Origin of the sequence: Mariniflexile maritimum, assembly GCF_009746565.1 — a bacterium.
GTDB lineage: Bacteria > Bacteroidota > Bacteroidia > Flavobacteriales > Flavobacteriaceae > Mariniflexile > Mariniflexile maritimum.
In genome coordinates, this window is the sequence record NZ_WRPN01000007.1 from 115,344 (window position 1) to 173,014 (window position 57,671).

Annotated in this window: 41 protein-coding genes and 1 tRNA gene (2 of these 42 cut by a window edge); 25 read left to right on the forward strand and 17 right to left on the reverse strand. The window is 37.9% G+C overall.

Translation table 11 applies throughout. The features are described from left to right. From GQO80_RS10610 to lepA, 3 genes are all read right to left on the reverse strand, one after another. A protein-coding gene (locus GQO80_RS10610; protein WP_157208337.1) for a glucose-1-phosphate adenylyltransferase crosses the window boundary here: on the reverse strand, positions 1-477 show its 5' end (the start). It extends 789 nt beyond the left edge of the window; only the first 477 of its 1,266 coding nucleotides appear in the window; the start codon lies at positions 475-477; its stop codon lies beyond the left edge, outside the window. A 51-nt stretch (positions 478-528) separates the two neighbouring features. Continuing rightward, a complete protein-coding gene (gene glgA / locus GQO80_RS10615; protein WP_157208338.1) occupies positions 529-1,731 on the reverse strand; it encodes a glycogen synthase in 1,203 nt (400 codons plus the stop codon). A 473-nt stretch (positions 1,732-2,204) separates the two neighbouring features. Beyond that, entirely contained in the window at positions 2,205-4,001 is a 1,797-nt protein-coding gene (gene lepA / locus GQO80_RS10620) for a translation elongation factor 4 (protein WP_157208339.1), read from the reverse strand. 125 nt (positions 4,002-4,126) lie between these two features. Here lepA and dusB point away from each other — a divergent pair, with 125 nt between their 5' ends. Further along, positions 4,127-5,122 (forward strand): tRNA dihydrouridine synthase DusB, encoded by a 996-nt coding sequence (gene dusB, locus GQO80_RS10625; RefSeq protein ID WP_157208384.1) that lies wholly within the window; start codon positions 4,127-4,129, stop codon positions 5,120-5,122. Between the two features lie 376 nt (positions 5,123-5,498). Here dusB and GQO80_RS10630 read toward each other — a convergent pair whose 3' ends face one another. Together GQO80_RS10630 and rbfA are read right to left on the reverse strand one after the other, a co-directional pair. After that, positions 5,499-6,704 carry an ABC transporter permease gene (locus GQO80_RS10630; RefSeq protein WP_157208340.1) on the reverse strand — a complete coding sequence of 402 codons (1,206 nt, stop codon included), beginning with the start codon at positions 6,702-6,704 and terminating at the stop codon, positions 5,499-5,501. 7 nt (positions 6,705-6,711) lie between these two features. Further along, complete coding sequence (gene rbfA / locus GQO80_RS10635) at positions 6,712-7,116, reverse strand: 30S ribosome-binding factor RbfA (protein ID WP_157208341.1); 405 nt, start codon at positions 7,114-7,116, stop codon at positions 6,712-6,714. A 197-nt stretch (positions 7,117-7,313) separates the two neighbouring features. Here rbfA and GQO80_RS10640 point away from each other — a divergent pair. The 10 genes from GQO80_RS10640 to GQO80_RS16005 all read left to right on the forward strand — a co-directional run bounded on the left by GQO80_RS10640 (position 7,314) and on the right by GQO80_RS16005 (position 23,000). Beyond that, a tRNA-Ile gene (locus GQO80_RS10640) sits at positions 7,314-7,387 on the forward strand. Positions 7,388-7,744: 357 nt separating this feature from the next. After that, a complete protein-coding gene (locus GQO80_RS10645; RefSeq protein WP_232333159.1) occupies positions 7,745-10,504 on the forward strand; it encodes a hybrid sensor histidine kinase/response regulator transcription factor in 2,760 nt (919 codons plus the stop codon). Between the two features lie 347 nt (positions 10,505-10,851). Further along, a complete protein-coding gene (locus GQO80_RS10650) occupies positions 10,852-12,189 on the forward strand; it encodes a sugar porter family MFS transporter (RefSeq protein WP_157208342.1) in 1,338 nt (445 codons plus the stop codon). A 12-nt stretch (positions 12,190-12,201) separates the two neighbouring features. Further along, positions 12,202-13,818: a glycoside hydrolase family 32 protein gene (locus GQO80_RS10655; RefSeq protein ID WP_317163235.1), complete on the forward strand. Its 1,617-nt coding sequence runs from the start codon at positions 12,202-12,204 to the stop codon at positions 13,816-13,818. 11 nt (positions 13,819-13,829) lie between these two features. Beyond that, positions 13,830-16,985, forward strand: a complete 3,156-nt coding sequence (locus tag GQO80_RS10660) for a SusC/RagA family TonB-linked outer membrane protein (protein ID WP_157208343.1) — start codon at positions 13,830-13,832, stop codon at positions 16,983-16,985. 12 nt (positions 16,986-16,997) lie between these two features. Further along, entirely contained in the window at positions 16,998-18,740 is a 1,743-nt protein-coding gene (locus GQO80_RS10665; RefSeq protein ID WP_157208344.1) for a RagB/SusD family nutrient uptake outer membrane protein, read from the forward strand. A 213-nt stretch (positions 18,741-18,953) separates the two neighbouring features. After that, positions 18,954-21,146 (forward strand): alpha-galactosidase, encoded by a 2,193-nt coding sequence (locus GQO80_RS10670; protein WP_157208345.1) that lies wholly within the window; start codon positions 18,954-18,956, stop codon positions 21,144-21,146. A 41-nt stretch (positions 21,147-21,187) separates the two neighbouring features. Next, positions 21,188-22,072 carry a carbohydrate kinase family protein gene (locus GQO80_RS10675; RefSeq protein WP_157208346.1) on the forward strand — a complete coding sequence of 295 codons (885 nt, stop codon included), beginning with the start codon at positions 21,188-21,190 and terminating at the stop codon, positions 22,070-22,072. Between the two features lie 270 nt (positions 22,073-22,342). Beyond that, the gene (locus tag GQO80_RS16000; RefSeq protein WP_394351004.1) at positions 22,343-22,432 is read left to right on the forward strand and encodes a T9SS type A sorting domain-containing protein; all 90 of its coding nucleotides are present in this window, start codon (positions 22,343-22,345) and stop codon (positions 22,430-22,432) included. Between the two features lie 370 nt (positions 22,433-22,802). Beyond that, a complete protein-coding gene (locus GQO80_RS16005; RefSeq protein WP_394351002.1) occupies positions 22,803-23,000 on the forward strand; it encodes a PID-CTERM protein-sorting domain-containing protein in 198 nt (65 codons plus the stop codon). Here GQO80_RS16005 and GQO80_RS10685 read toward each other — a convergent pair. Then, positions 22,997-23,593, reverse strand: coding sequence for a riboflavin synthase (locus tag GQO80_RS10685; protein ID WP_157208347.1), 597 nt, complete (start codon positions 23,591-23,593; stop codon positions 22,997-22,999). The two genes, GQO80_RS16005 and GQO80_RS10685, sit on opposite strands and share 4 nt — an antisense overlap. A 65-nt stretch (positions 23,594-23,658) precedes the next feature. Here GQO80_RS10685 and pdxA point away from each other — a divergent pair, with 65 nt between their 5' ends. The 6 genes from pdxA (at position 23,659) to accC (ending at position 28,650) form a co-directional block, all read left to right on the forward strand. Continuing rightward, the gene (pdxA, locus tag GQO80_RS10690; RefSeq protein WP_157208348.1) at positions 23,659-24,705 is read left to right on the forward strand and encodes a 4-hydroxythreonine-4-phosphate dehydrogenase PdxA; all 1,047 of its coding nucleotides are present in this window, start codon (positions 23,659-23,661) and stop codon (positions 24,703-24,705) included. A gap of 73 nt (positions 24,706-24,778) precedes the next feature. Then, complete coding sequence (locus GQO80_RS10695; RefSeq protein ID WP_157208349.1) at positions 24,779-25,318, forward strand: YceD family protein; 540 nt, start codon at positions 24,779-24,781, stop codon at positions 25,316-25,318. A 9-nt stretch (positions 25,319-25,327) separates the two neighbouring features. Beyond that, a complete protein-coding gene (rpmF, locus tag GQO80_RS10700; RefSeq protein WP_157208350.1) occupies positions 25,328-25,531 on the forward strand; it encodes a 50S ribosomal protein L32 in 204 nt (67 codons plus the stop codon). A 180-nt stretch (positions 25,532-25,711) separates the two neighbouring features. After that, positions 25,712-26,713, forward strand: a complete 1,002-nt coding sequence (locus GQO80_RS10705) for a beta-ketoacyl-ACP synthase III (RefSeq protein ID WP_157208351.1) — start codon at positions 25,712-25,714, stop codon at positions 26,711-26,713. Positions 26,714-26,735: 22 nt separating this feature from the next. Next, complete coding sequence (gene accB, locus GQO80_RS10710; protein ID WP_157208352.1) at positions 26,736-27,215, forward strand: acetyl-CoA carboxylase biotin carboxyl carrier protein; 480 nt, start codon at positions 26,736-26,738, stop codon at positions 27,213-27,215. An 82-nt stretch (positions 27,216-27,297) separates the two neighbouring features. Further along, on the forward strand, positions 27,298-28,650 hold the full coding sequence (accC, locus tag GQO80_RS10715) for an acetyl-CoA carboxylase biotin carboxylase subunit (protein WP_157208353.1): 1,353 nt from the start codon (positions 27,298-27,300) through the stop codon (positions 28,648-28,650). A 70-nt stretch (positions 28,651-28,720) separates the two neighbouring features. Here accC and GQO80_RS10720 read toward each other — a convergent pair whose 3' ends face one another. From GQO80_RS10720 to GQO80_RS10745, 6 genes are all read right to left on the reverse strand, one after another. After that, positions 28,721-29,635, reverse strand: coding sequence for an ABC transporter ATP-binding protein (locus tag GQO80_RS10720; RefSeq protein ID WP_157208354.1), 915 nt, complete (start codon positions 29,633-29,635; stop codon positions 28,721-28,723). A gap of 74 nt (positions 29,636-29,709) precedes the next feature. After that, entirely contained in the window at positions 29,710-31,854 is a 2,145-nt protein-coding gene (locus tag GQO80_RS10725; RefSeq protein WP_157208355.1) for a prolyl oligopeptidase family serine peptidase, read from the reverse strand. Positions 31,855-32,027: 173 nt separating this feature from the next. Next, positions 32,028-33,017 (reverse strand): aspartate-semialdehyde dehydrogenase, encoded by a 990-nt coding sequence (locus GQO80_RS10730; RefSeq protein WP_157208356.1) that lies wholly within the window; start codon positions 33,015-33,017, stop codon positions 32,028-32,030. A gap of 136 nt (positions 33,018-33,153) precedes the next feature. Continuing rightward, complete coding sequence (mscL, locus tag GQO80_RS10735) at positions 33,154-33,555, reverse strand: large-conductance mechanosensitive channel protein MscL (RefSeq protein WP_157208357.1); 402 nt, start codon at positions 33,553-33,555, stop codon at positions 33,154-33,156. A gap of 62 nt (positions 33,556-33,617) precedes the next feature. Beyond that, complete coding sequence (gene alr, locus GQO80_RS10740; RefSeq protein WP_157208358.1) at positions 33,618-34,727, reverse strand: alanine racemase; 1,110 nt, start codon at positions 34,725-34,727, stop codon at positions 33,618-33,620. Beyond that, positions 34,720-35,367, reverse strand: coding sequence for a thymidine kinase (locus GQO80_RS10745; RefSeq protein WP_157208359.1), 648 nt, complete (start codon positions 35,365-35,367; stop codon positions 34,720-34,722). Before GQO80_RS10745 ends, alr begins: the two co-directional genes overlap by 8 nt. A gap of 107 nt (positions 35,368-35,474) precedes the next feature. On the opposite strand from GQO80_RS10745, the gene GQO80_RS10750 reads away from it, so the two are divergent. The 4 genes from GQO80_RS10750 to GQO80_RS10765 all read left to right on the forward strand — a co-directional run bounded on the left by GQO80_RS10750 (position 35,475) and on the right by GQO80_RS10765 (position 38,612). Continuing rightward, entirely contained in the window at positions 35,475-36,215 is a 741-nt protein-coding gene (locus GQO80_RS10750) for a hypothetical protein (protein WP_157208360.1), read from the forward strand. 162 nt (positions 36,216-36,377) lie between these two features. After that, on the forward strand, positions 36,378-37,049 hold the full coding sequence (gene rsmI, locus GQO80_RS10755; protein ID WP_157208361.1) for a 16S rRNA (cytidine(1402)-2'-O)-methyltransferase: 672 nt from the start codon (positions 36,378-36,380) through the stop codon (positions 37,047-37,049). A gap of 24 nt (positions 37,050-37,073) precedes the next feature. Further along, on the forward strand, positions 37,074-37,424 hold the full coding sequence (locus GQO80_RS10760; protein WP_157208362.1) for a HopJ type III effector protein: 351 nt from the start codon (positions 37,074-37,076) through the stop codon (positions 37,422-37,424). 177 nt (positions 37,425-37,601) lie between these two features. After that, on the forward strand, positions 37,602-38,612 hold the full coding sequence (locus GQO80_RS10765; protein WP_157208363.1) for a dipeptide epimerase: 1,011 nt from the start codon (positions 37,602-37,604) through the stop codon (positions 38,610-38,612). 14 nt (positions 38,613-38,626) lie between these two features. Here the strand turns inward: GQO80_RS10765 and GQO80_RS10770 are convergent, their stop codons facing one another. From GQO80_RS10770 to GQO80_RS10780, 3 genes are all read right to left on the reverse strand, one after another. Next, the gene (locus GQO80_RS10770) at positions 38,627-39,388 is read right to left on the reverse strand and encodes a 4'-phosphopantetheinyl transferase family protein (protein WP_157208364.1); all 762 of its coding nucleotides are present in this window, start codon (positions 39,386-39,388) and stop codon (positions 38,627-38,629) included. Then, positions 39,360-43,364, reverse strand: a complete 4,005-nt coding sequence (locus GQO80_RS10775; protein WP_157208365.1) for a non-ribosomal peptide synthetase — start codon at positions 43,362-43,364, stop codon at positions 39,360-39,362. Before GQO80_RS10775 ends, GQO80_RS10770 begins: the two co-directional genes overlap by 29 nt. A 155-nt stretch (positions 43,365-43,519) precedes the next feature. Further along, positions 43,520-50,140, reverse strand: a complete 6,621-nt coding sequence (locus GQO80_RS10780) for a polyketide synthase (protein ID WP_157208366.1) — start codon at positions 50,138-50,140, stop codon at positions 43,520-43,522. A 622-nt stretch (positions 50,141-50,762) separates the two neighbouring features. On the opposite strand from GQO80_RS10780, the gene GQO80_RS10785 reads away from it, so the two are divergent. Beyond that, entirely contained in the window at positions 50,763-51,347 is a 585-nt protein-coding gene (locus tag GQO80_RS10785; protein WP_394351005.1) for a CPBP family glutamic-type intramembrane protease, read from the forward strand. Here the strand turns inward: GQO80_RS10785 and GQO80_RS10790 are convergent. After that, positions 51,321-52,175 (reverse strand): class I SAM-dependent methyltransferase, encoded by an 855-nt coding sequence (locus GQO80_RS10790; protein WP_157208368.1) that lies wholly within the window; start codon positions 52,173-52,175, stop codon positions 51,321-51,323. The genes GQO80_RS10785 and GQO80_RS10790 overlap by 27 nt on opposite strands. 379 nt (positions 52,176-52,554) lie before the next feature. On the opposite strand from GQO80_RS10790, the gene GQO80_RS10795 reads away from it, so the two are divergent. From GQO80_RS10795 to GQO80_RS10805, 3 genes are all read left to right on the forward strand, one after another. After that, the gene (locus tag GQO80_RS10795; protein WP_157208369.1) at positions 52,555-52,977 is read left to right on the forward strand and encodes an OsmC family protein; all 423 of its coding nucleotides are present in this window, start codon (positions 52,555-52,557) and stop codon (positions 52,975-52,977) included. Positions 52,978-53,031: 54 nt separating this feature from the next. After that, positions 53,032-54,723, forward strand: coding sequence for a single-stranded-DNA-specific exonuclease RecJ (recJ, locus tag GQO80_RS10800; protein ID WP_157208370.1), 1,692 nt, complete (start codon positions 53,032-53,034; stop codon positions 54,721-54,723). Between the two features lie 244 nt (positions 54,724-54,967). After that, entirely contained in the window at positions 54,968-56,233 is a 1,266-nt protein-coding gene (locus GQO80_RS10805) for an MFS transporter (RefSeq protein WP_157208371.1), read from the forward strand. Positions 56,234-56,303: 70 nt separating this feature from the next. Here the strand turns inward: GQO80_RS10805 and tamL are convergent, their stop codons facing one another. After that, positions 56,304-57,671, reverse strand: the 3' portion of a protein-coding gene (gene tamL / locus GQO80_RS10810; protein ID WP_157208372.1) for a translocation and assembly module lipoprotein TamL. The gene runs 909 nt beyond the window's last position; the window shows 1,368 of its 2,277 coding nt (coding positions 910-2,277); its start codon lies off the right edge, out of view — the gene reads right to left on this strand; the stop codon is at positions 56,304-56,306.

The window sequence follows — 57,671 nt, forward strand, 5'->3', positions numbered from 1 at the left end:
ATCTTTAGCGTTTACGGGAATGGTGGCAATGGATATTTCGGCGTTATGCTGTATATGGGCGTCAACCATCAAGTCATAATCCATTTGGTATAATTGATCACCAGAGAGGATGAGCGCATATTCAAAATCGTACCTTAAAAAGTGGTGCATGCTTTGCCTAACGGCATCGGCAGTTCCTTGAAACCAGCCTTTATTTGTAGGTGTTTGTTCGGCGGCAAGTACATCAACAAAGGCACTGCTAAAGAAACTAAAATGGTAGGTGTCCTTAATATGGCGATTTAATGATGCCGAATTGAATTGTGTTAATACAAAAATGCGTTTAATGTCTGCATTGATACAGTTGGAAATAGGAATATCCACCAACCTGTATTTTCCAGCTATGGGAACCGCGGGTTTCGACCTTGTTTCAGTTAAAGGGTAAAGTCTGGAACCTTGGCCACCTCCTAAAATTATGGCTAAAACTTTATTGTTTATCATGGTTAATTAGTTTAGAATTGTTTGTATTCAGTTAGTTTATAAATGCACGACTTAAATTAACGATTTGTAGAGGGTTTCAACCTGTTTGGCAATGGCTGTCCAATCAAAATAATCCTCAACACGTTTCCGGCCGTTTTTTGCCATGGTGTCGCGTAACGGTTTATTGTTTATTAACGTGTTGATGCCGTTTGCCAAATCTCTTGAAAATTTATCCGGATCGATGGGTTCAAAAGGAGCCTCTTTTTGTTGTTCCAATGGGATTAAAATACCCGTTTCACCAGGTATGACCACTTCTTTAATACCGCCAACCGCACTGGCAACTACGGCCGTTTCGCAAGCCATCGCTTCAATATTTATGATGCCGAAAGGTTCGTAAATGGAAGGGCAACAAAAAACATCGGCGTGCGAATATAATTGGATAACCTCTTGTTTTTCAAGCATTTTATCAATCCAAATAACGTTATGGCGTGTTTTTTTCACGTCGTTAACGGCATCTTCCATTTCTTTTCCAATTTCTTTGGTATCGGGCGCACCGGCACAGAGCACTATTTGTGTTTCTGCATCAATATATTTTATGGCATTTACTAAATGGATGATGCCTTTTTGGCGTGTAATGCGGCCCACAAACAGCACATACGGCTTTGTTTTGTCAATACCGTAAGCGTTCAAGGTTGAAGTTTCGTGCGTTACAATATATTGTTGCAGGTTGATACCATTGTAAATAACCTTGATTTTACTTTCATCTACATTGAAATATTTTAAAACATCGTCCTTAGTTTCTTTTGAAACAGCTATGATGGCATCGGCCATTTCAATAGCGGTTTTTTCAACCCAGGAAGAAGCGTCGTAACCTCTACCCAATTGTTCGCGTTTCCATGGGCGCAAGGGTTCTAAGGAATGTGTGGTAATAACCAGCGGAATACCGTAGCAAAGTTTGGCAACTATACCTGCAAATTGTGCGTACCAGGTGTGGCAGTGCACAATATCGGCATCGGTTTTTTCTGCATTCATCTGAATGGCAGTGCTTAAAGTTTGGAAAACCGATTTTAATTGCGGATCCGATTGGTTAAAAACAGGATTGTCGTAAGGGAAACCTTTGACGGTTAAGTGGTTGGTTTTTTCATTTTGGTCGCCAAAACATCTTACGTCCACCTCCATTAATTTTGCCAGTTCAGCAGCTAGATACTCCACGTGCACACCGGCGCCACCATATACATACGGAGGGAATTCTCTTGTAAAAAAAAGTGCCTTCATTAAAATAGTTTCAAAATTTACTTACTAATAGTTTAGTATCAGGATGTTAGTTCCTAATACGGGCAATTATTTTTTCATACGGTTTGCAACAGGATATTTTGGTAAAATGCCGTTTCAATTTTAAGAAATCGATTTCGTGTTGGTTAGTAATAAGAAAAAATAAAATACAATCACTATTTTTATAAACTTACGAAAATATTGTTAATAACTTTGGAGAATTGGTATTTTTAATAAAAAAAAAGTATAAATGCGAATAATTGAAATTATCGCTAAAAATCAAGGCTAAAAATCGCTTTTAACTTTTAATAATTCAAATAAAAAATGAAGGAGTAAACAGGCGTAAGATTTTGTAAGTAATTTTAATTACGATGTTAACCCGTTAGTTCCAGAATAAATTTACGGTTATCAATAATTAATACTTTCAAGCTAAAAAAGCCTAAAACTAAATGACGTACTTTTTTTCAAAGGAATTTTTAATCGTTCAGCTTTAAAACCGCCATAAACGCTTGTTGCGGAATTTCAACATTTCCTACTTGACGCATACGCTTTTTGCCTTTTTTCTGTTTTTCCAAAAGTTTGCGCTTACGCGAAATATCGCCGCCGTAACATTTGGCGGTAACGTCTTTACGAAGTGCCTTTATGGTTTCGCGCGATATAATTTTGGCGCCAATGGCCGCTTGAATGGGAATATCGAATTGCTGCCGCGGAATGAGCTCCTTTAATTTTTCGCACATTTTTTTTCCTATTTGTTGGGCATTGTCTGCGTGAATTAAGGCAGAGAGCGCATCAACAGGTTGTGCGTTCAATAAAATATCCAAACGTACCAATTTTGAGGTTTTCATTCCTATGGGATGATAATCAAAGGAGGCATACCCTTTTGAAACGGTTTTTAATCGGTCGTAAAAATCGAATACGATTTCGGCCAAAGGCATTTCAAAAGTTAATTCTACACGTTCTGGGGTTAAATAGGTTTGGTTTAGTACCATGCCCCGTTTTTCGATACAAAGCGACATGACGTTGCCCACAAAATCCGATTTTGTGATGATGGTAGCCTTTATATAGGGTTCTTCCACACGGTTTACGGTTGAGGGATCGGGCAGATCGGAAGGGTTGTTTACCACAAAGGGCGTTTCGGGGTTTTTGTTGGTATAGGCAAAATACGATACGTTGGGTACGGTGGTAATAACCGTCATATCAAACTCGCGCTCTAGCCGTTCCTGTACAATTTCCATGTGCAGCATGCCCAAAAACCCACAGCGAAACCCAAAGCCCAATGCCGCCGAACTTTCGGGAACAAATACCAACGAGGCATCGTTAAGTTGTAGTTTTTCCATAGAGTTGCGCAGCTCTTCGTAATCTTCGGTATCAACGGGGTAAATGCCGGCAAATACCATGGGTTTTACGTCTTCAAAACCTTCAACAATATTGGTGGTTGGGTTGGCAAAGTCGGTTATGGTATCGCCCACCTTTACTTCCTTGGCGGTTTTAATTCCGGTTATTAAATAGCCAACATCGCCTGTTTTAACCGATTGTTTTGCTACCTGTGTAAGCTTTAGCGTGCCCACTTCATCGGCATAATATTCTTTATCGGTAGCAACGAACTTAATTTTTTGTCCTTTTTTAATTTCACCATTAAACACCCTAAAATAGGTTTCAATGCCCCTAAAGGAATTGTAAACCGAATCGAAAATAAGGGCTTGCAATGGTGCGTCGGGGTTGCCCTTGGGCGCTGGGATACGCTCGATTACGGCCGCCAAAATAGCCTCGACACCAAAGCCGGTTTTGCCACTGGCGTGTATAATATCCTCGGGTTTACAGCCCAATAAATCAACAATATCATCGGTAACTTCTTCGGGGTTGGCACTGGGCAAATCCACTTTGTTCAGTACGGGGATGATTTCCAAGTCGTTTTCCAAGGCTAAATATAAGTTGGAAATGGTTTGGGCCTGTATGCTTTGTGCCGCATCCACAATTAACAAAGCACCTTCGCACGCGGCTATGGAACGGGATACTTCATAAGAAAAATCCACATGCCCAGGGGTGTCAATTAGGTTTAAAACATACTGTTCACCTTTATAAGTATAGTCCATTTGAATGGCGTGCGACTTGATGGTAATACCGCGTTCGCGCTCCAAATCCATGTTATCGAGTAACTGGTTTTGTTTTTCGCGTTCGGTAACCGAGCCTGTAACGTCCAACAGGCGGTCGGCAAGCGTGCTCTTACCGTGATCTATATGTGCAATGATGCAAAAGTTTCTAATGTTCTTCATAAAGGAAAAGCTATCCTAATTTAATTTGCAAATATAGATAAAATACCATCTTAAACCCTTGCTAAAGAAAAGGACTTGCTGGTTTCTTAAAAAAAGATGTAATTTTGCAGCATAAATTTTTTGGTTTGGTAAAAATACACAATATAGAACTCCCTGATTTCCCGTTACTTCTAGCCCCTATGGAAGATGTGAGCGACCCGCCATTTCGTGCCCTTTGCAAGGAACAAGGTGCCGATGTGGTCTATACCGAGTTTATTTCAAGCGAAGGCCTTATTCGCGATGCTGCCAAAAGCATTATGAAGTTGGATATTTATGAAAAAGAGCGCCCCGTGGGCATCCAAATTTTTGGCGCCAATCTGGAAAGCATGCTGCAAACCATTGATATTGTTGAAAAATCGAACCCCGACATCATCGACATCAACTTTGGCTGCCCCGTAAAAAAAGTGGTGAGCAAAGGCGCCGGTGCCGGCATTTTAAAGGATGTGTGCCTTATGGAACAACTTACCAAAGAAATGGTAAAGCGCACCAACATACCCATAACCGTTAAAACGCGCTTGGGTTGGGACCACGATTCCATTCGCATCGTTGAGGTTGCCGAACGCCTGCAAGATGTTGGCTGTAAGGCCATTGCCATACACGGGCGCACACGTGCCCAAATGTACAAGGGCAGTGCCGACTGGAAACCCATTGCCGATGTAAAAAACAACCCCCGCATGCACATACCCATTTTTGGGAATGGCGATGTGGATACCCCCGAAAAAGCCATGGAAATGCGCGATAGTTACGGGTTGGATGGCGCCATGATAGGGCGCGCCAGCATTGGCAACCCCTGGTTTTTTAAACAGGTAAAGCACTTTTTTAAAACGGGCGAGCACCTAGCGCCCATTTCCATTGAAGAACGTGTGGAAGCAGCCCGCCGTCACCTGCAAATGGCCATAGACTGGAAAGGCGAGACCTTGGGCGTTTTTGAAACCCGTCGCCATTACACCAATTACTTTAAAAACATTCCACATTTTAAGGATTTTAGAACCAAAATGGTAACCAGCGACCACCCTGAAGACGTGTTTGCAGCATTTGATGCCGTGTTGGAACAGTTTGCCGGTTATCAGTTTACCGAATAGTTTTATCCATTTTCTATTTTTTTGGAATTTTCTAGTTTTTTTGGCAAATGGCAAGCCACCGCGCTATTCGCTGTATCTTTTTAAAACGTTATTGCCATTCGAGCTTTATACGAGCAACCACTTAAGTTTTGGTTTGCAGTACGTTTGTGCCTATTTAAGTTTTAAAAAGGATGCCGCTACTATCGCTTTTGCGGGCTTTCCAATGGGTTTTTATGTTAAGTAAATGTACTTATTAAAAGAGCCAAGGTTCTGGAAATTTACCATTACCACGGCAAGTACTGCGAGAAGGATGGAAGCGGCATCCTTTTTTGCCACTAAAAGCAAAAAAGATACAGCGTACAGCCTGTTTGCCATTTTTCATGGCAACTCGCCCAAATTAATGGGCTTCCAACAACGATTTTGTAATGCGTACCGAAGCAATTTTTGAGGCGATAATGCCCAAAACGGAAATGGTTATAAACACAATAAACACGTTTTCAGGCAGAATGGTTACGGGGTATGAAAGCGTTGGAGTAATCATTACCAACGAAAATGTTTTTTGTAGCATAACAATAATGAGGCTAACCACGATGCCAATTAAACCGCCTATAATGCTCATTAAACTGCCTTGGTAAAAGAAAATGCGACGAATATCGCGCACGGTTACGCCAATGTTGAACAAGGTGTTTAGGCTTCGTTTTTTGTCGAGCATCATCATAATTAACGAGCCAATAACGTTAAAAAACGCAATGATTAGCACGAGCGTAAAAATTAAGTAAACTGCTAAATATTCGGTATTTAACATTTTATAGAGGGCATCGTTTAATTGGGCTCGGTTTTTCAAAACAACCTTAGAGCCCAAAACCGACTGGATATGTTGTTTGGCCAGGGTTTCATCCCTCCCTTCCTTCAGCTTAAACTCAATGGCCGTTATTTGGTTGGGTTGGTAGTTCAATAGGTTTTGAGCTAGGTCTATGGACGAGAAAACGTAGGTGTCGTTCAGTTTTTCATTAATAAAAAACACGCCCGTGCAAATGGTTTGAACACTATTAAAGGCATTGTTTGTAGAAGTTATGGGCCCGTTTCCAGGTTTGGGAACATAAATGTTTATAGGTTTAGTGAAATCTAAAATGCCCAGGGATAAGTTATTGGAAATGCCCCAGCCCACTACAATTTGTCGCGATTTTTGTTCCAGCCATTGGCCGCGGTCTATTACTGAATTGATGTTTACCACATTTTGGAACTGTTCGTCAACCCCTTTAACGGTTGCCAATACATTTTTGTCGCCCGAGGCGATAAAGGTACGTTCTTCAACAATTTTGGAGAAAACGGCAATGTCGTCCAGCTTGTTAAGTTTTGCGGCCTCGTTTTCGGTTAAAATGAAAGACTTTCCTTTGGCGGTTACCGCTTTTAGGTCGGGATCGACCACACTTGAAAACTGAAGCGTAAAATCTTTTAAGCCCGCAAAACCGGAAAGCACAATAAACAACGACGCAGCGCCTAAAATAACACCGATAACGGCAATAATGGTAATGAAATTTATGGCGTTGTTACTGCTTTTTGAGCGTACATAACGTTTTGCTATATATAAAGGAAAGTTCAATGTGCAATTACGATTTTTTTCTTTTATCCAAAATACTTGGGTCTTTAATAGGGTTTTCTTCGCCTTTTAAAGATTTGTCGATTTTGTCGATGTACTCTAAAGAATCGTCTATAAAAAATTCCAAATTGGGCATACGGCGCAATTGGTGCTTGGTGCGTTGCGCCAATTCGTGCCTAATTAATGGGGAATTCGATTTGATGCCAGCAAGCAATTCCTTGGCTTTATCGTTGGGAAAAATGCTGAGATATACTTTGGCAACGCCCAAATCGACGGTTACTTTCACTTTGGAAACCGAAATTAAAATACCGTGCATGCCACCTTGGGTCGCTGCACCTTGAAGCACATCGACCAAATCGCGCTGTAAAACCGACCCTATTTTTTTTTGTCTCTGACTTTCCTCTACGTTACTCATTTTAAAGCTTTAGAATGCAAAAATACGCTTATTTAAAGATTATCTACCTTTTGGGCTGCAAAATTTACAGCTAGGGCATGGCGCTTCAATTATAACGAATTTAAAAGAAAATATTTCTTGTAGAGTTTTAAAATTAGTATTAAATTCGCAGCCAATTTCAGTAGGAAGCCTTTATAATGGGTGTTCTGCATGAAATAGGTCCTATAGCTCAGTTGGTTAGAGCACCTGACTCATAATCAGGTGGTCCCTGGTTCGAGCCCAGGTGGGACCACGTCAACAAAGAAAACCTTTCAAGCGATTGAAAGGTTTTCTTTTTTACACCAGTACAACATCTGTTCAAAAATTCATGTTTCTTTCATTTATTGTTATCTTTTTAATGAATATGAAACCTAAGTGGTTGTTGAATATGCTTACATCCGAAAGGTTTACGTTCTCGGATGCTTAAATTAATCTATGCATACTTCCTTTAGTTAGTCATAATGGGTCCCCCCAAGCATTTGTACAGACTCTATTTTTTTATTTTATCGAAATAGCTTTAGAAAAACATATTTTTGTTGCTAAATTGCGTTGGAATTCTTAATGAATTGTTTTCATGATTAAGGCATGAAATTTATGAATAGAACAGAATATGACATTTTTAGTTGCATTTTTAAATAAAATGATTCAAAACACTAAGTTTTTATTCGTAGGGTTTATAGTGGTTATTTGTTCATGTTCTAACCCTAATGAGAAGCACTTTAAGATAGGCTTTTCTCAAACAGGTATTAATGACGAATGGCGTAAATCTATGAATCAAGCTATGGAAATTCAGGCAGGTTTTTATCCAGAATTCGAGCTTAAAATTCTAAATAGCGAAGATGACATAGAAAATCAAATAAAAAATATTGAGCAGCTTATATCAGAAAAGGTTGATATTTTAATAGTTTCACCCATAAAATCTAAACCCATTACGCCAATAGTTGAAAAAGCATTTAAAAGTGGTATTCCGGTTTTAATTGTTGATAGAAAAACTGATGGAGATAATTATACCGCTTATTTAGGTGGTGATAATTATGAAGTAGGAACAAATGCCGCTAACTATTTAGCATCATTAACAAATGAAAATAAAAAAATAATTGAAATTAAAGGACTTGCGGGTTCTTCACCAGCCTTAGAACGTAGCTTAGGTTTTAGTGATGTTATTAATTCAACCAAAAATTTACAAGTTGTTAAAGCTATTGAAGGAAACTGGGAAAGTTATTCTATAAAAGATAGTTTACGAAACGTATTGGAAAGTGTAAAAGATGTAGATTACATATTTGTGCATAACGACAGAATGGCCTTAGGTGCTTGGGAAGTTGTAAAAGAAAAAAAACTTCAAGACCATATAAAAATAATAGGTGTTGATGGTTTAAATGGACCAAACGGAGGCATACAATTGGTAAAAGAAGGCAAATTATTGGCTACCATATTATATCCAACAGGAGGTGATGAGGCTATTCGGTTAGCTTTAAAAATATTGAATGGTGAGCGCGTTGCAAAAAACAATATTTTAAGTACCACGGTTATAGATTCCCGTAATGCCGATATTATGAGTAAACAATTTGATAAAATATACCAACAGCAACAAGATATAGACCAACAACACGTAAAAATAAAAAAGCAAGAAAAGAGATATACCAGCCAAAAAAACACATTACAATTACTTTTGGCACTATTAATTATAAGTATTGTTTTAGGGACATACAGTATTTATTCGGCATACAACATCAAAAAGAAAAAACGCGAATTGGAGATTCGTAATAAAAAAATAACCATTCAACGAAATCAAATCAAGAAAATAGCAGAAGAAGTTAGAATTAGTAATGAGGCTCGCGTTAATTTTTTTACAGGATTATCCCATGAGTTTAAAACACCGATAACGCTTATATTATCTTCAATAGAATCTTTAACTGAAAACAAATTACTCCGAGACAATAAATTATTAAATGAATTTGGTTTAATATTTAATAACTCGAAACGATTGTTACGATTAATCAATCAACTACTCGATTTTAGAAAGGTAGAAGACCGTAAGTTTGTTTTAAGAACTTCAAAAACAAATTTATATCAATTTTCAAATGTAATTTTTAAAGATTTTGAACGAGAGGCACAAAAACGGAACATTAATCTTACGATTAGCTCGAATAATGAGGACTTATCCATCTTTTTAGACAGAAATTTAATGGATAAGGTGTACTTTAATTTATTGTCTAATGCCTTTAAATTCACACCTAACAACGGTACAATTTCAATTGATATTTTAGATGAAGTAGGAAGTAATTTTGTGAAAATCCATTTTAAAGATTCTGGAATAGGCATCCCAAAAAAGGAAATCGATAATGTTTTTCAAGCCTTTTTTCAAGGTTCTAATAACAATAAATCTAGTTCTGGAATTGGGTTGCATTTGTCTAAAGAGTTTGTAGAAATGCACAAAGGAACAATTGAAGTTATTTCAAAACATGGAACAGAATTTATAGTCACACTTTATAAGAATAATGTTCATCTAAATTCAGACGAAATAATTTATGAGCCAGATATTATAGATAGTGAAATTTTAAGTTTTAATACAGAATATGAAGACGATTCATTTATTAGTCAGCAACCATTAAATGATGGAGAGAATTATTCGATTTTAATTATAGAAGACAATCCTGATTTGGTGAAATATTTAAAAGGAAAATTATCTTCTGATTACATTGCGCACGTTTCTGATGGTACAGATGCAATAGAAAAGGCCTTGGAAATTATTCCAGATATCATATTGTGCGATGTTAGTTTACCTGGAAAAAGTGGTTTTGAAATATGTGAAATTTTAAAGAAAGATTTAAGAACATCGCACATTCCAACCATTATTCTTACAGCACTAAATAATAAAGAATCTTATATAAAGGGATTGGAGTCTGGAGCCGATTTGTTTTTAACAAAACCATTTAGTTTTGCCATTTTAGCTCAATCTATAAAAACACTTATTTATAATCGTGAAAAGCTTAGGTATTATTTTGTTAATAACGTTCATAATATAGATGCCTCCAGTAATTTTGGATCTATGGAGCAAGAATTTGTTTCAGAGTTGAATAAAATTATAAAAAATAATATGGACAATTCTAAATTTTCTGTTGAAAGTTTAGCCAGTGATTTGAATATATCTCGAATTCAGCTTTACAGGAAAATGAAAGCAATTATAGGTGTAAATGTTAGTGATTATATTCAGAATATTCGACTTGAAAAAGCCAAAGTATTACTGCAAGAAACACAACTAACAATTTCTGAAATTGCATACGCAACTGGTTTTTCTTCACCTAATTATTTTTCTACAAGTTTTAAAGCAAAATTCAAAAAATCTCCTAAAGACTTTAGAGATAGATAAAGCTAAAACGAAAATTCACTTTTTAATTAAAGTTTTTTTAGTATTTTTTAAACAATAATTGAATTCTAAACCAATTATTGTTCATTTATATAATTAAATACAGGTCTTTTTATCTATTCAATAAAGCTAGATACCTATTTTATGTAACAATTTTAAACAAATGATGTAACAATTTTATTAAATAGATTTATTATGAAAAATAAATAAGCATATATGCAATTGAAATACAGATAGTTAAATATTTTTTAACATAGGCTTAACAATTTCGAATTCATTTGATACAAATCTAAAATACAGAAACAGTCTTTCAATGTACATTGTGATCACTAAACTAATAATACCACCACATGAACAGAAAGATATTAATCTGGTCTATTACTGCAGCTTTAGCAGGTTTCTTATTTGGATTTGACACCGTTGTTATATCGGGTGCCGAAAAAAAATTACAACTACTTTGGGGTTCTTCTGATATGTTTCATGGGGTAGTTGTAATAGGCATGGCATTGTGGGGTACCGTAGTGGGCGCTTTTTTTGGAGGCATTCCTACTAATAAATTCGGAAGAAAAAACACCTTAATATGGATAGGGGTTCTTTATACCGTTTCTGCAGTTGGTTCCGCCTTGGCAAACGACCCTATTACATTTGCTGTTTTTAGGTTTATTGGCGGTTTGGGCGTAGGGGCATCAACCATTGCGGCACCGGCTTATATTTCGGAAATCGCACCTGCCAAGGACAGAGGCAAGCTTGTGGGGCTTTACCAATTTAATATTGTATTTGGTATTCTTATCGCTTTTTTATCCAATTATCTGTTAAGCAACGTTGGTGAAAACGCTTGGCGCTGGATGGTTGGCGTAGAAGCTTTTCCCGCCTTTTTATATACGTTGTTTGCGTTAACCATTCCAAAAAGTCCGCGTTGGTTACTTACCAAATTTAGAAACAGTGAAGCCCTTGGGGTACTTAAAATCATCAATCCAGATCAAAATCCGGAAACGCTCATGCTGGAGATCAAAGATGAAATGGAAAACACCGTACCCAATGAAAATATCTTTCTAAAAAAATACAGATACCCCCTGATACTAGCGTTTTTAATAGCATTTTTCAATCAATTATCGGGTATTAACGCGTTGCTTTATTACGCCCCCAGAATTTTCACGGAAGCTGGTCTTGCGGAAAGTTCGGCACTTTTAAGTAGCATTGGCGTAGGGGTTACCAATTTATTGTTTACATTTTTGGGCATCTTTTTAATTGATAGGTTAGGAAGAAGACAATTAATGTACATCTGCTCCTTTGGTTACCTTATATCGTTATCCTTAGTGTCCATGGCGTTTTTTCTTCATTGGGAAGGCGGTTTTATACCGGTGTTTTTGTTCATGTTCATTGCATCGCACGCCATTGGGCAAGGTACCGTTATTTGGGTGTTTATTTCCGAGATTTTTCCAAATCATTTACGAGGTTCTGGACAATCCTTTGGTAGTTCTGTACATTGGGTACTAGCAGCGGTTGTGCCTTCTTTAGTACCGGTATTGTTTTCAACAATAGGAGCGGGTATGGTGTTTCTCATATTTGCCATTATGATGATGCTACAACTTTTATTTGTCATTTTTATGATGCCAGAAACTAAAGGTGTCTCATTGGAAGAATTGAGTAAAAAATTAATTAAAGACAGAAATCAAGCTGCTAACTAAAACTAAATTAAAATGAAACACATGAAATTAAATAAGCTAAAATTTTTACTGCTTTTTTTGTTGATATCATCTGTCAGTTGCAAAAACAAGATTGAAACAAATCCAAATGAAGTTGAAATAACGAAATCTTTTACTGAAGAAGAGCTTTATAGACCAAACTTTCATTTCACGCCTAAAAAAGGTTGGATGAATGACCCAAATGGGATGTTCTACAAAAATGGATATTACCATTTATATTTTCAGCATTATCCAGATGGAAACACATGGGGTCCCATGCATTGGGGGCATGCTATTAGTACAGACATGGTAACTTGGAAAGAAATGCCCATAGCAATATACCCAGATGAAAAAGGATATATATTTTCTGGAAGTTCTGTTGTAGATGTTAATAATAGCTCAGGGTTTTCCAAAAATGGTATTGAGCCCATAATAGCCATGTTTACTTATCATGATATGGATGGTGAAAAAGCTGGTAAAATTAATTACCAATCTCAAGCCATTGCATATTCTTTAGATGAAGGACAAACCTTTACTAAATATTCTGAAAATCCTGTAATTAAAAACCCAGGCATTAAAGATTTTAGAGACCCAAAAATGGTTTGGGATTCTATACACGAAAAATGGCTAATGGTATTGGCCGCTGGACAAAAAATTATGTTTTATAGCTCTTCAAATTTAAAAGATTGGAAATTAGAATCTGATTTTGGCGATGGAATAGGAGCACATGGTGGCGTTTGGGAATGTCCAGATTTCTTTCCTATGGTAGTTCAAGGAACAGATGAAATTAAATGGGTGCTGTTAGTTAGTATTAATCCTGGTGGGCCAAATAGTGGAAGTGCAACCCAATACTTTATAGGTGATTTTGATGGTAAGCAATTTAAAATAGACCCATCGTTTGAGGACGACTTAAATAGTACGGAGCATAAATCTATATGGATAGATTATGGAAGAGATAATTATGCAGGCGTAACTTGGTCTAATATACCCGATTCCAATGGCAGAAAATTGTTTATGGGATGGATGTCAAATTGGGAATATGCCAATGTAGTGCCTACTGAAACATGGAGAAGTGCTATGACAGTAGCAAGACAGATTGAACTTCAAAAAGTAAATACCAGTTATAGATTATTATTCCAACCTGTAAAAGAATTATCAAATTATAGAAGCACCAAATTTAAAAAGGAATCAATAGTAATAAATGGAGATACAAAAATTATAGATTCTAAAGCAATCGATTTATCAAGTACAGAAATTAATTTTAAAATTTCCGATTTAAATAATAGTGGTTTCACGTTCAAACTCACGAATAAACAAGGGGACACCTTAGCTTTTGGATATAATAACAGTGATAAAAACTTTTTTGTAGATAGAAGAAAATCTGGTAAAACAGCATTTTCAGAAAAGTTTGCAGATCGTGTTTCCATTGCTAAAAGAACATCAACTAATAAAGATTTTATTGGTACAATTATTATCGATAAAACATCTATAGAACTGTTTTTTGACAATGGCGAAACCGTTATGACAGAAATATTTTTTCCGAACTCACCATTCAGCGAACTAAGTATTGAACCTAAAGACCAAGAATTTATGCTTGGCAACATTGAAATTCACAAACTAAATATTAACTAAATTAAATTAAAATGAAATTAAAACAACTTTTATTTCTGCCTGTATTTGCTCTTATGAGCATTTGGGCTCAAGCACAGGTTAGAGGTACTGTTACCTCGCAGGAGGACGGTATGCCTTTGCCTGGCGTATCTGTAATTGTATCTGGCACAACGCAAGGTACCGCAACAGATTTTGATGGTAATTATGTATTGGAAAATGTTGATAAAAATGCAACATTGGTTTTTAGCTATGTAGGCTTTAAAACTCAACAAATACAAATAAGTGGACGTTCTGTAATAGACGTGGTATTGGAAATAGATGCAGCTGAACTAGATGCGGTTGTAGTAACAGGTTATGGTAAAGAACGTAAAGTAGATATTACTGGCGCTATAACAGTAGTAGATTTAGCTCCTGTTGAAGGGCAAAGTTTAAGCTCGGGTAATGCCATGCAAGCACTTCAAGGTCGAGTACCTGGTTTGTTTGTTGAAAAATCTGGAGACCCAACAGGATTAAATAGCAGAATACTTATTCGTGGCGTTACTACATTAGGTAATAACGATCCATTGTATGTTATAGATGGTGTTCCTACAAAACGTCAGGAAGTTTTTGCAAGTCTAAATCCAAACGCTATTGAGTCTATTCAAATACTAAAAGATGCATCTGCTTCCTCTCTTTATGGTTCAAGAGCTGCAAATGGTGTTATAGTAGTAACAACAAAAACAGGTTCAAAAGGCGAAAGAGTAACAGTAAGTATCAACTCCAACGTATCTGTTCAATCTGAGAAAAAACAGCGTTATACTATGTTAAATGCGCAACAACGTGGTCAAGCATTATGGCAAGCATCTGTTAATGATGGTGCAGATCCTAATGGGGGATATGGAGAAATTTACAATTTCGATTGGAATGGCGATTTTAGTAATCCTGTTCTTAATAATGTTACCGTTAAGCCATTTGTTGGAGGAGACCCTAACGTGCCTGTTGGAGATACAGATTGGCAAAATGAAACTTATGAAACAGGTTATGTATTTAATAACGAAGTAACAGTTGCAGCAAGCAGTGAAAAATCATCTTTACTAATTAATATGGGGTATTTAAAAAATACTGGGATGCTTAAAAATACCAATTATGATAGGTATACATCTAAGATTAATGGTTCAACTAAGTTATTTAATGATAAACTTAAGTTTGGTGTAAACACTCAATTTTCAACATCTGATGAGACACTAGCAGCTAATGACGTTGGTAATGCTCCAACTCCAGGTTTAGCGATTACTTTGGCGCCAACAATTCCTGTTTACGATGCCAACGGAAATTTTGCAGGGCCATTAGGGGCTGGGTACTCAGACCGTAACAACCCTGTGTTAATGCAGTATTTAAATAGATGGGACAATGCTAAGAAAAATAATTTCTTTGGAAATGTTTATGCCGAATTGCAATTATTGGAGAACTTAACATTCCGATCTACTTTGGGTATTGATTTTAGTGATTTTAAAAAGAAAAATATTGAGCCAAAAGTAAATAACGGATTTATTACTAGAGGTACAAATAGACTTATTTATGATACCAATAAATTGTCATCGCTCGTTTTTTCTAATATTTTAAATTATAATTTGGAGTTTGGAGAAAGTAAATTTGGAGCTATTTTAGGTGTAGAATCGGTTAACGAGAATTTTGATACACTTTTTGCCCAGGCAGATGATTTTGCTGTAGAATCTGAATCATATTTTGTGCTAAATGCAGCTACTGGGGCTCGAACTAGTAATGGAATTTCTACTGAATATAGTTTGCTTTCACAATTTGGAAAATTGAATTATTCTTTTGCCGATAAATATTTGGCAACGTTCACTTTACGTAGAGATGGTTCTTCACGATTTGGAAAAAATAATAGATATGGTATTTTTCCAGCGGCTACAGTTGGATGGAAAATTACGAATGAGGATTTCTTCCCAAAAACAGATGTTATTTCAGATTTAAAACTTCGTGTTGGATATGGTGAAGTAGGTAACCAAGAAATTGGTAATGTAGCGCGTTTCGGATTATATGAGTCAAGGTATGGACAAAATCAAGCACAACTTTCAGGTGGGTTTTTCGAAATTTATCAAAATGTTGGTACTGCTTATGACATAAATGGTAATAACACGGGTACTTTACCATCTGGATTTGTTTCTACACAAGCTGAAAATCCAGACTTAAAATGGGAAACAACTAAAGAATATAACTATGGTGTTGATTTTAGTTTGTTCAATAATGCGGTTAGTGGCTCGTTCGATTATTTTACCCGAAAAACGAGTGATATTTTAACTACACCACCAATTCCATCTGTGTTAGGAGAAGGTCAACAACGCGTATTAAATGGTGCCTCTACCGAAACAAAAGGTTGGGAATTGGCTTTAAGTTATTCTAAATCTTATGATAATGATTTTAGTTTCTCGGTTTCTACAAATTTTGGAGCCTTTAAAGATAAAATCACCTATTTACCAGCAGATGTTCTTGCAGGATTTCCTGGTACAGCAGATAATTCTATATTAGGCCATTCCGTATTTTCAATATTTGGCTATAAAACGGATGGATTATTTCAAAGTCAGGCTGAAGTTGATGCGCATCCAAACGGTGGCGTGCAAACAAGTAATGCTAGACCAGGAGGGGTAAAGTTTGTTGACCTAAATAATGATGGAAAGATAGATGGTGATGATAGAGATTTTATTGGAACTACAGTGCCTGATCTTGAATATGGTATTAGAATCGATTTAAACTACAAAAACTTTGACTTTTCATTGTTTGGTTCAGGAGTTGCAGGTAGAATAGGAACCGATCCATATATTTTCTGGAATAATTTCACGCAAGGTCGTGATAATGCTGGTCCTGGTGTTTTAAATTCATGGACACCAACCAATACCAACACCGATGTTCCCTCATTATCGTTAGTTAATAATATTGGTGATGATAACGACTATGTTTACAGAAAAAATTCCTATTTTAAATTACGAACTATGCAATTAGGATATTCTTTTCCTGAAAGTTCTATAAGTAAATTGGCAGGAATGACAGGCTTACGTGTTTACTGTCAAGGAGAGAATTTATTTTGGTTTACACCTAAAGGCTATATAGGTTCAGATCCAGAACGTATAGATGTAAATAGAATTCCAGTACCTACAACATTATCTGTTGGTTTAAATATTAATTTTTAAAATAAAAAAGTCATGAAAAAAAATATAAAGATAATTGGCTGTTTACTTGCAACAATAATATTGTCTGCATGCAGCAACGATTTTTTAGAATACGAACCAGAGGGTGTACTCTCTAGTGAAAATGTTGCAACGGCTGATAATGCAGAGGCATTAGTTATAGCGGCTTATGCTGCAATTGGTAACGATGATATGATTGGACCATTAACCTCTCAATGGGTTTACGGTAGCGTACGTTCTGATGACGCTTATAAAGGAGGCGGGGGTCGTGGTGACGTTGATATTGTAGATAAATATGAGCAATATAACCTTACTGCAGCAGATCAGGGCGACTGGATGACACCAAGAACGTGGACACTTTATTATAGAGCCATTTCAAGAGCTAATTTTGCCTTATCTGTAATTAACATCATTCCAGATGGAGACTATCCAAACAAAGCTATCAGACAAGCTGAACTTAGGTTTTTAAGAGCGCACTGTCATTTTATGTTAAAACTGATTTTCAAAAAAATACCTTATATAACTGAAGATATGACCGCTGAGGAGAAAGCATCAACTTCCAATGATATAGATAACGATGCCTTATGGAATAAAATAGCAGACGATTTTTTGTTTGCCTATAACACGTTGCCACAATCTCAAGATCAAGTTGGTAGAGCCGATAAAAATGCTGCTGCTGCTTATTTAGCAAAATTGCGTTTATATCAAGCTTATGAGCAAAATGACTCCCATCAGGTAACTAATATCAATGCTGCAAGATTACAAGAAGTGATTGATTACGCCGATGATGTTACAGGAGCTTTAGAAGCAGATTATGGGAATAATTTCCTTGATGGTTTTGATAATGGTCCAGAATCTATTTGGGCTGTTCAGTTTTCTATAAATGATGGTACAACTGTTGGTAGGACAAGTTTTGTTACGGGGTTAAACTCACCACATGGTACTGGATTATATGGATGTTGTGGATTCCATTTGGCTAGCCAAAATATGGTAAATGCGTTCCAAACGGATACTTCAGGGTTACCTTTATTAGATACGTTTAATAATACAAGCATTTTTAATGTTGTTGATGGAAATGGTGAGACGCCATTGGCTCCTGGTATTACAGTAGATCCAAGAATTGATCACACAGTTGGTATACCTGGTCGTCCATTTAAATATCGCAATACCGTAAATAATACTGGTGACATGATTTATAACTTTAGTTGGGCAAGAGACCCAGGTGTGTATGGCTATTTTGGCAATATGAAAGAGCAACAAGCACCAGATTGTTCATGCTATGTTAAAGAAGGTCCGTTTGTTGGAACTTCAAAAAATATAGATTTTATACGTTATGCTGATGTATTGTTATTTAAGGCAGAAGCATTAATTCAATTAAATCAAGTAGATGCAGGTGTAACCATTATTAATCAAATTAGAACCCGTGCAGCGGCAAGTACGCAAAGACAAATTGATGCTGGAGCTTCAAACATTTATAATGTAGGCATGTACCCCATGGGTATGTCTAAAGATAATGCTTGGAAGGCTTTAATGTTTGAAAGACGTTTGGAGTTTGGTATGGAAGGGCCAAGGTTTTTTGATCTTGTGAGATGGGGGATTGCTGAACCTGTTCTTAATGCCTATTTAGCGGTAGAAAAAACAAGAAAAGATTTTCTTTCCAATGCAAAATTTACAGCAGGCAGAGATGAATATTACCCAATTCCACAAAGAGAAATTGATTTTACGGGTGGATTGTATGACCAAAACCCTGGATATTAATTTTAATCATAAAATTGTTTAGTTTTTTGAGTTAGTTTTTTTAATTCCAGAAGTCTTTATAACTTAAAGGCTTCTGGAATATTAAAAAAAAGGAGTTTTAAACTCCTATTCTTGTTGAGATTTTTAAGAATGTTTTTCTGCTTATAAATTTTTTGCCTGCCTCAAATGTTACTATCTGCAATATAAAATAATATTGGACATAAAGCATATATCATGAAAATTAAATTTAATAAAGCGATTATTTTATTTTTTGTCATTTCTTATTGTAGCGCACAAACTATAATTCCTGTAGAAACCAAAGATTTTGCGATGGTTTTTAAAACGGACAACCAAAATCGATTATGGAATTGTTACTTCGGTAAAAAATTAAGTGATAATTCAGATTATAAACATATTGATGAGCAATATTATTTTCCTAGTTCAAATGCGGGTATGTATAATGCCGCATATACCCCGTCAGGCACTTGGAACTTATCTGAGCCTGCCTTACAAGTAAAACATTTTGATGGAAATTTATCTACCGAATTACATTTTGTTAATGTAAAAACTGAGGTAAATAATGAAGAAACCATTACAAAAATTACATTAAAAGACCCAGTTTATAAATTAAAAGTGGTTTTAAATTATAAAGTTTGGTCAAACTTAAATGTGGTAGAACAATGGACAGAAATAACCAATAATGAGACCGATACCATTGAATTAAATAAGTACGCCTCAGCAAATTTATATTTTACTAATAAGGATTTTTATTTAACACATTTTCAAGGGGAGTATTTAAAAGAAATGCAGCCTATAGAAGAAAAGCTCACTCAAGGTTTAAAAACAATTGAGTCAAAATTAGGTACACGTGCCATGTTATTGGGAACTCCTAATTTCATTGTTTCATTTGAAAACCCTCAAAGCGAAGGTGATGGATTGGTTTTACTTGGTCAATTAGCTTGGAGTGGAAATTATAAAATAGATTTTGAAATAGATTCATATAAAAACTTAAGATTAATTGCAGGTATTAACCCTTATGAGTCCAATTATTACTTAAAAAAGGATGAAACTTTTAAAACACCTTCGCTTATTTATTCAATATCTAATAAAGGGACAGGTTTGGCATCCAGACAATTGCAATCTTGGGCAAAAAAATACAGGGTTTTAGATGGTGAAGGAGATAGATTAACCCTTTTGAATAATTGGGAAGCTACTTATTTTGATTTTAATGAAACTAAACTTTCTAAATTAGTTAAAGATACAAAAAATTTAGGGTTGGATTTGTTTTTACTTGATGATGGTTGGTTCGGAAATAAATATCCTAGAAATAATGATGATGCAGGATTGGGCGATTGGCAGGAAAACCGAAAAAAATTGCCAAATGGATTAGGTTACTTGGTAAAAGAAGCCAAAAAGAATAATGTAAAATTTGGAATTTGGATTGAACCAGAAATGGCAAATCCGGAAAGTGAATTGTTTAAAAATCATCCAGATTGGATTATTAAGCAACCAGAACGTCCTGAAAAATTATACCGTAACCAGATGGTGTTGGATGTAACTAATCCGGAAGTACAAGATTTTATATATGATGTGGTCGATAACCTATTTACGCAAAACCCAGAAATAGCTTTTATAAAGTGGGATTGTAATGCGGTGATTTACAATGCTTATTCTGCCTACCAGCTGCAAAAAGGAATCTCGCAAACACATCTTTATGTGGATTATGTTTTAGGACTTTATAAAGTACTAGAAAGAATTAGAGAAAAATATCCTAAAGTGCCTATGATGCTATGTTCTGGCGGTGGTGGAAGAGCTGATTATGAGTTTTTAAAATATTTTACTGAATTTTGGCCAAGTGACGATACCGATCCTATCGAACGTATTTTTCTTCAATGGAATTATTCCTATTTTTTTCCTGCGATAACAATGGATTGCCATGTAACTAATTGGGGAAATCAACCCATTAAATTTAAGGTTGATGTAGCTAGTATGGGGAAATTAGGGTTTGATGTTGATGTGAGCCACATGAATGAGAAAGATTTGGGTTTCACGAAAACCGCTATTAAAAATTACAATGGTTTTAAAAATATGGTGCTTCATGGCGAACAATATCGTTTGTCTAGTCCGTATAAAAACCCGTTTGCGTCTTTAATGTATGTCAATAATAATCAATCTCAGGCTATTATGTTTAATTATCTCAGCTCTAATAGGTTTATGGAAAGAATGACCAAGCGACCTATTAAATTGAAAGGGTTAGATGCCAATAAAAAATACAGTATTAAAGAAATAAATCTATATCCAGGGGTGAAATCCACATTAAATGAATTGGTTGTTTATTCTGGTGATTTTTTAATGACAGTAGGTATAAATCCTGAAATAGATACTAAAAGGACAAGTGTAATATTATTGATTGAAGGAGTAAATTGAGATATTTTTCAATTACTTGTTGAATATTAAAAGAAGATTATATGGCAAAAATAACATGTTTCGGAGAAGTGTTATGGGATGTGTTTCCTACGCATAAAAAAATAGGAGGAGCTCCTTTAAATGTTGCCAATAGATTGCAGGCGTTAGGAAATAACGTCACCATGATTAGTGCTATTGGAGAAGGTGGAAATGGCACCAAATTGCTTGATTACATTAAGGAAGTTGGTATTAATCCTAATTGTATTCAAGTACACAATGAATATAAAACTGGGAAAGTAAAAGTGATGCTGAATGAAAAAGGTTCTGCTTCATACGATATTAAATACCCAAGAGCTTGGGATAAAATAAGACTAACTGAAATAAATAAAAACGCCGTTAAAAATTCAGATGCTTTTGTTTTTGGAAGTCTTGCAGCAAGAGATGAAAGTTCAAGAAATACCTTGTTTAAATTAATAGAACTTGCAAATTATAAAATTTTTGATTTAAATCTAAGACCACCATATTATACAAAAGATTTGCTAATAAAATTAATGAATGAAGCTGATTTTATTAAGTTTAATGATGATGAATTGTATGAGGTTAGTGGGTATTTAGACTCTAAATACCGCTCTATGGAACAGAACATTAGGTTTGTTTCTGAAAAAACTAATACCAAACACATTTGCGTAACCAAAGGGCATCATGGTGCTGTATTATTGTATGATGATACGTTTTATTATAATAGTGGTTATCTAATTAAAGTAATTGATACCGTTGGTGCGGGCGATTCCTTTTTAGGCGCGTTAATAAGTCAACTGTTAAACAAAGTGAATCCACAAGAGGCCATCGATTTTGCCTGCGCAGTGGGTGCCATGGTCGCGCAAAGCGAAGGGGCTAATCCTGTTTTATTACATTCGGATATTGATGCATTTATCAATCCATATTGAATATTAATAATTTGAGTTTTCTTAATGTTTCATTTAAAAAATGTTTATAATGGCTAGGATCTGCTTGGTATTGGCTTTTAAAATATACCGATTTAAAAATTCACGCCCTTTTCCCCAATAGCATCATTTTTTTTCTTAAAATAGCACGGTAAACAAAATGTAACCCTGTTGCAAATCCAGCATGGAGACTTTAGTTTTTGCGGTGGTTTAAACACTTTAAAAACCCGAGTTCTATATAAGAAATCAGTTATTTTAACATAGAAAAAGCAGATAAATTTATCAGGAATGCCTCCAGGCATCTATTTGTTGAAAATAGTTGCCGAAAAAGGCAGTCACGTATCTAAAATTCTCAAAAAATAGATAGTAACAAACAAAGAAGCATGTTCTGTTACCCTACGGCTTCTTGGTTCATGGTTTGTTCCTTAATTGTATAAACTAGATTTGTTTTACACAATCTGCTAATTGTAAGTTTTTTTTAAAGCTATTGTAAATCAATCCGTTTAAATTTCTTTTTTATACCATTTTGTATATATTTGTGAAGTTAATAAAAAAATGAGGGATTGTTTTTTTAAATGAAAATACTTTTTGTCTCAGAAAAGCGTTTTTAATTATAAGAAATAGAAATATTTTGCATTTCGTCGATGATAATTAGCATTTCACAGATGTTTTTTTCAATATAATGCAGGTATTTATTTTGTTCGCTCGCTTTTTTTTATACATTTGTTAACAAATGATAATACAAAACAAAAGAATAATTGCCTCAATCTTATTTGTTTTAATAAGTTTTGTATGTGCAGCACAAGCATTGCCGCCCCCTGGTCCGCCGCCGCCTATAGGTCTTCCTATTGATGGAGGTGTGTTAATGGGCCTAGTGGCTGGTATATTTTACGGCGCCAAAAAATTATGGTTCAGCAAAAGCAAGCTTTAGTCTTTTTTTTCCAGTTGTAACAGTTTTGTTACATATTTCCCTAAAACATCAAATTCTAAATTTACCAGTGTACCTTCTTTAAACGTACTAAAATTAGTATGGTTATAGGTATAAGGTATTATGGCAACGCTAAAACTATTTTGTTTAGAGTTTACAACCGTTAAGCTGGTGCCGTTTACGGTTATAGAGCCTTTTTCAATAGTGATGTTGTTTAACGTGGCGTCGTATTGAAACGTAAAAACCCAACTGCCATTGGCTTCTTCAATAGAGGTGCAAACGGCGGTTTGGTCCACGTGGCCCTGTACCATGTGGCCATCTAGCCTATCGCCCAATTTCATGGCGCGTTCCAAATTCACCTTATCCCCAATTTTTAAATGGCCTAAATTGGTTTTATCTAGGGTTTCCTGTATGGCCGTAACGGTGTATTCATTGGCGTTTATATGGGTTACGGTTAAGCAAACCCCATTGTGCGATACACTTTGGTCTATTTTAAGTTCTGGCGTAAGGCTACTTTTAATGCTTATGTTGAGGTTGCCCAAATCTGTTTTCAAATTTGAAATAACGCCCATAGTTTCAATAATTCCTGTAAACATCGTATTGTCTGTTTATTTAACTAAATTTGTACCATCAAAATTACAAACAAAAGTTGTCATTCTTAATGAAGAAATCAGAAAATATAGTAGTTGGCATCTCCATAGGAGATTTAAACGGCATTGGCGGTGAAATTGTTTTAAAAACATTTGAAGACGCACGCATGCTAGAATTTTGTACCCCAGTTATTTTTGCTTCGGCGAAAGCCATGAATTTTTTCAAAACACATTTTAATTCCGAAATCAATTTCAATATTATTAATAGCTTAAACCAAGTGGTTACCGCAAAGGTTAATGTTTTTAACTGTTGGAACGAACCTGTAAACATTGAGTTTGGAAAAGAAGACCCAAAAATAGGCGCCTATGCCATAAAATCGCTGCAGGCAGCAACCAAGGCGCTTAAGGAAGGCAGCATTGAGGTGTTGGTAACCGCTCCCATTAACAAGCACAATATACAATCGGAAGCGTTTAATTTTCCAGGGCATACCAATTATTTGGCGCAACAGCTAGGAGGCGAAAGCCTTATGTTTATGGTAACCGATACGTTAAGGGTGGGTTTATTGACCGATCATGTACCGGTTAAAGATATTGTAGAGCACCTATCGGAAGCATTAATCGTAAATAAAATAACCACTGTTTACAACTCGCTTTTAAAGGATTTTGCGATTGTTCGACCAAAGATAGCCGTTTTGGGCATCAACCCGCATACCGGCGATAATGGGGTTATTGGCAATGAAGATGATACCATTTTAAGGCCAACGCTACAAAAACTGAAGGATGCCGGCAAACTGGTTTTTGGCCCGTATGCCGCCGATAGTTTTTTTGGCTCAAACAATTATAAAAATTTCGATGCCATTGTAGCCACCTACCACGACCAAGGGTTAATTCCCTTTAAAACCTTATCGTTTGGCCATGGCGTGAATTTTACGGCAGGATTGAATAAAATTAGAACCTCGCCCGATCATGGAACGGCCTACGAAATTGCCGGAAAAGGCGTTGCCGATTCCAATTCTTTTAAGGAAGCTGTTTTTGCCGCTCTTCAAATACATAAAAACCGGATTGAATACGAAGAACTTACTTCAAATCCACTGCAAAAGTCCCGTCAAAAGATGTAAACAAAAAAATGTTTATAAGTCATGTTGCTTAAATAAAAATTTATATATTTGCAGGCTCAAAATAGATGTGATAATGAAGCCGTTAAAAGAGTTTACGATCCCATTTGTAGGATTAAAGTTAGGAAAGCACCTTTTTGAGTATAAAATTGAAAACCCGTTCTTTGAATATTTTGAGTATGAAGAGTTTAACAACGTTAACGTTGATGTAAATGTTGTATTGGATAAAAAAACAACCTTACTGGAGTTAAACTTTAAAATGTCAGGATTTGTAAACGTGAATTGCGATGTTACCAACGAGCCCTACAACCAACCCATAGAAAATGCGTTTGATTTGGTGGTCAAGTTTGGAGACGAATATAATGATGAAGATACCGACATCCTAATCGTTCCACATGGCACTTATGAAATCAATATCCAACAATACATTTACGAATTAATTGTACTGGCAGTACCTATAAAACGGATTCACCCAGGTGTTGAAGATGGCACCTTAGATTCCGACATACTTAAAAAATTAGAAGAACTAAGCCCAAAGCTTAAAGAAGAAAAAGACACTGAAGAGGAAATAGATCCTCGATGGAATACATTAAAGAAACTATTAACGGATAAATAAACATAAAAAATGGCACATCCTAAGAGAAAAATCTCAAAAACAAGAAGAGATAAAAGAAGAACCCACTACAAAGCAACTGCGCCACAAATTGCTACTTGCCCAACAACAGGGGAAGCTCATTTATACCATAGAGCACATTGGCACGAAAACAAATTGTACTACAGAGGTCAAGTATTGATCGATAACTCTGAGGCCGTAGAAAACGTTGCATAAAAATTATGCATGCATATAATAAAACGCTCACATGTGAGCGTTTTTTTTATGATATGTTTTTTCAACAGCACAAAAACTCGTACTTTGCACCTTATTTCGTCAAACTTCAACGATTTTTGCGAAATTTTGTATGTTTTTGTTCAATTTTAACGATTTTTTGGTCAATTTAACTTTAAAGTTATGATAAAAATCTCAGCAGCCATTACCGCTGTTGGCGCTTATGTGCCAGAATATGTATTAACCAATCAAATTCTTGAAACCATGGTTGATACAAACGATGAATGGATAACGTCAAGAACAGGAATAAAAGAACGTCGCATTCTTAAAGACGAAGGCAAAGGTACTTCTTACCTAGCCATCAAAGCGGCACAAAACCTTATCGATAAAAAAGGGATAGACCCCAAAACCATTGAACTTGTTATCGTTGCAACGGCAACCCCCGATATGAAGGCTGCTTCAACAGCGTCCTATACGGCATCTCAAATTGGCGCCGTAAACGCCTTTTCTTTTGATATGGATGCCGCTTGCTCCAGCTTTTTGTTCGGTATGTCCATTGCCGCCAGTTATATAGAATCGGGCAAATACAAAAACGTATTGTTAATTGGGGCCGATAAAATGTCGTCCATCATCAATTATACCGATAGGGCAACCTGCATTATTTTTGGCGATGGCGCGGGCGCCGTATTGTTTGAACCCAATGAAGAAGGCCTAGGACTACAGGATGAATATTTGCGAAGCGACGGCACAGGTAGGGAATTTTTACAGGCAACCTATGGCGGGTCTTCGTTCCCATTAACGCCCGAAGCCATGGCAATAGGCGGCCAGTACGCTTTTCAGGAAGGAAAAACGGTATTTAAAAACGCCGTGTTCAATATGGCCGATGCAACTGTTAAAATATTGGAACGAAATAACTTAACAAAGGAAAACGTTAACTGGTTGGCAGCACACCAAGCCAACAAACGTATTATCGATGCAACAGCACAACGTATTGAGCTGGAAGAAGAAAAAGTGATGATAAACATTCACAAATACGGTAATACCACATCGGCAACATTACCACTATTGTTGAGCGATTATGAATCGCAACTTAAAAAAGGAGATAACATTATATTTGCCGCTTTTGGCGGCGGGTTTAATTGGGGCGCCATTTATTTGAAATGGGCCTATAATTCAAGAAACTAACCATTAACTAATTCGTATAATTATGGATATTAAAGAAATTCAAAACTTAATTAAGTTTGTTGCCAAATCGGGAGCAAGTGAGGTTAAATTAGAAATGGGCGATATTAAAATCACCATAAAAACTGGGCCAGACCCAGAAGCAACGGCCATACAATATGCACCTGTTGCAGCTCAATTACCACAGCCCATGGCACCCGTTGCTGAGCCAAGACCAGTAGCCGAAGCCGCAGCTCCTGCTGCACCAGTAGCCGAGACCTCAAAATACATTACCATAAAATCGCCCATCATTGGAACGTTTTACAGGAAACCTTCACCAGACAAACCATTGTTTGTTGAGGTAGGGCAAACCATTGCAGAAGGCGATGTACTATGTATTATTGAGGCCATGAAACTTTTCAATGAAATAGAATCAGAGGTTTCAGGAAAAATAGTTAAAATTTTAGTGGACGATTCCTCACCAGTAGAATTCGACCAACCTTTATTCCTAGTCGATCCATCGTAATATAAATCCCAATTTTCAATTCCCAATTTCCAATACAATTTTTTGGAATTTGTTTTTTGAATATTGAAAATTTGAAGAATTTATGTTTAAAAAAATATTGATTGCCAATAGAGGCGAAATTGCGCTTCGAATTATAAGGACCTGTAAAGAAATGGGCATCAAAACCGTTGCCGTTTACTCAACAGTCGATGCTGAAAGTTTGCACGTTAAGTTTGCCGATGAAGCGGTTTGCATCGGGCCAGCTTCAAGCGCCCTGTCCTATTTAAAAATGTCGAATATCATCGCTGCTGCGGAAATTACCAATGCCGACGCGATTCACCCAGGTTACGGATTTTTATCGGAAAACGCCAAATTTTCAAAAATTTGTGAAGAGCACGGTATCAAATTTATAGGTGCTTCTCCAGAAATGATTGATCGTATGGGCGATAAGGCCAATGCGAAGGCAACCATGAAAGCTGCTGGCGTACCTTGTGTTCCGGGAAGCGACGGGGTTATCACCACATTTGAAGAATGTGAAAAAATAGCCAAAGCAACCGGTTACCCCGTGATGCTTAAAGCTTCGGCCGGTGGTGGCGGAAAAGGCATGCGTGCAGTTTGGAAACCGGAAAATTTAAAAGATGCTTGGGACTCGGCTCGTCAAGAAAGTAAAGCGGCCTTTGGGAACGACGATATGTACATGGAAAAACTTATTGAGGAACCACGCCATATCGAAATTCAGGTTGTGGGCGACTCTACCGGAAAAGCCTGCCATTTATCAGAACGCGATTGCTCAATCCAACGTCGCCATCAAAAATTGACCGAAGAAACGCCATCGCCGTTTATGACGGATGCACTTCGTAAAAAAATGGGAGAAGCTGCTGTTAAAGCTGCGGAATTCATTAAATACGAAGGTGCGGGAACCATCGAGTTTCTAGTGGATAAAAACCGTAATTTCTATTTTATGGAAATGAATACGCGTATCCAGGTGGAACACCCCATTACCGAACAAGTCATCGATTTTGATTTGATACGCGAGCAAATTTTGGTGGCTGCTGGAGTGCCCATTTCTGGAAAAAATTACTTACCCAAGTTACATTCCATCGAGTGCCGTATCAATGCCGAAGATCCCTTTAATGGCTTTCGCCCCTCACCAGGAACCATCACAACGTTGCATGCCCCGGGTGGTCATGGCGTGCGGTTAGATACCCATGTGTATGCAGGTTATACCATTCCGCCAAATTACGATTCCATGATCGCTAAATTAATCACTACTGCCCAAACCAGGGAAGAGGCCATAAGCAAAATGAAACGTGCATTGGACGAGTTTGTTATTGAAGGCGTGAAAACAACCATTCCATTCCATAGGCAATTAATGGAACACCCCGATTATTTAGCGGGCAATTACACCACGAAGTTTATGGAAGATTTTGTTTTAGAAAAACAAGTTGAAGAATAAATAAAAACTAGGAGACCGTCTCACATCTGAGGCGGTTTTTTTATTCCTTTATCAATCTAAAAATTGAAAATCATCTCGTAATTGAAAGACAAATGGATTCGTTTTTTTTCAATGCTTCATCATGTTCAAAAAAAATACTTTTACCGTTTAAATTAACTTCAATTAAATAATAATGCCCTTTAAAAAAGGATTGTGTTACAATGCCCCTTAAAGGCGAAGCATCCACTTTTTTAAGTTGATGCGGATAAGTAATTCCTATATGGTCAAGCTCATTGAATTCATCAAAAAACGAAGCAATCAATTTGTTTTTCGGATTTTTAAACAGCTCTTGAGGGGTGCCTTTGGCCATTATTTTAGTTTCATGGAGCACAATCATCTGGTCTGAAAAGGACAAAACATCCTCCTTGTCATGTGTAGATACAATGCAGGTAATGTTTTTTTCTTTTAGATACCTGAATAAACTTCGGCGTAACGATTGTTTTCTGAAATTATCGATATGGCTAAAGGGTTCGTCCAATAAAATAACTTCGGGCCATTTGGCAATGGCCCGGGCAATGGCAACGCGCTGTTTTTGGCCGCCACTTAGTTCTTTAACCTTTGTGTGGGCAAATGGTTGTAGTTCCACAACTTCCAAAAGTTCATTGATGCGTGCTTGTTTTTCTTCTGGATAAAAGTTAGAAAGAAAGGCTCCAATATTTTCGGATACTGTAATGAATGGCATCAAATCAAATTCCTGTGCCACATATTTCATGTAATCTGGCCCCGTAATTAAATGGTATTTTGGGCCTAAAATTTCGTTTTCCTTCCAAAAAATATGGCCTTTGTTTAAATCGTAGGTACCGTAAAGCAATTTTAATAACGTGCTTTTGCCAGAGCCACTTTCGCCAATAATTGAAAAATGTTCGCCTGCATTTACACAAAAATTGATAGCGTCTAAAACGGGTTGTTTTTTATAGCTGAAGGTTAGGTTTTTAACTTGAAGCATAGCATGATTAAAATAAGACCTCACAGATTTCAAAAACCTGTGAGGCCTAAAAAATTAAATGTATTCGCTGTTTCTTATTTTTTCGGTTTAAAAGGTAAATCCTTAAATCCCATATTATAAAGTGTGAAACCAAAAATGTCGGCATATTGTGCAATGGTTTTGCTAACGGGTGTTCCTGCGCCGTGCCCTGCATCAGTTTCAATGCGAATTAATGTTGGGTTGGTCCCTGTTTGTTTACTTTGCAATGCGGCGGCAAATTTAAAACTGTGAGCTGGCACAACCCGGTCGTCATGATCGCCCGTGGTTATTAAAGTTGCGGGATACGAAATGCCCTTTTTTACGTTATGGACAGGGGAATAGCTTTTTAGATAATTAAACATTTCTTTGGAATCCTCTGCGGTTCCATAATCGTAGGCCCAACCTGCACCGGCAGTGAACGTGTGATAACGCAACATATCCAAAACGCCTACTGCGGGAAGCGCTACTTTTGCCAGGTCTGGGCGTTGCGTCATAACCGCACCTACCAGTAACCCGCCGTTAGAACCGCCCCGAAGGGCCAAATAATTTGATGACGTGTAGTTTTTGGCTATTAGATATTCGGCGGCAGCTATAAAATCGTTAAAAACGTTTTGCTTTTGCATTTTGGTACCTGCATCGTGCCATTTTTTGCCATATTCGCCACCACCGCGTAAATTGGGAACTGCAAATATACCTCCTTGTTCCATCCAAACGGCGTTGGTAATGCTAAAGGTAGGGGTTAAACTAATATTGAAACCGCCATAACCATAAAGCATGGTAGGGTTTTTTCCATTGAGTTTTATTCCTTTTTTGTGGGTAATAAGCATGGGTATTTTAGTACCGTCGTTTGAGGTGTAAAAAACCTGACTGCTTATGTAGTTTTCACTATTGAAATCGATTTTTGGTTTCCAATACAACTTGGTTTCTCCCGTTTTTGGGTTAAATTCGTATAGGTTTGAAGGTGTGTTGTAATTTGTGAATGCATAATAAAGCACCGGATAGTCTTTTTTTCCGCTAAAGCCAGCGGCCGTACCCAAACCAGGAAGCGTAATTTCTTTAATGAATTGCCCCTCATAATTGTACTGTTTTACTTTAGAAATGGCATCAACCATGTAATTGGCAAAAAAATAACCACTTCCTTTAGAGGCGCTTAAAACAAATTCGGTTTCAGGAATCACGTCCACCCAATGTTCGGGGGTTGGGTTAGAAGCATCAACCGAAACGATTTTTTTGTTTGGAGCGTTTAGGTTGGTTACCAAAAACAACTGGCTACCCCTATTATCTATTATATTGGTGTCGCTATCCGCTACGTTTAAAACCGTGATAAATGGGCTGTTTTTTTGCAATAAGTCTTTAATAAACAGTTTGTTGCCCGAAGTTGAGTTACGGGGCGTAAGGATTAAATAGCGGTCATCCTCGGTAACGTTGGCGTAAATATAGCGGTGTTTTTCTGCCGAATTGCCTCCGTATATCAAAGCATCTTCTTTTTGCGAAGTACCCAATTTATGGTAATATACTTTATGTTGGTCGGTTTTTGCCGAAAGCTCGCTTCCTAGGGGTTTGTCGTAACTTGAATAATAAAATCCCTCATTTTTGTACCACGCAATTTGTGTAAATTTCACATCAATAAGCGTATCCTCAATGGTTTTTTTGGTTTCGGTATCCATCACGATAATTTTTCGCCAATCGCTGCCACCCTCTGAAATGGAATAGGCCAGTAGGCTACCGTCTTTTGAAAAAGTGAGCGCGTCCAATGAGGTGGTGCCATCATTAGAAAAGGTGTTTGGGTCTAAAAAAACTTCAGCTTCTTTATTGTTTTGTGTTCTGTAAATAACATCTTGGTTCTGTAGGCCGTTGTTTTTTGAGAAATAGGTATAATGGCCTTCTTGATGCGGAGCGCCAATTTTTTCGTAGTTCCAGATTTTAGAAAGGCGCTCTTTAAGCGAATTGATGTACGGAATTTGACTTAAGTACTTAGCCGTGGTGCTGTTTTGCGCCTTTACCCACGCTTCGGTTTCTTTGCTGCGGTCGTCTTCAAGCCATCGGTACGGGTCGGTTACGGTTTCACCAAAATAAGTATCTGTGCTATCAACGGTTTTTGTTACAGGGTAATTCACCACTACTTTGTTTTTTTCTGAGGATTCTATTTTGCAAGCTACAAGCGCCAAGGAAGCAAAACCACCCATTAATATTCGTTTCATTCGTTTAAATCTGTTTTTTATCTTCAGATGTCATGCAGCATTAATCATTACGGTTGTTATAATGAAGCTGTATAGGCTTGTTGCATGCGCTGAAAAATAGTCAATTTCCCAAAGATAAAAAAAAGCTTCCACATGAATTGCAGAAGCTTTGATAATAGGCTTAAATATTGAAACTACACCAAGTTGTTAGCAATTAAATACTCGGCGATCTGTATGGTGTTGGTTGCGGCACCCTTACGAAGGTTATCGGCCACAATCCACATGTTTAAGGTGTTGGGTTGCGATTCGTCCCTTCTTAAGCGGCCTACAAAAACCTCGTCTTTATCGTGTGCCAAGATAGGCATGGGGTAGGTGCTTGTTGCAGGATTATCTTGAAGAATAACACCGGGCGTTTCGCTTATTATTTTACGAACTTCGGCCAAATCAAAATCGTTTTCAAATTGTACGTTTACCGCTTCAGAATGACCTCCAGAAGTAGGAACGCGAACCGCAGTAGCCGTTACCGAGAAGGTCTTGTCATCAAATATTTTTTGAGGCTCTCTGGCCAGTTTCATTTCTTCTTTGGTATAGCCATTTTCTAAAAACACATCGCATTGTGGCAACACGTTTCGGCTAATGGGGTATGGATAGGCTTTTTCACCCTCTATACCTGCAATTTCATTTTCCAATTGTTTTACGGCCTTAACGCCCGTGCCCGAAACCGACTGGTAGGTTGAGACAACCACTCGTTTCATTTTGTATTTTTTATGGAGTCCAGATAAAGCCAATACCATTTGAATGGTCGAGCAGTTTGGGTTGGCAATAATCTTATCGTTTTTTGTTAAGATGTTGGCATTTATTTCAGGAACTACTAACTTTTTGGTAGGGTCCATGCGCCATGCGGAAGAATTATCAACTACGGTGGTACCTACCTCGGCAAATTTAGGGGCCCATTCCAATGACGTGTCGCCACCCGCTGAAAATATGGCAATTTGTGGCTTAGCGGCTACGGCTTCAGCTAAACCAATAACGGTATATGCTTTGTTCTTGTAGTTTATTATCTTTCCAACCGAACGTTCGGATGCTACTAATAACAATTCGGTTACAGGGAAGTTGCGTTCTTCCAATACTTTTAGCATGACTTCGCCTACCATACCGGTGGCGCCTACAACAGCTACTTTCATTTTATTTATGAGTTTAAAAAATTACAGCGCAAAACTACTTATTAATTCTTTTTTTAAGCGAAAAAAAAGCCTTTGTTTTCGGTAAACAAAGGCTTTTTAACAACAAATAACACATTGTTATTTATTTAACAATTTGTTATTTTTTAAGCAAATCTCTAATTTGTGTCAATAACTCTTCTTGGGTTGGGCCCGCTGGTGCTGCTGGTGCTGGCTCTTCTTTTTTCTTCATTTTGTTAATGCCTTTTATAAGCATGAACATCACGAATGCCACAATGATAAAATCGATCAAACTGGTTATAAAACTTCCGTAAAGTACAGCAATTTCACCGGTTACTTCACCCGCATCGTTCACTACTCCGGGATTAATAACGTACTTTAGTTCATTGAAATCGGATTGGAAAATCAATCCTACCAATGGCGATATAATGCCAGCGGTAAATGAGGTAACCACTTTGTTAAAGGCAGCACCCATAACAAAAGCAACCGCAATGTCAACAAGGTTGCCCTTCATTGCAAACTCTTTAAATTCTTTTAGCATACTATTTGGTTTTTATGGTTAAATTAATAAGACACTAATATAATAAAAAAGTCACAGAATTTTTATGTACGAACAAAAATACGTTTTACCCGCTGGGAGATGCTTGTAATAAGCTCGTAAGATATGGTATTGGCGGTTTCGGCAAGCGTTTCCGCGGTATTTTTTGGACCAAATAAAATAACCTCATCACCTTCGTTGCAATCAATGTTGGTAACGTTAACCATAATCATATCCATACAAACATTTCCTAAAATAGGGGCTTTTTGGTTATTGATGGTTACATAGCCTTTGCCTTTGCCGTATTGCCTTCCAATACCGTCGGCATGTCCTATGGGAAGTGTGGCCGATTTTAGTGTTTCATGGGTTATGTGGGCACGGTTGTAACCAATGGATTCGCCTTTATTGATGGTATGGATTTGCGAAATAATGGTTTTTAGGGTACCAATGGGCGTGAAGTTTTTGTTTTCTTTTTCTGAATTTCCAAAACCGTACAAGCCAATACCGCTTCGTACCATATCAAAATGCGCTTCGGGATAATTTAGGATACCTGATGTGTTACAGATATGAAGCATGGGTTTATAGCCCAACTTTTCGGTTACATTTTTAGCAATAGTTTTGAATTTTTCTATTTGGTTTAGTGTGAATTCTTTTTCGTTCAAATCTTCACTGGCGGCCAAATGTGAAAAAATGGATTTTATTTTGATGGCGGTTGTTTCCTTCAACCTTTCTGCAATTAAATCCATCTCATTTTTTGAAAAGCCCAAACGGTTTAAGCCCGTATTGAACTTGATATGAACAGGATAGTGGACTTGGTTTTCCGCGGAAGCGACCGTTATAAACTCATTCAATATTTTTGGGTTGTACAAACTGGGCTCCAAACAATGTTCAATCAACGTTTTGAAATTGATGGCTTGCGGATGCAGTACCAAAATGGGTTTGGTAATACCTGCTTTTCTAAGCGCTACCCCTTCACTCACAAAGGCTACGGCAAAATAATCGACGTTTTGGTTTTGCAAAAAATGGGCAATTTCGCAGGCATCACTACCGTAGGCAAATGCCTTTACAACGGCCATAAATTTGGTATTGGTGTTTAATTTTGATTTTAAATAGCCAAAATTATTTTTTAGGGCATTTAAGTTTATTTCAAGTACGGTTTCTTGTGCTTTAGGCATTGGGTGCTTGCGTTTTGGGGTTTATTTCTTCGGCCTCGTTCACTTTCATGTTTCTAACTTTATCGCGGGTCATGGCCTTGTAATAAGCGGCCCTACTTAGTGGTTCGTATTCATCTACTTCGCCCAACAATACCAAGTTGTCGTTTTGGGCTTTTCGGTAGCTGTATTGCGCCAAATTGCCGGTGCGCGTGCAAACGGCGTGTACTTTGGTAACATATTCGGCGGTTGCCATTAAACTGGGCATGGGGCCAAAGGGGTTGCCTTTAAAATCCATATCCAAACCGGCAACAATAACGCGTACACCTTTGTTTGCCAAATCGTTGCATACGCGTACAATTTCGTCATCAAAAAATTGGGCTTCGTCAATGCCAACCACATCGCAGCCGTCTGCCAAAATAGGAATGTTTGCCGCGGCGGGCACCGGTGTAGAGCGTATTTGATTGGCATCGTGCGACACCACCATATCTTCATGGTAGCGCGTATCGATGGCAGGTTTAAAAATCTCAACCTTTTGCCTTGCAAACTGCGCACGTTTGAGCCTTCGGATGAGTTCTTCGGTTTTTCCTGAAAACATGGAGCCACAGATAACTTCAATCCAACCAAATTGTTCTTTATGATTTACGGTATTTTCAAGAAACATTTTGTAATTTTAACACTAAAATAAAACGAACATTCGTTTGTGTATAGGTGGCGTAAATTTATTAAAAATTAAAAGCCTAAACAGCATTAATTAAAAAAATTATAATAATGAAGAAGAAGTTAGAATCGGAATTAATTAGTATTGCCCATAGAATTCTTAAACTAAAAGGAAAAGAAGATGTTATAAAAATGCATGCCGAAGTTGCCGTACTATTTGAAAAACTATCGGTATTGAAATTTGCCAACGAGAATTTTGAAGGCGACCTGCCCACCATAGGCAGCGATTCGTCCTTTTTTGGCATGTTGGACGATGCATTTAACAATAAAATTAGCGACACCATTGAAGTTGAAGATAAAATTTTTATCAATCTTGATGAAGTTGAAGACGATGCCATTATGGAACAAGGCATTACAACCATTAAGGATATGGTGAAGCACATGCCAAACGAACCCGAAGAAATTGACGTGATTTTAGAACAGGCCAGCACTAAAAACGTGTCGCACAAAAACGACTTCGACGATTTATTGGCCGGTTTTCATAGCATGCCCATTTTTGAGCCTGTTACCAAATCACAAAACGGAAATTCAAACGAAAAAAAATCGTTGAACGATACCTTAAAAACCCATAAACTAAACATTGGGCTAAACGATAAACTAGCCTTTATAAAACATTTATTTGAAGGGAAAAGCGAAGATTACGAACGTGTTATCTCGCAACTCAATACCTTCGATTCGTTTGAAAATGCGAAACAGTTTATATTGGAAATTGTAAAACCCGATTACAACAACTGGTTACATCAAGAAGAAACCGAGGCACGTTTTCTTCAACTTATTGAAAATCGATTTTAAGGATTTTTTCAATGTTGACTGTACAAACAACAACAAATACTTTCTTAAGTAACTGATAAACAGCATTTTTTAAATTTCCATTTGGGTTTTAAAACCTAGGCCAAAAAATCTAATTTATATTTTTAAAAAACACCTTAAAAAAAAACCAACACCCCAATCCCTATGAGTAAACTCTACATTGTGCCAACACCCATTGGGAACTTAAAGGACATGACCTTTAGAGCCGTTGAAGTTTTGAAGGAAGTCGATTTAATACTTGCCGAAGACACCCGCACATCGGGCAAACTCTTAAAACATTATGAAATTTCAACGCACATGCAATCGCACCACATGCACAATGAGCATAAAACGGTTGAAAATCTCATTCAAAAACTAAAAAGCGGTACAACGGTAGCATTGATAAGCGATGCAGGAACGCCGGCCATATCCGACCCCGGTTTTTTATTGACCCGCGCTTGCATAGAACATAACATTGAGGTTGATTGTTTACCAGGAGCCACCGCTTTTGTACCAGCCTTGGTAAATTCTGGATTGCCAAACGATAAATTTGTGTTCGAAGGTTTTTTACCCGTTAAAAAAGGCAGGCAAACACGCTTGCTATTACTTGCCGAAGAGACCCGAACCATCATTTTTTATGAAAGTCCGCATAAACTACAAAAAACCTTAGCCCATTTTTGTGAGTACTTTGGGGAAGATCGAGAAGTTTCGGTTTCGCGGGAATTAACAAAACTGTATGAAGAAACCATTCGGGGCACAGCCAAGGAGGTTTTAAACCATTACACCAACAAACCACCCAAAGGGGAGATTGTAATTGTAGTTGCAGGAAAAAATTAATATTTATCAACATTTCCATTAATAATGACTTTAGAAACATTCAAACAAAAACTGAAAAGCAACCCCAGCCACATTGAATTTCCTGAAACGATTTCCGTTATAGAATCTCAATATGAATTTACACCAACCGCGTTTAAAAACGGCAATTTATATAACAGTGCAGGCGAAAATTCAGGGTCTTGCAAACTGTTCGCTTTTGCAACCTTACAAGGGTTTTCAAAAGAAGAAACCTTGGCATGTTTTGGGAAATTTTACTTTGAAGAAGTGTTGAACGACCCAAATGGCACAGGGCACCAAAACATTCGGAATTTTATAAAAACGGGATTTGAGGGGTTGAGGTTTGATGGACAACCTTTGAAATTAACAAAAATTTAATTTCGCGAATAATTTACACACCTCTTTAACGCTAACTTAAACCTCACAGGTTTTGAAAACCTGTGAGGTTTAAGTTTCTTTATCAAATACCAGCTCTCTTGGTATAAAATCTTCTTTATTTATAAACTTCCGAATCTATATTTTCAGTAACTTTCATCACTTTTACAAAAAGCATCTATGGAGCTAATATTGAGGTCATTCAACTTAAAACTAAAACATACCTTTTCTATATCCCGACTGTCGTATAATGAGCAACCTACCTTAATTGTAGAACTTAAGGACGGAGGTTTTTCGGGTTATGGTGAAGCGACCTCAAACCCTTATTACCACATCACCATCCAAAAAATGATGGATGATCTGGAAAAATTAAAGCCTCTTGTAGAAACCCATAGCAACAGTGCGCCCGAAATATTTTGGCAAGCCATGTACCCCAATTTAAAGCATAATATGTTCGCCTTGTGTGCTTTAGATGAAGCTTTTAACGACTTATATGCTCGTAAAAACAACAAAAAACTTTATGAACTGTGGGGGTATGATACTTCAAAAAACCCATTAACAAATTATACCATTGGTATTGATTCCGTTGAAAAAATGGTTTTAAAAATGAAGGAACTACCTTGGCCCATCTATAAAATAAAACTGGGGACCAAAGACGACATTAAAATAGTTGCCGAATTGCGAAAACATACCAAAGCCATTTTTAGGATTGATGCCAATTGTGGTTGGACGGTAAATGAAACCATTAAAAATGCCATCGCTTTAAAAAGCCTGGGCGTTGAATTTTTGGAGCAACCCTTAAAGGCAGACGAATGGGACGCTCATAAAGTTGTGTACAAACAATCGGTATTGCCCATTATTGCCGATGAAAGTTGCCAAATAGAAGCAGATGTTGCGAAATGTCACCATCACTTCCACGGGATTAACGTAAAACTTGTAAAATGTGGTGGGTTAACAGCGGCCAAACGCATGATTTTGCACGCAAAACATCTGCAAATGAAAACAATGGTGGGTTGCATGGTAGAATCGTCAGTAGGAATTTCAGCCATTGCCCATTTGCTTCCACTTTTGGATTATGTGGATATGGATGGTGTGCTTTTATTGCAAGAAGATATTGCAACAGGGGTTACCATAAAAAACGGTAAGACCATTTATAGTGAACTTAATGGCACGGGAGTTGCTTTAATTTAAACGGTCATTTCTACTTATTTTATAGAAGGAATGGGATGAAACGCCCAATGATTGGCATAAGGTTCTGAACGCTGAAAAGCAATTGCGGCTATGTAATGTTCGTCCAAATCAAAGCTTAAAACCTGTAGGTTTTCAATACCGCTTACCCATGCAGCTTTAATGGTATGGCTTCCTTCAAGTGCCGGTATCTTTAAAAAATGGGTGTCAATACCTTTACCGGAAGCTTTTGCAATAGCCTCTTTGCGTGTCCAAAATTTATAAAAAGTATAATTTTCATCATTGGCATTTAGCACAGTGTCTATTTCCGTGTTCTTAAAAACCTCTGGCATGATTTCAACAACATTTTGGTGTGCATCAATAAATTCAACATCCACTCCAACAGGTTGATTATCAATTGCAATAATCGCATAATCACCAGAGTGCGATACATTGAAAAACAATTGCGGATGCGAAGTTAAATAGGGCTTTTTATTAATGCCTGCTTCAATATTAATGTTTAGGATGTCCTGTTTTGTTTCTTCTTTTAATATCAGTTTTAGAAGGGCGCGACAAATGATAAATCGATTTTTGTCCCTTTCAAAATAGAAACGTTCTGCACGTGACATTTCATTAGGGTTTAACAATTGCCTTAAATTGGGCACAACTTCTAAATAGGCCGATATTTTTATTTTAAACAATTTTATTTCTGAAGTTTCCAAAGGCCTATTCCTAGGGCTGGAAGCAATTTTAGTGAATCCGCAAACGAGGTTACACGTTAGGTTTTGTATCATGTTCATCTAAAATACGTTGCAGGATCGTTGCTAGTTTTTTGTCATAGGGCGGAGAGAACATTTCGCGATGATTTCCAGGAGTTATATATTTGCTAACGCCCTTTAGAGCTAATTTTTTCCAACCAAGATGCTTGGTGTTGTGTGCGAAAAAGATATCATCTTCGGCCGCTTTAAATAAATGGACTTCAATATCCTGCGGAACAATATGGTAGCGATCCATAATTACACGATGCATATCATCTAGTTTTAGTGGCCAATTATAGAGCATTTGGTGTTGTTTTTCCCTTCCGTATTTCATCCTCAAAAATAATTTGTGCACACTTGCTTTCATCAGGTTTATTCTACGGAAAAAGCGTTTTTTGCTACTAAACATGATTCGTAAGGCAAAAATTACCTGACCTAATATATAAATATTGGAAACTGCTTTTTTTACTAAGGTATTGGTATAAAAGTAGCTTGGGTACACGTAGCTATCAAAAAGTACAACGGTAGTAACCTCTTTACCGAGTGTTTTAAGTTGTCGCGCCATTTCAAACGCAGCAATGCCCCCAAAGGAATAACCTGCAAGCGCATAAGGCCCTTGTGGGTTCGCGCTTAAAATCTCAGAAATATAGTCGGTAACCATCTCCTCCACACTTGCATGGGGTTCATCAATACCATTTAATCCTTTCGCTTGAAGGCCATAAACAGGTTGGTCTGGATCTAAATTTTTTGCTAATCCGTTAAAAGTTAAAACATTATATTCAGCACCATGAATAATGTATAACGGGGTTTTGTTTCCTTCAGGTTTTATGGGCACTAATGAATCCCAATGCGCCGATGGATTATCCATTTCCATAAAATTTGCCAATTTTGCAATGCTAGGATATTCAAATAAGGCCGATAGAGGCAACCGAATTTGGGTTTCTTTCTCCAAAAGTGCCATCACTTTTACGGCAATCAGGGAATGGCCGCCTAGTTCAAAAAAATCGCCGTGTATATCTATTTTACCAATCTCCAAACATTCTTGCCAAATGGTGGCAATAAGCTGTTCGGTTTTATTGCGAGGGGGCGTATAGGTAGCGGTTTGTGTTTTGGTTGCTATAGTCGCTAACAGGGCTTTCCGGTCTATTTTACCATTTAAAGTTTTAGGAAAAGCTGTAAGAACGTGATACTCTTGAGGTATCATGTGCGTAGGTAGTTGTTCGGCTAGTGCTTGTTTCCAGCTGTTTGTTTCATCATCAATAGAATCTTTTGCAGCGTTAAGTATTAAATTTGCAATAAGCCTGTCGCCGTTTAGTAGAACAACCGATGTTTGTACCCCTTCCAGCGAATCGAGCGCTTTTTCAATTTCCTCTAATTCAATACGATGGCCTCTAATTTTCACCTGTTGGTCTATACGGCCTAAACACTGTATCTCACCAGAAGGAAGCAGTTTTGCTAAATCTCCGGTACGGTATAGTGCGGTATTTTTATGGGGTCCAAAGGTATTGGTTATAAATTTTTCAGATGTTAAATCGGGGCGTTTCCAGTAGCCTTTGGCCAATCCATCTCCGGCAATGCACAGTTCACCATGGGTTCCGGGAGGCACTAAAAAACCTTCTTCGTTTAAAATGTAAACTTGTGTGTTTGCAATAGGATGGCCAATGGTAATTAACGCATCGTCCATTTTAATTTGCTTTATAGTGGACCAGATGGTGGTTTCGGTAGGGCCATATACATTCCATAGTTCGCTTACAAGGTTTACTATTTTTTTTGCCAAAACCATTGGTAATGCTTCCCCACCGCACAACGCTTTCAAGGCTAAAGGTTTTTCCCAACCAGAATCTAACAACATTTGCCATGTAGAAGGAGTAGCCTGTAACAGGGTTATGTGCTCTTTTTGAAGCAAATCGAGCATTAAGCGCGTATCTTTTACGGTTTCGTCATCGGCAATTATTAATGTTGCCCCTGTTAATAAAGGCAAAAACAACTCAAGACCGGCAATATCAAATGAGATGGTTGTTATGGAAAGTAATCTATCGGTTTCTTTTATGCCTGGTTCCGAAGACATGCTATAAAGAAAATTGACTAGGTTTCTATGGGTAATGGGTACGCCTTTTGGGTTTCCCGTTGATCCTGAGGTGTAAAGCAGGTAAGCTATTTCAGTAGGAGCTACTTTTAAATTTAAAGGTGTTTTGGGGTATGTTGATAGATTTGAAAACAAATCTTCCAGTATCAGTAGGGAAGAAGTACTTTCCAACGCCAGTGAAAAATCCTTGGTGGTAATCAAAAATTGGGCTTCAGAATCGTTTAGCATGAATTCCAAGCGTTTGCGCGGATAATTGGGGTCCAATGGTACATAAGCCGCTCCACATTGCATAATGGCCTTAAGCACCATAATAAGCTCGATGGATCGGGGTAGGGAAACGCCAATAAAATCGCCCGATTTAATACCTTGTTCGGTAAGCTTATGAGCCAATTGATTGGTTTGTTCCTCCAAATCTTGATACGAAATGGTTCTTTCGTGAAATTTTAAGGCTTGTTTTGCGGTTGAGGTTTGTGCCTGTTCCCTAAGCAATTCATGAAGTGGTAAATTGGGGAATGCCGCCTCGGTTTTGTTTAGGTTTTGGTATGCTGAATAATCAGTTTGTACAATATGCCCAATAGAATCCTGGGGTTGTGCCACAATTCTATTTAAAAGGTCCTTAAAGGTAGCCATCATTTGTTGGATGGTTTCTGGTTTAAAGAGCGACGCATTATACGACCATTCTAAAATAAAGGCATCTTCGGTGCCACTGGCATTTAAAAAAAGTTCAAAAGTTTCGTAAGCTCTGGGGTTGCTTTTAAATGTGTAGGTTAAATCTGTAAAACGCACATCGTCGGTCATTCCTAAATCAATATTAAAAACAACAGGAACAAGAGGCACGCGCGATGGATCTCTGGCAATGGCAAGCTTTTGAAGCAATTGGCCGAAACTGAGCCGTTGATGTTCATAGGCATCAAAAAGTTGCGATTTTCGCAGTTTCAAGTAGTCGTTGAAGCTACTATTTGTATCCATTTTGCTTCGTAGTGGTAAAAGATTAACACAATGGCCTACCAAATGGGGTTTGCCCATGGAAGATTGTCCGGCAGAAGGAAGTCCAACCACCAAATCGGTTTGGTTTGTTTGTTTGTATAAAAAAAGTTCAAAAGCAACCATGAGGGTTGATACAAAACTAGCCCCCGCTTTGAGGCCTGTTTTTTTCAATGCCGAAATTAATTCAGGTTCAATGATAAAATCAAGACGGTTACTTTTGTAAGTTCTTAATGCAGGTCTGGGAAAATCGGTTGGTAAGCTTACTTGCGGAATAGAGGATTGAAATTGTTGTAGCCAAAACTGTTCGGTTTTTTGGTATTCCCCACTTTCTAAAAATTCCTGTTGCTCATCCGAAAATGCCACAAAACTTTCTGGTTTTGGCAATGAAGGGGTTGTATTGAGCAGTTTCGCAGAATACAGACTACTTAGCTCTTGTAGCATCATGCCTATGGACCACCCATCGCATATTATATGATGTGCTGTAATGATTAGTTGATGCTCCAGTTCGTTAAGTTTAATGAGCCCGACTTTTAGTAATGGCCCTTGAACCAAATCAAAAACATATTGTGCGTCTTTGGTTAAATAATGGGCAACCTCATTTTCTTGGTCAGAAACGCTTAGCGTCGAAACATCTTGATAGCTAAGCGGTATTGGCACATTAGCGAAAATGCTCATAAAACGACCGTCGGTACTAAATACGGCACGAAGCGACTCATGCCTTAGCACCAGTTTTTCTAGCGCGTGCTCTAAAGCATCTTTATATAACGGCCCCTTAAAAATAAGTGAAACGGACTCATTATAAGCTCTGTTGGCATCGTTACCGCCTAATTTACAAGCTATCCAAATTTCTGCCTGTGGTGGTGTAGTATGTATGACCCTTTCAATTTCTGGACCTGAAAAAGGATTGAAATGGTTCGTGCTATTCAAAGAAATTGGTTGGTTCATCAATTTGAATTCAGAAAATTAAAACACTATCAATATATGAAATTTTATCCTTGTTTTGTGGGAATCTTTCTTAAAAAATTTCATCTTCTGAAAGATTTATTTGTAAAACAATCCTAATACAATGAAAACGTTTAAACGGTTATTATTAATCGTTTTTACAAATCTATTTTCACAAATTTACCTTCCTGATCCGTATCGGTAATAAACCAAGCAGGATTGCCCTGTTCATCCCTACCCAAGCGTGCACCCGGTACTGGAGGTTTATTTAAGGCATCAATAGAAGATACTTTTTTGATTGAAATAGTATGATCGGGTTTTAATTTTAAAATAGCGGCAGCGATAAGTTCATCACAACTGGAAATACAGGCGTTTTTTAGTTTGATAATATCGTCTTGATGATACGCACTGGTAATAAAACATGGAAAACCATCCCAAATATGAATGCCTTTTTCACGCATCAAAACAAAAAGCAATTCTGAATAAAGAATGTCTTCAGTGAATTTTAGTCGCCATAACGAACCAAAGTATGTGATTTCTAAGGGTAGGTCACGTTTTTTAAATTCGCTGTTCATATCCGTAACAAAATTTTCAGTAAGAACGTTAAGGCGTTGTTGGAGTGCGCCACCCATCTGCTTCATGTAGGTTAATGATGCTTTAGCGGCGGCCAGGGCCAGCGGATGCCGCACAAAAGTACCGGCAAAATAGGTAACACCAACTTCTGGGAAGGAGTCATCGCCATATTGCCAAAATCCACCGTCCAAGGCATCCATAAATTTGCTATATCCTGCAATGGCCCCAATGGAAATACCGCCACCCATAACTTTTCCATAAGTAGCTACATCGGCTTTTATGCCAAATAAGGCCTGTGCGCCACCGGGATGGATTCGGAAACCGGTAATAACTTCATCAAAAACGAGTACTGTTTCTGAAGCTTTTGTTATCTCACGAACTTCTTTAAGAAATGCCACCGGCTGAAATTCGGGCCTACGACTTTGTACGGGTTCTACAATAACCGCAGCCAACTCATGCGAACGCTTGCGAATAATTTCCAGACTTTCATCGGTGCCATAATCTAATATCAAAACGTTTTGTACCGATTGGGGCAAAATACCGGCTGCCGCAGGAAAGGTTTTCAGGTTTTTTGAACCCCTTACCAAAGCTTCATCATTTATGCCATGGTAAGATCCAGAGAATGCAACAATAAGAGAACGCCCCGTAACGGTTCTGGCAATTCGGATAGCTCCTAAAACAGCTTCAGAACCTGTGTTGCAAAGCGCTACTCGTTCATGCCCCGTAAATTCGCAAAGTAACTCGCACACCTCGCCAGCAAGTGGATGTTGGGGGCCTACCTCGTAACCACTTTCAATTTGTTCGTGCAATGCTTTTGTTATAAAATCGGGCTGATGGCCAAATAAGCAGGATCCAAAACCATTTAAGGCATCGATGTACTCATTATTATCAAGGTCCCAAAGGCGGTTGCCCAATGATTTTTTAATAACCAGCGGATAGACAAGTTCTTTGGTTAATGGCTTAAAGCCAGATACTACCCTTGGGTCGGCCATGTGGGCACGGTGTTTTTGGGAATACGCTTTACTGCCAGCGGTTTTTTTATTGTACGAAGTGGTTAAGTTGTGTAAAAAGGTTTGTTGTTGGGCGGTCATTTCCGTGGCATGCTTCTCTATTTTTGGAGATGCGCCAAAGGGTTTCTTATGTTCTTTAATTTCCTCTTCGGTACGTGATTCTGTATCTGCACCAACTAGAGGGGTTACTACTAGCTTGGGCACTTCTTGAAGAGGTGTAGGTGCATGATTATTGCCTTTTAACAACTCCAACTGTTTTCCTAATAATTGCAACTGTTGTGCAATGAGGTCGATGGCGGAACCATTGGTGTTGGTTACAGGTGCGTTTGATGCATAGGTTGGTGAAGGTATGGCCGAAACCACATTTTGAACCGATGCATGCGCAACAGGAGCCATGGGTTCTGGCGGTAATTTTTCATCTAAATAATTTGCCAAAAGGGTTGGTGTGCTAAATTCGCCATTGAGTTGCCTAAACGTGATAGGCACATTAAATTCGTTTTTGCAAGTAATGGCCATTTGTGTTAAAACAAGGGAGTCCAGACCAAGTTCAAGGAAATTATGGTCATACTCGGTAGGTTCTAGCGCCATTCCTGAAGTATTCAAAACGATATCTGAAATTTTTTGCAGAATCGTTGTTTTTCTGTTAGGTTGTGCAACGGTATTCATTTGAGGTTGTAGGGGTTGATGGTTGTTAATTTCGATTATGTTGTTAAAATTTATAGTTGGTTCTTCCACCATGGGCGGATCTACCCAACAAGGCTTACGATCAAACACATAAGCTGGTAACAAAACGCTTTGTCTGGATTCTCCATTATAAAACGCCTTCCAGTTAGGCTCTATGCCTTTTTGCCAAAGTTGCCCTAAGGCAGATAGTACTGTATGATACGCATTTTGGTTATCGTTGGGAATTTCCAAACTGGCAATGGAGGTTGCCGATTTTGTTTTCTTTTTTTGTTGTGATAAGGTGGTTAGGGCTCTGCCAGGACCAACTTCCAGCAAAACCAGATCATCCAAATCAAGTGCGGTTTCCATGGCATTTGAAAATAGCACGGTTGCTCTTAAATGTTTAGCCCAATAGCTGCTGCTTGTTGCTTCGGCATCGGTTAACCAAGTTCCCGTTACCGTAGAAATGATAGGTGTTCGTGGTATGTTTAAGGTCGCTTTTTTAACTTCGGCCTCAAACACATCAACCACGGGATCCATCATGTTGGAATGAAAAGCATGACTGGTTAATAGCAATCTATTGGGAATGTCTTTTTCTTCCAAGGTTTTAGCGAAAGCTTCAACAGCTGCATCTTCTCCAGAAACCACACATAATAAATCGGAATTTACAGCGGCAACGGAAAGCGTTTCAGGCAGTATTTTGGATAAATCATCATAAGCAGTTCTAACCGACAGCATGCTGCCACCCGGAAGTCCACTCACTAATTTTCCGCGAACGGCAACCAAATTCAGTGCATCCTTTAATGTAAATACACCAGCTAAATGGGCCGCAACAAATTCGCCAATACTATGGCCACAAAGCAAGGTTGGTTGAATGCCCCAACTTATCCACAATTGCGACAGTGCATATTCTACCACGAATAAAGCCGGTTGGGTAAATTGGGTGTCCTTTAAACGGTTTTCGGCATTGGGCGTATTGCTTTCAGGATAGATAATATCTAAGATATCAAATTTGAATTTTTCCTGTAATATTTCTGCACATGCATCCACAGCGTTACGAAATACGGTTTCATGAGCATATAGCGCTTTGCCCATTTGAAGGTATTGAGCGCCCTGACCCGGAAAAAGAAATGCCAAATGACTCGGTACTACTTTTAAATCGGAAGGTTTTATGGACGTAGCTTTATCCCCCAACAATTGATCAACAGCATTTTCGGCATCGGTTGCCAAAATAAAACATCGTTTATTAAAGGCTTCCCTAGTGTTGCTAAGTGTATAGGCAACATCTGCCAATTTTATGGCTTTGGAAGATTGCAAAAAATGGCCCAAAGCGGTTTTGTAACCTTCCAAACTGTTATTGGATTTTGCCGACCAAGTAAGTAATTGTAAAGGTTTACTGTTTCCAGACAGGGCCTGTTCGGTTTCAAATTCCTCAACAACAATATGTACATTGGTGCCACCAACACCAAAGGAGCTGATGCCTGCACGTCGTTTTCCGTTGCAATTCCAATCGGCAAAGGTATGGTTTACATAAAACGGACTATTTTCAAAATCTATTGTAGGATTGGGTTTTTCAAAGCCTAAGGAGGCCGGTATTTTTTTGTGCTTTAGGGCCAACATGGTTTTAATAACGCCCGCAACCCCAGCCGCCGCCGTAAGATGCCCCATATTGCTTTTAATGGAACCAATGGCACAATAACCATTTAAGGGCTGTTTGCCAAAGGCCAGTTGCAACCCTTCAAATTCAATTGGGTCTCCAACAGGGGTTGCAGTGCCATGGGTTTCAACATAGCTTATTTCGGTTGGTTCAATGCCCGCATCTTGTAGTGCTTTAGAAATTGCCCCTGCCTGACCTTCTGTACTCGGAGCCGTAAAACTGCCTTTATTGCCACCATCGTTATTTACGCCTATGCCCTTAATAACGCCATAAATGGTATCGCCATCAGCTTTTGCATCGTCTAGGTTTTTTAAAAGGATTACTCCTGCGCCATCGCTAAACACCGTACCTTTGCCGTTGGCATCAAACGAGCGACAATGGCCATCTGGACTTAACATGGAGCCTTCTTGGTACAAATGGCCGCTATTCATGGGGGCTGTTATACTCGATCCGCCGGCTAAAGCCACATCGCAGCGACCATTTCTAATAGCATCTACGGCCTCGGCAATAGCTAGTAAGGAAGTAGAACAAGCTGAATGTACACTTACTGCAGGCCCTTTAAGGTTTAAATGATAGGCAGTTCTTGATGAAATATAATCTTTTTCATTAACCGTATTTGCCTGAAGAACGCCTACCGTATCCAGTAAATCTTTATTGGGCAGTATGTTGTTTTTGTAATAAGTATTGGTTCCTGTGCCAGCATATACGCCAATGCTTCGGTTATAATGTGCAGGAAGATGCCCTGTTTGTTCCAAGGCTTCCCATGCTATTTCTAAAAATAAGCGTTGTTGCGGGTCCATGGCTTCTGCCAATTTTGGGTTCAGTCCGAAAAAAGCAGCATCAAATCCTTTAGCGATAGGCACAATACCACGGGCTTTAACATAAAGAGGATCGTTGCGCAATGCCTCTGGAACAGCCTTATCAATTTCTTCCTGAGTAAAAAAGGAAATGGTTTCCTTACCCTCTTTTAAAACCTCCCAAAGTTCTGGAATGGAATTTGCGCCCGGAAACCTAACGGCCATCCCAATAACGGCAACGTCGCCAGAGCTTTTCTTGATTTGTTGTTTTGGTGCAACAGTGGCAAAAGGTTCAGTCGTAGGGCCCTCTAAAAATTCTGAAATTTTTGCTATGGTTGGGTATTGGTAAATTTTTGTTACGGGTACTTTTAAATTTAAACGCTGTTTTATTTGTGTTACCAATTTTTGGGTTAAAAGAGAGGTGCCTCCCATATCGAAAAAATTATCGTCAATGCCAATGTTTGGTATTTGGAGCTGTTCACTCCAAAGGGATGCCATTTGTTTTTCAAGCTGGGTTCTAGGTTTTTTCAACATAGGGGCAGCATCTGGACGAACATATTCAGGAACCGGTAGGTTTTTTTTATCGATTTTTCCGTTTTTGGTAATTGGAAACTCCGTTATCCACATGAAAATGGAGGGAATCATATAGTCTGGAAGTATTTCTTCAAGCTGATTTCTAACAGCATTAGTATCGTGATTGGCCACTTCAGATTGTACATAGGCGACCAACCTGGGTTCACCGCCCATGAATTGACTTACTACAACCGCATTTTTTTTAATGGTTGGCAATGTGTCAATAACGGTTTCAATTTCACCTAATTCAATACGATGCCCCCTAATTTTCACCTGTTGGTCTTTGCGTCCAAGGCATTGTACCTGTCCGTTAGGCAAAAGTTTGCCCAAATCGCCCGAAAGATACATTTTGCCTTTGGTTTTTGTAACAAAGGGGTCTTCAACAAATAGGGCGTTAGTTAGTTCAGGCCTATTCAAATAACCCAATGAAACGCCATCGCCACCAATAGCTATTTCACCTACTTCACCGGGAGCAACTTGGTTTCTTTTTTCGTCCAGTAAATAGGCGTGCACGTTGGCAACAGGTTTTCCGATGGTAATGGGGTTGTCCTTTTTTGAAATTTTTGTTAGAAAGGCACATACTGTGGTTTCGGTTGGGCCGTAAATGTTCCACAGTTCGCTGCAAAGGTCCAAGAGTTTGTGTGCTAAGTTTAAGGGCACGGGCTCGCCACCTATTAGTGCTTTAATTTTTAGAGGTTTTTTCCAATCGGAATCTAAAAGAATTTGCCATATACTGGGAGTGCCCCACATCATGGTAATTTTGGTTTCAATGGCTTTTTGTATTAACAGTTCCCCATCAAGTCGCGTTTCTTCATCAATTATAACGATGGAAGCACCGTGTAGTAAAGGCAGAAACAGTTCCATCACCATAGCGTCAAACGAAATGGTAGTTACTGCAAAAATCTTATCATTTTTATCGATTCCGGGTTCTATGCCCATTGAATAAACCAGATTGATAGTGTTTAGGTGCGATACTTGAACACCTTTGGGCTGTCCTGTTGAACCGGAAGTGTAAATAATGTAGGCAACCGATTGTGGAGATACGTTTAAGGAGAGGGCATTTGAGGGGAAATGACCAACACCATTAACAATTTCATCAAGAAGTATGATTTTTGAGGGGTCTAAAAATAGGTTCTCCGAGTTTTTGCAAATAAGATAGTTTGCCTTTGCATCGGCAATAATCATTTCTATCCTCTTTTTTGGATAGGCTGTATCAATGGGCACATACGATGCGCCACATTGCAAAATGGCGAAAATAGAAACAATGAGGTCTGGAGACCTATCTAAGGAAAGCGCAACGATTTGATTTGGTCGTAGGCCTTTGTGCCATAGATATTGGGCCGTTTTATTGATTCTTTTTTGTAATTCACCATAACAAATCTTTTCATTTTCGTATTCCAGAGCAAGGGCTTCGGGTTGTGCGAGCGCTTTTTTTTCCAAAAGCCCATGAAGTGTTGAAATAGGATATTCAATGGTTGGTCCGTGTATTGTATAAGCAGGTTTCATTTTTATTTACCATTTAGCTAAAACTTCAGAAAATGAGAGATGTTAATAGGTATTAAAATACTAATTATTAAAAAACAATGAAAAAAAATAACGTACAAGTTTAAATTATTGATAATATCTAAATCTAATTTAATTTCAGATTAATTAGTGATATTTTGCTGTTATCAAATTGGTTCTATTATTATGTGAGGGAAGATAATTATATGGTACAAGAATACTAAAAATCGCTCTTGGAAGCCTAATTTTTTCCTTATTTTACAATTAAATCCGTTGAATGGTATTTTTCTGATAATCCAATTAAAAGCAGGGTTTGCATACTTTAAGTTATTTATGGCCAATGGGTTAATAAATACCTGTTTAAGATATTGTAAACCATTAATTTTTTTAAATTTGAAAACTTATATTCGGATAGCCCATGAAAGATTTTATAAAAAAATATGAAATTTGGATTTTTTTAGTTCTAGCACCATTGCTCAATACATTTATTACCTATATAAACAGCAAAGAAATTATTACTGGTTTTGTTTATACCCATGGGCGGTTTTATGCGCTGATGCTGTTATTAATTTGTGTGGTTAAAATTGCTAAGGGGACTGAAGGGATCAAAGAAGTGTTTAAACCTATGTTAAATTGGAAAATTAATCCTAAATGGTATTTATTTAGTTTATTCTTCTCATTAACAATATGTGCTTTTGCATTGTTACTAAAAAGTTATTATTATGATATTGAATACCTTTCGCTATTGAAATTTAATTTTCCCAGCTTAAGGAATAGTTTTTTTTTACTTACTTGGGCATTTATGGGCGAGGTAGTTTGGGTTAGCTACGCTATTCGTGAATTGACCAAAACCATAAAACCGTTTTTCGCCAGTCAAATTGTAGGTTTTGTTTGGGCCTTATGGTGGGTGCCCTCCGTTTATATTAACCAAGGTGTTATTATAGACCTTCCCTTATGGCCTTTGTTTTTAAACATGATGGGCGCTGCGGGCATGTGTGCCATTGTTTATGCCCAAACTAAAAGTGGTATTTGCGTTTGGATATTACAGTGGATGGTGAACATGTCTATTTTAATATTACCAGTCTCACCAAGCATTGGGGGCATCACTACATACGCAACCTATGCCTCACTTTATTTTCTAGCGATGTTGGTTTTTATGTATTTTATGAATCCAAAAATAAAGCTAATTCTTAGCCCCAATAAAGCTTAATACAGCCGCATCATCATGGGGTTTGCTTGATAGATGCCACAGGCTAAACCCCGCATTTTTAAAAAGCTCTGGGTAGTTATGTGAAAATGAGCGCTCATGCCCATAGAGCTCTGAGTGGGGGTTAACTTTAAAATTGTGGGCAACTCCATTGGGTTCAATTGCTACAAACATGGTTTTGCCCAATTGGTTTATTTCTTTAAAAAAAGCTTGAAGGCGCTTTTCCGTAAAATACTCCAAAACACCTCTTGAGGTAACAAAAATAGTATGACCTTGCCCATGTGTTTTAACCCAATCAAAACCATCGGAAGCCACAAATTCAAGCTTTTTGTTTTCGATAAATTTCTTTCTGTTTAGTTCTATTTGAACAGGGCTCAGGTCGATTCCGATAAAACGGTCTATTTCAGGAAATGCCGAACATAAATAGTTTAGCACATTCCCGTTTCCGGTGCCCACTTCAACCAAGGTGGTATAATGCACCGTTTGGGTTGATAGTTCGTTCTTTAAAAGATTGAAAATAAACGAACAGTTGGGCAAAAATTCATTTTCGAACGAATCGTTTGTTGAAGAAAAAAACTCACTTCCCTGGTTTACCCAATAGTTGCGGTGAAGCTTAGCCAAGGTTTCAACATCTGCCTTCTTTTCAACCTTTTTTAAAATGGCATGGCGCATGAGTCGCTCCAGAAGGTTTAAATTGTTGTTCATCACCAAGGTCATGCCCTTTTCCGATAGCCTGATCGCTTTTTTGGGAAATAAAAAAATCAAACCATTGCCAATGGTAAACGATAGCATGTTAACGAGTATCGACCTTATTTTACGTTTCGTTTTCATAGGTGTTTAAAAATAAAACAGTTAGTTATGTGATGGTGCAATTTAAAAGTAGTATAAAAAAGAAAGGCTCGATACAATTTCCCATATACAGCGATTATTTTCGTTAATCTTCCGTATGGCCTTTTTTTTATAGATGATAAACCAGCTTTAACCCATTCCTATTCAAAAAAACAACAGCACTACCTATACGTTTACAAGGTATTCCATTCACTATGAGCGGTATGTGGACAATAATGGGAAATATAGATAAAATGAGGTACGATTGGGTTTAAATGGGTTTTTATAGCTGAACACCTAAAAAGGGAAAAAATTTAATCGACAATAATCTTAAATTAATCCGTATTTTTGAAACACTTTAGTAACGAAAAAGAAAAAAACCATGACGAATCTTATTACAACTACCTGGTTGGGCAACATGAAGTTTGAGAGTACCAATCCATCGGGCCATAACCTGTTTATCGATGCCGGTCCAGAAAACGATGGCCATGGTGAAGGTTACCGCCCAAAGGCCCTGATGCTTTCGGCCTTAGCGGGTTGTTCGGGTTTAGATGTGGCATCACTCATAAAAAAAATGAAATTGGATGTTGCCGATTTTAGAATCGATATTGAAGCAAACCTAACCAACGAGCATCCCAAGATTTATGATAAAGTAGTCATGCATTTTCATTTTTATGGAGCCAACCTAAACGAAAAAAAGCTGCAGCGGGCCGTCGATTTATCAGAAGAAACTTATTGTGGCGTTATGGAAATGTTCCGGAAGTTTTCAGAATTAACTATCCAGACCCATTTTCATCAAAAATAAAGATTGTGCAATTTAGAGTTAGCCATCTTTTACTTATAACTTTTAACTTTTTCCATGCGCTGGACCCTAAAACCTAAACCCGAGCCAGATAAAATTGAAGCACTGCAACAGGCGCTTCAAGTTGATGCTGTGATAGCTACCTTGCTGTTACAACGTGGGGTGAAAACCTACCAGGAAGCCAAAGCTTTTTTCAGACCCAGTTTAAGCAATTTGCACGATCCTTATTTAATGAAGGATATGGACAAAGCCGTGGCCCGCATTGAAAAAGCCATGGCAAACCAAGAAAATATTTTGGTATATGGCGATTATGATGTAGATGGCACCACTTCGGTAGCCTTAATGGCCTCGTACTTACGCTCTAAATACAACCTGGTTTATACCTACATTCCCAACAGGTACGATGAAGGCTACGGTATTTCATATAAAGGCATCCATTTTGCTTTAGAAAATCATTTTACCCTTGTTATTGCTTTAGATTGTGGTATCAAATCGGTTGATAAGGTGGCCTATGCCAAAGAACTGGGCATCGATTTTATTATTTGCGACCACCACAGGCCCGCCGAAATTATACCCGATGCCGCCGCTGTTTTAGACCCCAAACGCGAAGACTGTAGTTACCCCTACAAAGAGTTGTGCGGCTGTGGCGTTGGTTTTAAACTCATTCAAGCATTGGCGCAAAAAGACGGACAATCAACCGAAGATTTAATGCCATATTTAGATTTGGTAGCCACCGCCATTGGTGCCGATATTGTGCCAATTGACGGAGAAAATAGAGTGCTTGCCTATTTTGGGTTACTGGTTATAAACACCAACCCCAGACCCGGCATCAAAGCCATTTTAAACCAAGTTGAAAAAACCGAGTTAACCATTACCGATGTGGTTTTTGTTGTGGCACCACGCATCAACGCTGCCGGACGTATGGAACACGGTAATTTTGCCGTGCGCTTATTAACCGAGGAAGACCACGATTTGGCGGCCAAATACGCTTCAGAAATCAATGATTACAATCTGGATAGACGTGAAACCGATAAACAAATTACAGAGGAAGCCCTCAAACAAATTGAAGAACAAAACCAACAAAACCGCCTTACTACGGTTGTTTACCATGAAAATTGGCATAAAGGCGTTATTGGTATTGTGGCTTCTCGGTTAACAGAAACCTATTACCGCCCAACTTTAGTGTTCACAAAAAGCGGCAACACATTGGCGGCCTCGGCACGTTCGGTGCGCGATTTCGATATTTACAATGCCTTGGAAGCCTGTAGCGAGCACATCGAACAGTTTGGTGGCCACAAATATGCAGCGGGCCTTACACTTTTGGAAGAAAACTATGAAGCATTTAAGCAAGCGTTTGAAGATGTAGTCTCGAAAACCATCGACAGAAATCTTTTAACGCCCGAAATAAAAATTGATGCCCAAATTAATCTGGAAACCATTACCCCAAAATTCTACCGAATTTTAAAACAATTTGCACCCTTTGGCCCCAATAACATGACCCCCGTTTTTATGACCGATAACTTGATTGACACAGGCTACGGAAAATGTGTAGGTGAAGATAAAACCCATTTGCGAATTACCGTTGCCCAACCAAAATCCAAAAGTTTGGTGGCCATTGGCTTTGGTATGGGCGATAAATTTGACATTGTTGCTCATAAAAAACCCTTTAAAGCGGTGTATTCTATTGATGAAAACGAATGGCAAGGAAATGTGAGCTTACAGTTGAAACTTCGGGATATTAAAGAATAGTATTTTTTTCAAAAAAGCTAAATTTAAATCATTTATTGTTTTATAATTCAACAAAAAACTAAAATTAAAACGCTCAAAGGCAGAAGTAATTGATAAATCTGCTGCATCTGCATATAAGCTTTTAAGAGACTTTGAAAGTTTGAAAATTTTAAATGAAATAACTGGGTTGGAACGAAAGAGGTTTTATGTATTTACCGAATACCTTGATTTGTTCACTAAAAACGAAAAACATTAGTTAAGAAACATGGCAAAAACCGATCCCTACGCCGCCTTACGTTTTAAGGAATTCAACATTTTTTTATTAGTGCGTTTTGTCCTTGTTTTTGGCTGGTCCATGCAATTTATAGTGATAGAATGGGAAGTTTACAGTTTAACCAAAGACCCGCTCTCACTTGGTGTTATTGGGTTAATGGAAATTATTCCGGCATTTACCATGGCACTGTTTGCAGGCCATATTGTCGATCAAAAGGAAAAACGAAATCTTTTATTGCTTTGTATCGCTACGTTTTCAATCATTAGTTTTGGGTTGTTTTTATTAACATGGCCAACCATTGTTTCGGGGTGGACCACCCAAACCATTTTGTACTGTATTTATTTCCTGGTATTTTTTGGCGGGTTTTTGCGTTCGTTTTTTGGGCCCACTATTTTTTCGTTGGTGGCCTTAATAGTTCCTAAAAAAGCCTATCCCAATGCTGCCACTTGGAACAGTTCCACCTGGCAAATGGCATCGGTTTTAGGGCCTGCAACGGGCGGTTTTTTAATTGGTTGGATAGGCGTGCATTGGTCGCTTTGTATCATTTTCGCGTTGATTATTCTATCGTTCATCATCTTGTTGCAAATAAAGCGAAAACCCATTTTAAACCCAAAAATTGGCGAACCCGTGATTGAAAGCTTAAAGGAAGGCGTGCGGTTTGTGTTTAAAACAAAAGCGATTTTAGGGGCAATGACCTTAGATATGGTGGCCGTTTTATTTGGTGGCGCCATTGCGCTATTGCCTATTTTTGCCCAAGATATTTTAAAAGTAGGTAGCGAAGGTTTTGGCGTGTTGCGTGCTGCTCCTGCAGTTGGCGCATTTTTAACCATGTTAATTACAGCTTATTTGCCCATTAGTAAAAATGCGGGCATGAAATTGTTGGCAGCGATTTTTGGTTTTGGGGTTTGTATTATCGTGTTTGGGTTATCGACAATATTTTGGGTTTCGGTGATAGCCTTATTTTTTAGCGGCGTTACCGATGGCGTTTCCATGGTAGTGCGCCAAACCATTTTGCAGTTAAAAACACCCGACCACATGCGTGGGCGCGTGGCATCGGTAAACTCGATGTTTGTAGGTTCTTCCAATGAGTTGGGTGCTTTTGAAAGCGGTATTACGGCCAAACTTATGGGTACGGTTACGGCTGTTGTTTTTGGAGGCACCATGACCTTGATTACGGTTGTAACAACGGGCATCGTTTCACCTTCCTTTAGGAAATTGGATTTAACAAAAGATTTGGAAGAACACCATAAAGATTAAAAGGGGCGAAGTACGAAGTTAAAAGTACGAGGTTAAAAGTTGTTGTTTTATTGAAATAAAGTCCAGTTCATTAAAACGGATACCCAATACCGAAATTGAGAATGGGCGATTTTAGGTCGAAATTAAAACGCTTACCTTTTGGTAACGACGGGTCGTGAAACGGTGCTGCCAAATCAAATCGAATCACAAAACTTTGAATATCCACACGAACGCCAATACCGGCACCCATGCCCAATTCGTTTATAAAATTGCCGGTAAATTTATCTTTGCCGCCAAACGTGGGGTTTTCCTTGGAATTCCAAATATTACCGGCATCGGCAAATACGGCACCTTTAAAATACGACCAAATTGGAAAACGGTATTCTATATTGGCTTCCAAACGGATGTTTCCTGTTTTGTCAAAAAAATTACCTGTATTTGCGCTGTCTTTTTCATTATAAGTACCGGGGCCTAAACCACGAATTCTAAAAGCGCGCACACTGTAAGGCCCTCCAGAAAAATATTGCTTTACAAAAGGTACAACCTCCGAGTTGCCATAAGCCAACCCATAGCCCGCAAAAAAACGTGCGGCAAATATTTGTTCTTTTCCAAATTTGTAATGGTAGTGCAAATCAACATCGGCTTTGGCATATTGTGCATATTCCAAACCTAAAACGGTTTTTGGAGCATTTGGGGCACGTTCTTTTCCTAAAAGGCCAATGGAATTTCCGGCAATATCAAAAGTGGCATTAACATAAAACTGTTGGCGTTTTTGGGCATCAACCATACCATTGTAAGTAAAGGAATAGGTGAGTCCAGAAATGAATTGCTGGTCGAAACTGCGACGCAAAAAGGGATTATCGTTTAATATTTGCTCAAATTCTGGTGTTGTGTTGGTCAACTCGGTATAACTGGTTGAAATTGGGTTGATCTCATGGGTTATAAAACGGTTGGCATCCCACACATATCCAAACAGTGCCGTTCCAGAAAGTAAGGTGTACAGTTTGGTTCTGTTTAGGTAATCGACCCCTAGCGACATTTTTGTTTTAGGAATGGCGTACTGAAAAAAATCTTCATTTATCTTAATGGGAAATAAAACCCTTGGGAAAATAAGTTCGCCTTTCAGCCCCAATTCCAAACTACTTCTCCCCGTATTTTTATCGGCACCAAATTGGGTTTCATACCCCACTTTTGTTGAAATATTCATGGTTTCGCCACCGCCAAACACATTTCGGTTGCTATATGTTAATGCCAACGCGGGCCCTGTGAAGTTGTTCGATTTAGTAAGCAGTTGCAATTCGGCGCGAAGGGCACGTTTGTTTAGGGGCGATAGGTAAATATTGGCTTCCAAAAAACCTAAACTATCGGTTGCCAACGTATCTGTTTCCTTATATTGAATGTTAACATATTTGTAGGCCCCAATGGTTGAAAGACGGCGCGCCGTATTTTTTGAGGTCTG

Coding starts and splice junctions, on each gene's coding strand:
- GQO80_RS10655 (WP_317163235.1), top strand. CDS start 12,202: ATGAAACACATGAAATTAAATAAGCTAAAATTTTTACTGCTTTTTTTG.
- mscL (WP_157208357.1), bottom strand. CDS start 33,555: ATGCTAAAAGAATTTAAAGAGTTTGCAATGAAGGGCAACCTTGTTGAC.
- GQO80_RS10760 (WP_157208362.1), top strand. CDS start 37,074: ATGACTTTAGAAACATTCAAACAAAAACTGAAAAGCAACCCCAGCCAC.
- GQO80_RS10675 (WP_157208346.1), top strand. CDS start 21,188: ATGGCAAAAATAACATGTTTCGGAGAAGTGTTATGGGATGTGTTTCCT.
- GQO80_RS10750 (WP_157208360.1), top strand. CDS start 35,475: ATGAAGAAGAAGTTAGAATCGGAATTAATTAGTATTGCCCATAGAATT.
- rsmI (WP_157208361.1), top strand. CDS start 36,378: ATGAGTAAACTCTACATTGTGCCAACACCCATTGGGAACTTAAAGGAC.
- GQO80_RS10720 (WP_157208354.1), bottom strand. CDS start 29,635: ATGCTTCAAGTTAAAAACCTAACCTTCAGCTATAAAAAACAACCCGTT.
- GQO80_RS10685 (WP_157208347.1), bottom strand. CDS start 23,593: ATGTTTACAGGAATTATTGAAACTATGGGCGTTATTTCAAATTTGAAA.
- GQO80_RS10790 (WP_157208368.1), bottom strand. CDS start 52,175: ATGAAAACGAAACGTAAAATAAGGTCGATACTCGTTAACATGCTATCG.
- GQO80_RS16005 (WP_394351002.1), top strand. CDS start 22,803: ATGATAATACAAAACAAAAGAATAATTGCCTCAATCTTATTTGTTTTA.
- lepA (WP_157208339.1), bottom strand. CDS start 4,001: ATGAAGAACATTAGAAACTTTTGCATCATTGCACATATAGATCACGGT.
- glgA (WP_157208338.1), bottom strand. CDS start 1,731: ATGAAGGCACTTTTTTTTACAAGAGAATTCCCTCCGTATGTATATGGT.
- GQO80_RS10645 (WP_232333159.1), top strand. CDS start 7,745: ATGACATTTTTAGTTGCATTTTTAAATAAAATGATTCAAAACACTAAG.
- accB (WP_157208352.1), top strand. CDS start 26,736: ATGGATATTAAAGAAATTCAAAACTTAATTAAGTTTGTTGCCAAATCG.
- GQO80_RS10745 (WP_157208359.1), bottom strand. CDS start 35,367: ATGTTTCTTGAAAATACCGTAAATCATAAAGAACAATTTGGTTGGATT.
- GQO80_RS10785 (WP_394351005.1), top strand. CDS start 50,763: ATGTTAAATTGGAAAATTAATCCTAAATGGTATTTATTTAGTTTATTC.
- GQO80_RS10775 (WP_157208365.1), bottom strand. CDS start 43,364: ATGAACCAACCAATTTCTTTGAATAGCACGAACCATTTCAATCCTTTT.
- GQO80_RS10670 (WP_157208345.1), top strand. CDS start 18,954: ATGAAAATTAAATTTAATAAAGCGATTATTTTATTTTTTGTCATTTCT.
- GQO80_RS10725 (WP_157208355.1), bottom strand. CDS start 31,854: ATGAAACGAATATTAATGGGTGGTTTTGCTTCCTTGGCGCTTGTAGCT.
- pdxA (WP_157208348.1), top strand. CDS start 23,659: ATGAAGAAATCAGAAAATATAGTAGTTGGCATCTCCATAGGAGATTTA.
- recJ (WP_157208370.1), top strand. CDS start 53,032: ATGCGCTGGACCCTAAAACCTAAACCCGAGCCAGATAAAATTGAAGCA.
- alr (WP_157208358.1), bottom strand. CDS start 34,727: ATGCCTAAAGCACAAGAAACCGTACTTGAAATAAACTTAAATGCCCTA.
- GQO80_RS10695 (WP_157208349.1), top strand. CDS start 24,779: ATGAAGCCGTTAAAAGAGTTTACGATCCCATTTGTAGGATTAAAGTTA.
- GQO80_RS10665 (WP_157208344.1), top strand. CDS start 16,998: ATGAAAAAAAATATAAAGATAATTGGCTGTTTACTTGCAACAATAATA.
- GQO80_RS10770 (WP_157208364.1), bottom strand. CDS start 39,388: ATGAACATGATACAAAACCTAACGTGTAACCTCGTTTGCGGATTCACT.
- GQO80_RS10805 (WP_157208371.1), top strand. CDS start 54,968: ATGGCAAAAACCGATCCCTACGCCGCCTTACGTTTTAAGGAATTCAAC.
- GQO80_RS10765 (WP_157208363.1), top strand. CDS start 37,602: ATGGAGCTAATATTGAGGTCATTCAACTTAAAACTAAAACATACCTTT.
- GQO80_RS10780 (WP_157208366.1), bottom strand. CDS start 50,140: ATGAAACCTGCTTATACAATACACGGACCAACCATTGAATATCCTATT.
- accC (WP_157208353.1), top strand. CDS start 27,298: ATGTTTAAAAAAATATTGATTGCCAATAGAGGCGAAATTGCGCTTCGA.
- rpmF (WP_157208350.1), top strand. CDS start 25,328: ATGGCACATCCTAAGAGAAAAATCTCAAAAACAAGAAGAGATAAAAGA.
- GQO80_RS10705 (WP_157208351.1), top strand. CDS start 25,712: ATGATAAAAATCTCAGCAGCCATTACCGCTGTTGGCGCTTATGTGCCA.
- rbfA (WP_157208341.1), bottom strand. CDS start 7,116: ATGAGTAACGTAGAGGAAAGTCAGAGACAAAAAAAAATAGGGTCGGTT.
- GQO80_RS10795 (WP_157208369.1), top strand. CDS start 52,555: ATGACGAATCTTATTACAACTACCTGGTTGGGCAACATGAAGTTTGAG.
- GQO80_RS10730 (WP_157208356.1), bottom strand. CDS start 33,017: ATGAAAGTAGCTGTTGTAGGCGCCACCGGTATGGTAGGCGAAGTCATG.
- GQO80_RS10650 (WP_157208342.1), top strand. CDS start 10,852: ATGAACAGAAAGATATTAATCTGGTCTATTACTGCAGCTTTAGCAGGT.
- GQO80_RS10660 (WP_157208343.1), top strand. CDS start 13,830: ATGAAATTAAAACAACTTTTATTTCTGCCTGTATTTGCTCTTATGAGC.